This window comes from Alteromonas sp. 5E99-2 (genome assembly GCF_017368475.1).
Classification (GTDB): Bacteria; Pseudomonadota; Gammaproteobacteria; order Enterobacterales; family Alteromonadaceae; genus Alteromonas_F.
Genome location: NZ_JAFNJE010000012.1, coordinates 57,672 through 115,342, shown reverse-complemented (window position 1 = coordinate 115,342; position 57,671 = coordinate 57,672). Strand labels below are relative to the sequence as shown.

44 protein-coding genes (2 of these 44 cut by a window edge) are annotated in these 57,671 nt (G+C 40.7%); 20 read left to right on the top strand and 24 right to left on the bottom strand.

Features of this window, described 5'->3' with window-relative positions:
• The 5 genes from J3L16_RS12900 to J3L16_RS12880 all read right to left on the bottom strand — a co-directional run.
• On the bottom strand, nt 1-1,126 hold the 5' portion of the coding sequence (locus J3L16_RS12900) for a glycosyltransferase 87 family protein (protein ID WP_207613401.1). Its footprint begins 251 nt before the window's first position; the window shows 1,126 of its 1,377 coding nt (coding positions 1-1,126); its start codon is at nt 1,124-1,126; its stop codon lies off the left edge, out of view.
• A 1-nt stretch (nt 1,127) separates the two neighbouring features.
• Nucleotides 1,128-2,609 (bottom strand): glycosyltransferase, encoded by a 1,482-nt coding sequence (locus J3L16_RS12895; protein WP_207613400.1) that lies wholly within the window; start codon nt 2,607-2,609, stop codon nt 1,128-1,130.
• Nucleotides 2,610-2,613: 4 nt separating this feature from the next.
• Nucleotides 2,614-3,504, bottom strand: coding sequence for a hypothetical protein (locus J3L16_RS12890; protein ID WP_207613399.1), 891 nt, complete (start codon nt 3,502-3,504; stop codon nt 2,614-2,616).
• Between the two features lie 221 nt (nt 3,505-3,725).
• Complete coding sequence (locus J3L16_RS12885) at nt 3,726-5,909, bottom strand: YgiQ family radical SAM protein (protein ID WP_207613424.1); 2,184 nt, start codon at nt 5,907-5,909, stop codon at nt 3,726-3,728.
• Nucleotides 5,910-6,172: 263 nt separating this feature from the next.
• A complete protein-coding gene (locus J3L16_RS12880; RefSeq protein WP_207613398.1) occupies nt 6,173-6,904 on the bottom strand; it encodes a FadR/GntR family transcriptional regulator in 732 nt (243 codons plus the stop codon).
• A gap of 315 nt (nt 6,905-7,219) precedes the next feature.
• Here J3L16_RS12880 and J3L16_RS12875 point away from each other — a divergent pair, with 315 nt between their 5' ends.
• Both J3L16_RS12875 and J3L16_RS12870 read left to right on the top strand, forming a co-directional pair.
• Nucleotides 7,220-8,152, top strand: coding sequence for a sugar kinase (locus J3L16_RS12875; protein WP_207613397.1), 933 nt, complete (start codon nt 7,220-7,222; stop codon nt 8,150-8,152).
• 163 nt (nt 8,153-8,315) lie between these two features.
• A complete protein-coding gene (locus J3L16_RS12870; protein WP_207613396.1) occupies nt 8,316-9,374 on the top strand; it encodes an alpha/beta hydrolase in 1,059 nt (352 codons plus the stop codon).
• A gap of 158 nt (nt 9,375-9,532) precedes the next feature.
• Here the strand turns inward: J3L16_RS12870 and J3L16_RS12865 are convergent, their stop codons facing one another.
• Both J3L16_RS12865 and J3L16_RS12860 read right to left on the bottom strand, forming a co-directional pair.
• Entirely contained in the window at nt 9,533-11,857 is a 2,325-nt protein-coding gene (locus J3L16_RS12865; RefSeq protein WP_207613395.1) for a polysaccharide lyase 6 family protein, read from the bottom strand.
• A 119-nt stretch (nt 11,858-11,976) separates the two neighbouring features.
• The gene (locus tag J3L16_RS12860) at nt 11,977-15,048 is read right to left on the bottom strand and encodes a TonB-dependent receptor (protein ID WP_207613394.1); all 3,072 of its coding nucleotides are present in this window, start codon (nt 15,046-15,048) and stop codon (nt 11,977-11,979) included.
• Nucleotides 15,049-15,269: 221 nt separating this feature from the next.
• Here J3L16_RS12860 and J3L16_RS12855 point away from each other — a divergent pair, with 221 nt between their 5' ends.
• The 3 genes from J3L16_RS12855 to J3L16_RS12845 all read left to right on the top strand — a co-directional run bounded on the left by J3L16_RS12855 (nt 15,270) and on the right by J3L16_RS12845 (nt 19,629).
• A complete protein-coding gene (locus tag J3L16_RS12855) occupies nt 15,270-16,019 on the top strand; it encodes a FadR/GntR family transcriptional regulator (protein WP_207613393.1) in 750 nt (249 codons plus the stop codon).
• 31 nt (nt 16,020-16,050) lie between these two features.
• Complete coding sequence (locus J3L16_RS12850) at nt 16,051-17,010, top strand: polysaccharide lyase family 7 protein (RefSeq protein ID WP_207613392.1); 960 nt, start codon at nt 16,051-16,053, stop codon at nt 17,008-17,010.
• Between the two features lie 207 nt (nt 17,011-17,217).
• Nucleotides 17,218-19,629 (top strand): VCBS domain-containing protein, encoded by a 2,412-nt coding sequence (locus J3L16_RS12845; RefSeq protein WP_207613391.1) that lies wholly within the window; start codon nt 17,218-17,220, stop codon nt 19,627-19,629.
• 187 nt (nt 19,630-19,816) lie between these two features.
• Here the strand turns inward: J3L16_RS12845 and J3L16_RS12840 are convergent, their stop codons facing one another.
• Nucleotides 19,817-20,026, bottom strand: a complete 210-nt coding sequence (locus J3L16_RS12840; protein WP_207613390.1) for a cold-shock protein — start codon at nt 20,024-20,026, stop codon at nt 19,817-19,819.
• A 232-nt stretch (nt 20,027-20,258) separates the two neighbouring features.
• The gene (locus tag J3L16_RS12835; RefSeq protein ID WP_207613389.1) at nt 20,259-21,671 is read right to left on the bottom strand and encodes a TonB-dependent receptor; all 1,413 of its coding nucleotides are present in this window, start codon (nt 21,669-21,671) and stop codon (nt 20,259-20,261) included.
• 172 nt (nt 21,672-21,843) lie between these two features.
• Between J3L16_RS12835 and J3L16_RS12830 the strand changes: the two genes are divergently transcribed.
• The 7 genes from J3L16_RS12830 to J3L16_RS12800 all read left to right on the top strand — a co-directional run bounded on the left by J3L16_RS12830 (nt 21,844) and on the right by J3L16_RS12800 (nt 30,294).
• On the top strand, nt 21,844-23,211 hold the full coding sequence (locus J3L16_RS12830) for a serine hydrolase (RefSeq protein ID WP_207613388.1): 1,368 nt from the start codon (nt 21,844-21,846) through the stop codon (nt 23,209-23,211).
• On the top strand, nt 23,208-24,500 hold the full coding sequence (locus tag J3L16_RS12825) for an NAD(P)/FAD-dependent oxidoreductase (protein ID WP_207613387.1): 1,293 nt from the start codon (nt 23,208-23,210) through the stop codon (nt 24,498-24,500). Before J3L16_RS12830 ends, J3L16_RS12825 begins: the two co-directional genes overlap by 4 nt.
• Before the next feature lie 143 nt (nt 24,501-24,643).
• A complete protein-coding gene (locus J3L16_RS12820; RefSeq protein WP_207613386.1) occupies nt 24,644-26,620 on the top strand; it encodes a methyl-accepting chemotaxis protein in 1,977 nt (658 codons plus the stop codon).
• 48 nt (nt 26,621-26,668) lie between these two features.
• Nucleotides 26,669-27,256, top strand: a complete 588-nt coding sequence (locus J3L16_RS12815; RefSeq protein WP_207613385.1) for a DUF938 domain-containing protein — start codon at nt 26,669-26,671, stop codon at nt 27,254-27,256.
• The gene (locus J3L16_RS12810; protein WP_207613384.1) at nt 27,253-28,446 is read left to right on the top strand and encodes an anhydro-N-acetylmuramic acid kinase; all 1,194 of its coding nucleotides are present in this window, start codon (nt 27,253-27,255) and stop codon (nt 28,444-28,446) included. Before J3L16_RS12815 ends, J3L16_RS12810 begins: the two co-directional genes overlap by 4 nt.
• 256 nt (nt 28,447-28,702) lie before the next feature.
• On the top strand, nt 28,703-29,641 hold the full coding sequence (gene lpxL, locus J3L16_RS12805) for an LpxL/LpxP family Kdo(2)-lipid IV(A) lauroyl/palmitoleoyl acyltransferase (protein ID WP_207613383.1): 939 nt from the start codon (nt 28,703-28,705) through the stop codon (nt 29,639-29,641).
• A gap of 38 nt (nt 29,642-29,679) precedes the next feature.
• A complete protein-coding gene (locus J3L16_RS12800) occupies nt 29,680-30,294 on the top strand; it encodes a TcpQ domain-containing protein (protein ID WP_207613382.1) in 615 nt (204 codons plus the stop codon).
• On the opposite strand, the gene glnE is transcribed toward J3L16_RS12800, so the two are convergent.
• Entirely contained in the window at nt 30,263-33,136 is a 2,874-nt protein-coding gene (glnE, locus tag J3L16_RS12795) for a bifunctional [glutamate--ammonia ligase]-adenylyl-L-tyrosine phosphorylase/[glutamate--ammonia-ligase] adenylyltransferase (RefSeq protein WP_207613381.1), read from the bottom strand. The genes J3L16_RS12800 and glnE overlap by 32 nt on opposite strands.
• Nucleotides 33,137-33,175: 39 nt before the next feature.
• Between glnE and J3L16_RS12790 the strand changes: the two genes are divergently transcribed.
• Nucleotides 33,176-34,081: a DUF350 domain-containing protein gene (locus J3L16_RS12790; RefSeq protein ID WP_207613380.1), complete on the top strand. Its 906-nt coding sequence runs from the start codon at nt 33,176-33,178 to the stop codon at nt 34,079-34,081.
• Here the strand turns inward: J3L16_RS12790 and J3L16_RS12785 are convergent.
• On the bottom strand, nt 34,059-34,352 hold the full coding sequence (locus J3L16_RS12785; RefSeq protein ID WP_347564673.1) for a GIY-YIG nuclease family protein: 294 nt from the start codon (nt 34,350-34,352) through the stop codon (nt 34,059-34,061). The two genes, J3L16_RS12790 and J3L16_RS12785, sit on opposite strands and share 23 nt — an antisense overlap.
• A 58-nt stretch (nt 34,353-34,410) precedes the next feature.
• Here J3L16_RS12785 and hldE point away from each other — a divergent pair, with 58 nt between their 5' ends.
• Complete coding sequence (gene hldE, locus J3L16_RS12780; RefSeq protein ID WP_207613378.1) at nt 34,411-35,841, top strand: bifunctional D-glycero-beta-D-manno-heptose-7-phosphate kinase/D-glycero-beta-D-manno-heptose 1-phosphate adenylyltransferase HldE; 1,431 nt, start codon at nt 34,411-34,413, stop codon at nt 35,839-35,841.
• A gap of 59 nt (nt 35,842-35,900) precedes the next feature.
• Nucleotides 35,901-36,950, top strand: coding sequence for an XrtA/PEP-CTERM system-associated ATPase (locus J3L16_RS12775; RefSeq protein ID WP_207613377.1), 1,050 nt, complete (start codon nt 35,901-35,903; stop codon nt 36,948-36,950).
• A 41-nt stretch (nt 36,951-36,991) separates the two neighbouring features.
• Here the strand turns inward: J3L16_RS12775 and J3L16_RS12770 are convergent, their stop codons facing one another.
• The 4 genes from J3L16_RS12770 to J3L16_RS12755 are packed head-to-tail and all read right to left on the bottom strand — an operon-like array spanning nt 36,992 to nt 41,875.
• The gene (locus J3L16_RS12770; protein ID WP_207613376.1) at nt 36,992-38,680 is read right to left on the bottom strand and encodes a TIGR03016 family PEP-CTERM system-associated outer membrane protein; all 1,689 of its coding nucleotides are present in this window, start codon (nt 38,678-38,680) and stop codon (nt 36,992-36,994) included.
• The gene (locus J3L16_RS12765) at nt 38,655-39,632 is read right to left on the bottom strand and encodes an XrtA-associated tyrosine autokinase (protein ID WP_207613375.1); all 978 of its coding nucleotides are present in this window, start codon (nt 39,630-39,632) and stop codon (nt 38,655-38,657) included. Before J3L16_RS12765 ends, J3L16_RS12770 begins: the two co-directional genes overlap by 26 nt.
• Nucleotides 39,629-41,203: an XrtA system polysaccharide chain length determinant gene (locus J3L16_RS12760; protein ID WP_207613374.1), complete on the bottom strand. Its 1,575-nt coding sequence runs from the start codon at nt 41,201-41,203 to the stop codon at nt 39,629-39,631. The genes J3L16_RS12765 and J3L16_RS12760 overlap by 4 nt, the downstream gene beginning before the upstream one ends.
• 39 nt (nt 41,204-41,242) lie before the next feature.
• Nucleotides 41,243-41,875, bottom strand: a complete 633-nt coding sequence (locus J3L16_RS12755) for an XrtA/PEP-CTERM system exopolysaccharide export protein (protein ID WP_207613373.1) — start codon at nt 41,873-41,875, stop codon at nt 41,243-41,245.
• 149 nt (nt 41,876-42,024) lie between these two features.
• Between J3L16_RS12755 and J3L16_RS12750 the strand changes: the two genes are divergently transcribed.
• Genes J3L16_RS12750 through J3L16_RS12735 form a run of 4 tightly spaced genes read left to right on the top strand, consistent with a single transcriptional unit; the run spans nt 42,025 to nt 46,926 of the window.
• Nucleotides 42,025-43,437 carry a TIGR03013 family XrtA/PEP-CTERM system glycosyltransferase gene (locus J3L16_RS12750; RefSeq protein WP_207613372.1) on the top strand — a complete coding sequence of 471 codons (1,413 nt, stop codon included), beginning with the start codon at nt 42,025-42,027 and terminating at the stop codon, nt 43,435-43,437.
• Between the two features lie 39 nt (nt 43,438-43,476).
• Nucleotides 43,477-44,295 (top strand): XrtA system polysaccharide deacetylase, encoded by an 819-nt coding sequence (locus tag J3L16_RS12745; RefSeq protein WP_207613423.1) that lies wholly within the window; start codon nt 43,477-43,479, stop codon nt 44,293-44,295.
• A complete protein-coding gene (xrtA, locus tag J3L16_RS12740; RefSeq protein ID WP_207613371.1) occupies nt 44,288-45,778 on the top strand; it encodes an exosortase A in 1,491 nt (496 codons plus the stop codon). The genes J3L16_RS12745 and xrtA overlap by 8 nt, the downstream gene beginning before the upstream one ends.
• 2 nt (nt 45,779-45,780) lie before the next feature.
• Nucleotides 45,781-46,926, top strand: a complete 1,146-nt coding sequence (locus tag J3L16_RS12735; RefSeq protein WP_207613370.1) for a glycosyltransferase family 4 protein — start codon at nt 45,781-45,783, stop codon at nt 46,924-46,926.
• A 25-nt stretch (nt 46,927-46,951) separates the two neighbouring features.
• Here J3L16_RS12735 and J3L16_RS12730 read toward each other — a convergent pair whose 3' ends face one another.
• The 4 genes from J3L16_RS12730 to J3L16_RS12715 are packed head-to-tail and all read right to left on the bottom strand — an operon-like array spanning nt 46,952 to nt 50,743.
• Nucleotides 46,952-47,530: an acyltransferase gene (locus tag J3L16_RS12730; protein WP_207613369.1), complete on the bottom strand. Its 579-nt coding sequence runs from the start codon at nt 47,528-47,530 to the stop codon at nt 46,952-46,954.
• The gene (locus J3L16_RS12725) at nt 47,527-48,723 is read right to left on the bottom strand and encodes a TIGR03087 family PEP-CTERM/XrtA system glycosyltransferase (RefSeq protein WP_242698825.1); all 1,197 of its coding nucleotides are present in this window, start codon (nt 48,721-48,723) and stop codon (nt 47,527-47,529) included. Before J3L16_RS12725 ends, J3L16_RS12730 begins: the two co-directional genes overlap by 4 nt.
• Entirely contained in the window at nt 48,720-49,607 is an 888-nt protein-coding gene (locus J3L16_RS12720; protein ID WP_207613368.1) for a glycosyltransferase family A protein, read from the bottom strand. Before J3L16_RS12720 ends, J3L16_RS12725 begins: the two co-directional genes overlap by 4 nt.
• A 5-nt stretch (nt 49,608-49,612) precedes the next feature.
• The gene (locus tag J3L16_RS12715; RefSeq protein ID WP_242698824.1) at nt 49,613-50,743 is read right to left on the bottom strand and encodes a glycosyltransferase; all 1,131 of its coding nucleotides are present in this window, start codon (nt 50,741-50,743) and stop codon (nt 49,613-49,615) included.
• A 138-nt stretch (nt 50,744-50,881) separates the two neighbouring features.
• Here J3L16_RS12715 and J3L16_RS12710 point away from each other — a divergent pair, with 138 nt between their 5' ends.
• Nucleotides 50,882-51,901 (top strand): right-handed parallel beta-helix repeat-containing protein, encoded by a 1,020-nt coding sequence (locus tag J3L16_RS12710; protein WP_207613367.1) that lies wholly within the window; start codon nt 50,882-50,884, stop codon nt 51,899-51,901.
• On the opposite strand, the gene J3L16_RS12705 is transcribed toward J3L16_RS12710, so the two are convergent.
• The 5 genes in view from J3L16_RS12705 to J3L16_RS12685 are tightly spaced (at most 9 nt apart) and all read right to left on the bottom strand, a layout consistent with a single transcriptional unit that may run on beyond the window.
• Nucleotides 51,879-52,751, bottom strand: a complete 873-nt coding sequence (locus J3L16_RS12705; RefSeq protein WP_207613366.1) for an FkbM family methyltransferase — start codon at nt 52,749-52,751, stop codon at nt 51,879-51,881. The two genes, J3L16_RS12710 and J3L16_RS12705, sit on opposite strands and share 23 nt — an antisense overlap.
• A 9-nt stretch (nt 52,752-52,760) precedes the next feature.
• Nucleotides 52,761-54,641, bottom strand: a complete 1,881-nt coding sequence (asnB, locus tag J3L16_RS12700; RefSeq protein ID WP_207613365.1) for an asparagine synthase (glutamine-hydrolyzing) — start codon at nt 54,639-54,641, stop codon at nt 52,761-52,763.
• A gap of 9 nt (nt 54,642-54,650) precedes the next feature.
• Nucleotides 54,651-55,718, bottom strand: a complete 1,068-nt coding sequence (locus J3L16_RS12695; protein WP_207613364.1) for a GNAT family N-acetyltransferase — start codon at nt 55,716-55,718, stop codon at nt 54,651-54,653.
• Nucleotides 55,715-56,737 carry a polysaccharide deacetylase family protein gene (locus J3L16_RS12690; RefSeq protein WP_207613363.1) on the bottom strand — a complete coding sequence of 341 codons (1,023 nt, stop codon included), beginning with the start codon at nt 56,735-56,737 and terminating at the stop codon, nt 55,715-55,717. The genes J3L16_RS12695 and J3L16_RS12690 overlap by 4 nt, the downstream gene beginning before the upstream one ends.
• A 3-nt stretch (nt 56,738-56,740) precedes the next feature.
• Nucleotides 56,741-57,671: the 3' portion of a glycosyltransferase gene (locus J3L16_RS12685; protein WP_207613362.1), read on the bottom strand. 182 nt of this gene lie beyond the right edge of the window; only the last 931 of its 1,113 coding nucleotides appear in the window; its start codon lies beyond the right edge, outside the window; the stop codon is at nt 56,741-56,743.

The following is a 57,671-nucleotide window of genomic DNA, read 5'->3' as shown; positions in this document are numbered from 1 at the left end:
AATACCAAGGGTAGACTACCGGCCCAAGTAGTAAAGGTAGGCTAAAACTGACTTGTAGAGCGACGAGCAATTTTGTCGAATCTTGTTGTTTACCCACTATGAGTGAGTAAATGGCTAATATTCCGTACCCTAATAACAAGATTATTGGAATAGTGATGGCTAGCACCTTGGATGAAAGCGCATTTTCCAGCAAAGTGAAAAGGGGAGAGCCAAATCTGAATTTTTCAAAAAACACGCCCAAACTACCAAAGGGCAGCCATCCCACAGCAAAAGCAATTGAATAACCTAGAGCTAGGCTGGCAACCAAGCCTAAGGTCAAATTTCGCTTTATAATCCAGTTTGAAGCGTATAAAAATAGTGGTCCAATTAAAACTAAAGGAAGTAATTTTACTAGCACGCCCAAGCCAATGCATACACCCACAATGAAGTGTTTTTTAGTAACCCAATAATATATCGCCATTGAAACAAACAAGGCAGCGAAACTGTCGATGTGAGCGCCTATACCCGCTTCTAAAATTAAAATAGGAGACAGTGCTATTAGGCTGAGGTACTTTAATTTGTTTAAATGACGAAGGGTGCGCACGCTAAATAACAAGGTAGCTAGGCTGGCCATTGCTATCATAACTTTCCACACAATAGGTGCGAATTCAGGCCCCGTACTAGCCGCCACGGCATACAAAGCTACCGCTAACGGAGGGTACAAAGTGACGTATTTTGCATGTTCAGCAGGGGGATTCCACAGATGAATTTTATCTGCAAGTTGTGCAGCATTGTGACTGATACTGTAGGGGTCTAAGCCCGACGAGGCAATATACCCATCGAATAAATAGCGGTCTATATCGTTAGAGGTGTAAGGCGTAATCGGAATAAGTGCACATCGCGCAATGACAGCAACAACCAATAACCATTTATAGTCATTCAGGTTGTCTGAATCTGGACTTTTATACCATACAAACAGCATGATTATCGTTAATAGTGCGAATTGGGTAATGGTTAAATAGCCCAAATCTGCAGGGCTAAAAAGTTGGCCCTCTTCAGCACCATGAGCTAATGCATACGCCATTAGTATGGGGAGTAAACATAAAGTGAGGGCAGCTTTCGCTGATATAGGAAAACTGCCGTTCATATTAGTTAGACTCGGGTCTGATTCGGTTAGACAAGGTGTCGATTGCGGTGGTAAAGAAACCGATAATTAACAACGCCAAGAAGGGAACCATGATCCACACTTGATTTATTACAGCCCAAGCTAAAACTACACCATAGGTTGCAGCAACGATTAGCTCAATAATGGCACTATTAGGCACTTTTGCGTAATAGCGTTCAGTTTGTTTTTTGTCTTTCGCTAGCCGCTGAGAAGTTTGTTCACCACTTTTGGGTGTTCGAACAAATTCGCTCTCTTCGCCTCGGATTGCTTCTAACCCAGCTCGCGCGTTGTTAAATGCCAATTGAATACCAAGAAGCATTAAACGAGGGACAAAATATAGTGCAGTCAACTTAGAGCGCCCCAGCGCAACTTGGCCGAAGAAGAGGTAGATAAGGTGTCCACCTGTGGAAAATAACACTAAGGGGATATCCAACCAAAGCATACCGTCGAGTTGATAGTATTCTCTTATCCATAAGCTAGGAACAAGGAACACTATGGTGTCTAGTAGCATGACAAAGTAGGCTAAGTTATTTGATAAGTGTAATGTCGCTTCTACTTTTAGTTTAAGTGGCGCTTTATGACGCCAAATTGTCTTAAAGAGTTTTAGCATTACCTGCAAGCCGCCTTTTGCCCATCTGTGCTGTTGACTTTTAAAGGCGTTCATATCAGCAGGAAGCTCGCCAGGACATACAACATCGTTAAGGTAAATACCTTTCCAACCTTTCATCTGTGCACGGTAGCTAAGGTCTAAATCTTCGGTGAGCGTATCTGCGCTCCAATTTCCCGCATCGTAAATGGCTTCTTTTCGCCACATACCCGCAGTACCGTTGAAATTAAATAATTTGTTACTAGCCCAGCGAACTTGTTGTTCTAACGCGAAATGGGCGTCTAGCATCATGGCTTGGCTTTCTGTCATACGACTCGAGTAGCGATTTAAATGACCCCATCTAAATTGCAGTAGTGCCAGTTCGTCATCGACAAAGTAACCGATAGTACTTTTAATCAAATCAGCAGGAGGGATGAAGTCGGCATCAAAGATAGCGATATATTCACCCGTCGCGTGTTCCATCGCTTCTTTTAGAGCCCCTGCTTTAAAACCTTCTCTTGAATCTCGCCTAACTTGTTCAATGTCAAAGCCATTGGCTTTTTGCAGAGCCACTTCATGGGCGATGATGTCTTTCGTGTCGTCAGTTGAATCGTCGACTATTTGTATTTGTAACAAATGCTTGGGGTAGTCCAAACGAGCACAGGCATCAACAATGCGCTTTGCAACAAAGCGCTCATTGTATAACGGTATTTGAACTGTCACTCTGGGCAGAGTTGCAAATTCAGTCTTTGCTTTAGGGGTTTTATTTCGGTATTTAAACCAGCGAATAACCATAGACAATCTGTGCAAACCAAATATACACAGTGCTGCCAATAATATTAAATGAATTGTAAAAACTAAACTTGCAAGTACCGCCATGAAATTAATAAGTCCTTGTAATACCTATTTGAACACCTTGGCCACGAATAATATTGTCGCCATAAATGTTATTATTATACGTGATTTCTGCACCCCAGCGTCCTTTCTTTTTGTCTGTTCCAGGGCCGAAGTTCCAACCAAAGGTTATTTCTAATGTGCCTAAATCAAATTCAGGTACAAATAGTAAATTTGAATTGTCGATGCTTGCGTCGCTATTTACATCGGCATTGCCTACCGCTTCTATACCATCAAGTTTAGTACGGAAGTACAAGTTTGAGTTAAATGAATAGCCATATTCGATAAGGTAACGATATTCATCTGACGGTGCATCGGTACGCAAGCGATAGCCAAACTCTGCACCAATATAACCATAGGGGTATAAACTTTTACCAAACAAGATTCTTGCTTCTACATCTTCTTGCCCATTACCTCGAGGTAATGCGTCATCTTCGTCATACAAGTAGGGCAGTTTTACAAGTAATGAAGTAGAAAGTACGAAAGGGTCGGAAATCCATTGGTAGCGCAAACCAATTTCTATATCAGCAAAGCCACTTGATGAGGTTGGTTCTTCAGTAAAGCTACTTTGGTCAATATCTGAATATAATACAGAACCGTAAACGGCCAAGTTGTTACCTAAACCATGTTCACCATAGTAAGAAATATTCGTGCCGTTAAATTCGTCGAAATCGTCGTTTGTACCAAAAAAGTCATCAGCTGAGTAGTCTTGAAAGCCAATTTTACTATAACCATTCCCTTTTTCTGGTACCCAAGCACCAGCGTGAGCTTGTGTTGCGCACACTAGGCTAAGTGATGTAATGACCACGCCTAATATGCTTTTACATAGGGTGGGAGTACTGCTTTTCTGCTGTGTCTTGGTAATGCTAGCTATCTTCATTCTTCTTGCCTTAGCACTGTGCGCCTTAGATTTTTTAAAAAAATTTACGTCGATCGCTTCGAGAATTACTTCGAGAATTACTTCGAGTGTGTACACTTGACCGAAGCGAGGTGCATAGAATTTCACGGCATTGTTAGATAGGGAATAGGAAGTACAAAAAGTGTGTTATTTGTGATGAGCCTGTTAGATTTATCAAGCATATAACAGGCTCATATGAAGCGTTATTTGCGTTTTTTATGCTTGTTAAATGGTTGGTCGTCAGAAAATCGAGTTAAGCCTTTTTGAGCGCGATTACTTTTTGCTCTTGACTTGTTCATCGTTTGTTTCGCATACTCTTTTTGCTGTTTACCTTTGCGTTCATTTTTCCCTTCAGGTGGAACCAAATGCTTGCTCCCATGACCAATTAAATGGGATTTACCCATGTCCTTTAGGGCTTGGCGAATGGATGGCCAATTTGCGGGATCGTGATAGCGTAAAAATGCGCGGTGTAAACGGCGATGACGTTCACCTTTGGCCACAGACACGTTTTCACTTTTAAAATTCACTTTGTGAATAGGGTTTTTATTCGAGTGATACATGGTAGTGGCGTTAGCCATAGGTGATGGGTAAAAGTTCTGAACTTGGTCCAGTTTGAAATTATTTTCTTTTAACCACAATGCTAGATTAAGCATATCTTCGTCTTCGGTCCCAGGGTGGGCCGAAATAAAATAAGGAATAAGGTATTGTTCTTTTCCTGCTTCTTTAGAAAACTTGTCGAACAGTTCTTTAAACTTATGATATGTGCCCATACCTGGCTTCATCATCTTGCTTAATGGACGGCCTTCAGTGTGCTCTGGGGCAATTTTTAAATAGCCTCCAACGTGGTGAGTCACTAGCTCTTTAACGTAGTTGGGATCCTCAATGGCGAGATCGTAGCGTACACCTGAGGCGATTAGGACCTTCTTAATCCCCTTTACTTTCCTTGCTTTCTTATACAGTTCCACCGTAGGAGTTTGGTCGGTATCTAAGTGGCCACAAATATCTGGCCAAACACAGGATAAACGTCGACAGGTCTGCTCTGCCTTAGGGCTTTTACAGCGAAGTTTGTACATGTTTGCTGTTGGGCCACCTAAATCAGATATAACGCCGGTGAAGCCCGGCACTTTGTCTCTGATTTCTTCTATTTCTCGTAAAATAGAATCTTCAGATCGGCTTTGTATAATGCGTCCTTCGTGTTCTGTGATAGAACAAAAAGTACAGCCACCAAAACAGCCTCGCATGATGTTAACCGAGGTTTTTATCATGTCGTAAGCGGGAATTTTTCGTTTTCCGTAGCTCGGGTGTGGCACGCGGGCATAAGGTAAGTCGAACACCGCATCCATTTCTTCTGTTTCTAATGGATAAGCAGGTGGATTTATCCAAATAAATCTGTCGCCATGACGCTGCATTAACGCGCGAGCGCAACCCGGGTTGGTTTCTTGATGAAGAATACGAGACGTATGGGCGTAATGGGTTTTTTCTGCTCTAACTATGTTGTAAGGCGGCAGTAAAATATAGGTTTTATCCCACGGTTTTTTGCGTTTAGTTTGCGAGTTAAACGGCTGTACAACAATGGCCTGGGTGTCTGGCTTGTTTGTTTTTTCTTCGTCACTTTTACTGTCGCAAACTTCTTCGACCATTTCATATGGGTTGGGAATGGGATCGATTTTACCAATCACGTCCACATGGGTTGAGTCGACACCTTGCCATCCTGGAAGTGCTTCTTTTCTGAGTACTGCACTACCGCGAATGTCTTGCATGGTATCAATGCCTTCACCCATAGAAAAACGATGCGCAATTTCCAGCAAAGGACGCTCCGCGTTACCATAAATAAGCATGTCTGCTTTGGCATCAAATAAAACCGACCGACGCACTTTATCCGACCAATAATCGTAATGGGCAATTCGGCGTAAACTGGCTTCAATACCACCAATAACAACGGGTTTTTTATAAGCTTCTTTACAGCGTTGGGTGTAAACCGTTACTGCTCTGTCAGGACGCTTACCGTGCACGTTATCAGGAGTGTAGGCGTCATCGTGGCGCAGTTTTCTGTCCGCAGTATAGTGGTTAATCATGGAGTCCATGTTGCCAGCAGTCACACCAAAAAACAGTGTCGGTTCTCCCAGTTGCATGAAGGCGTCTTTGCTTGTCCAATCAGGTTGGGCGATGATACCAACGCGAAAGCCTTGGGCTTCTAAGGTACGACCGATAACAGCCATCCCGAAACTAGGGTGGTCTACATAAGCATCGCCGGTGACTAAAATAATATCGCAACTATCCCAGCCTAAATCGTCCATTTCTTTGCGAGACATGGGCAAAAATGGCGCGGGATCAAAGCACTCTGCCCAATATTTGGGGAAAGAAAATAATCCGCGATCCGCTTTCATACGGTCGATAGGCTTTTTGCGCGTAGCGATATTAGACACAGGTACTCTTACAATAAAGTTAATCCGGGTAGATTATAACAGACCTAGCGGCTAGCTTGTAATCAATAAGGTTAACGAAACCATCGGCTTAAGTCCCGGAGACTGGGTGGGTTTGACTGTTTTGGCTATTTTACATCTTTTTAGAGGGTAAAATGATGAGTGAATACCAGGCGTAAACACCCAATGATATAAAAATGATAGCTTCGATGATCAGATTACTTGAATTATCGATTTGACAACAAATGATTCAGTGAATATAACCCTCTTTTTTCATCTGCGGCACGTTTAGCTTCTTCCATTGCCATAGCCTCGCTGGCGTCGAAAAGCGAGTTTATTAAACGGTTGAAATGATTGTGCATAGTACTTCTTGCTAAATGAGGATCGTGTTTGCGCAGTGCTTCTACAATATCTTTATGTTCTTGAAGCCGCTGTTTATCGTTAGTGTTGCAGACATTGGTGTAAGCGTCACGGATGGATAAAGATGACTTTCTCAATGACCAGAGTTTTTCAATCACTAACATTATTGCTGTGTTATGTGTGGCTCGAGCAATGATTTTATGAAAGTTCTCATCTGCGAGCTCTGAGTTAATACCATTATCCATATCTATTAAGGTTTGCTCTAAAAGGGTAATTTCTTCTTCAGAAATTAATTTCGCGGCAAGAGCACAGGCTTCGCCTTCTACCACCGCTCTTGCTTGAGTGAGTTCGTAAGCGCTTATATCTACGAATTCTTCATTGTTTTTTTCAAGTACATACACTCCAGAGCTTAGTTTTACTTCTACTTGCTCTCTGGCTTCCAGTGCGATAATAGCTTCGCGTATAGTGGGCCGACTAACACCGAAAGTTTCAGATAATTCTCGTTCTGAAGGAAGGCGGTTCCCCGGCTTGTACTGGCCAATTTGTATTAAGTTTTCAATTTGGTCAACGACACGCCAGTACATTCTGCGATTTTTCATAATGGGTATTATCTAGGTTTATTGTTATTGCATTTATCATTAAGTATACGCGATGATCACGATTGAATAAATTAATTGCAACAATTTCATTACATAAGCAGAATGAATCTTGGTTAACCAATTGCTTTGATTATTGTTTTACAATTGAATTTTAATTGGTTTAAGTTTTATACGTGCAAATTTACGAGTTGTTGTTGCTCAATGCATAGTAAAAATGAGAACATATAAGGGTGAAAGGTGTGCTCGCTCATGTAAAAATACAACGAGCCAATGTAAGTGCGCCACTACTAATTCATGCACAGAGGATTTTCTTCATTGAAAAAGATAGTATTTGCGGGTGAGGCTATGCTTGAACTCACTCGAGCGGGTAGCGAACAATTTAATCGCGCCTTCGCAGGTGATGTTTACAATTCGAGTGTATACTTAAAACGCGCGTTTCCTGAGCACGAGATTGGTTTTATGTCTGGTGTGGGTAAAGATACGCTTAGCGATCAGTTTCTTGATGTTTTAGCCACTGAACAAGTCGATACTACATTCATGGGCCGTTCAGATGTTTCCAATATGGGAATCTACATGGTTAATACCGACGAACACGGTGAGCGTTCGTTTTTATATTGGAGAAACAGCGCAGCTGCGAAAGAAGTGATGAGCTTGTTAAGTGATGAGCAAACTGAATCACTTAAAGCCGCAGATATTTTCTTCTTCTCCGGTATTTCTCTTGCCATTTTGCCTAGCGGCGAAAGAGCTGCGTTTTTCGAGTTATTAAAAACACTGAAAGACAGCGGTACTACATTAATTTTCGATCCGAATTACCGAGCAAGATTATGGGGTAGTGAAGAGGAAGCCAAACAAGCAATGATTGCGGCATTTGAGCTGAGTGATTGGTTAATGCCTGGCGTAGAAGATTTTGCAGATTTGTTTGGTTTGAACACAGTGGATGACGTTGTAGAGTATTGCGCACAATATCAATTCGACGAACTGGTAATTAAACAAGGTTCTGATTCTGTTCACGTGGTTAGAGGTGGAGAAACACAAGTATTGCCCGTTATTCCAAGTGAAAAAGTCGTCGATACAACATCTGCAGGAGATGCGTTCAACGGTGTTTACTTAGGCGCTCGTGTTTCAGGAAATGAGCCTGAAAGAGCATGTCAACTAGCCTCATATCTAGCAGCTCGTGTTGTAGAAACACCAGGTGCAATTATGAAACGAGACCTATTCACAGCAAAATGGGATAAGCGCCCAGCTTAACCTCTATATGAGCACTCGTTCTGAGTGCTTATTTTTCTTATTGTTATTAATCACGCGACCTTCAATCAGCATCATACTTTGTTACACCTTTCCCCAGCATATACACCCTTTTTTGTTAGAGTTACCCTAATCTCAATGATTACTGACTAATGGCGGTGGCAGAATGAAATCTTTGCTTTGTATTTTGTTTATTGGCTTTTTCCTTTCTCTTTCGCAATATGCAACTGCAAGTGAAGCTAGCGTGATGACATTTGAATTTGAAGGCGAAGTTTTAGAAGGTGTGTTCAATACGCCAGATAACCAAAGTCCCAAGGGCATTATTTTATTAGTCCATGGCTACGGGAAAACCAATGTGGTTGCCGATAATTGGTATTATTCGGTGCGCGAAGCCATGTTGAAAGCGGGTTATGGAACCTTTATTTGGGATAAAATGGGGTGTGGCAATAGCACGGGCCATTTTGATATAAATCAATCTGTAAGTAATAGCGCAGACGAAGCTATTGCCGCTATCAAGATGTTACAAGCTAATAATATTCAGGGATCGAATGACATTGGGCTGTGGGGGATAAGTCGAGCAGGTTGGATTAACCCTATTATTATCAACCGTCGCTCTGAAGATATTCGGTTTTGGATATCGGTAAGTGGTGTTGATGGTTTAGAGAACTTTGGATATTTGTTAAAACAACACCTGATTCTTTCAGGTAAAGACAAGGCCTACGCTGAACTCATTGAAAAGGAGTGGTTAGCAGGGCTACGAATTGCCCACCAAGGTGGCAGTTACCGCGCTTACAAAAAAGCCACGCAACATTTATCAAAAGATGCATTTTGGAATAGTTGGACTAATGGCGGAGTGTCAGTAATTTCTTATTTAAATTTTAAGGAAGAGTACATGAAAGTGGCCTTAGATGAGGAAACCGGATTGCAAGTCTACGTAGATGATTTTAATACTAAGCTAAATGCAATTCAGGTGCCTGTGCTAGCAGTATTTGGCGATAAAGATATGAATGTGGATTGGCGAAAAACAAAGGCCTTGTATGAAGCGGAGCTTCAACATAGCACTTTAACCAGTGTCGTATTTCCAAATTGTAACCACAATTTATTAGAAGCGAAAACAGGTGCTATAGACGAGTTTAACAACGCCAATTTTTCTCCGAATTTGTGCAAAGGTTATATTGATACCATTCAACAATGGCTGAATAGTCTTACCTCTTATAAGCCCTGATTATAAAGCCCATTATTAGAGGCCAACCCGGTTGTGGTGTGTCAGGTACTATCTATTACTGTATGAGTGATTGTCGTGTTGCAGTGGGTGTTTTTGACGTAACAAGAAGTGAAAAATGCGCCTATTGTGGATTGAACAATAGGCGCAAGAACAAAGACTTATTCTGAAGTATTGTTTTTCATTACCGCAGTGGATGCACCTTTTGTGAAAACTTCTTCCACTGTAGGTAAACCCGTTGCTTTAAACGCGTTGTTTTCAATCAAAGTTTGAGGTTCACCTACTGTGTGTTCTATCACCACAGGGCGGGCATCTTCAAATTGGTTGTTTGCCATATTGGTTACTTGCACACCGTGCAGATAAATACTGGCTTTCTCTTTGTTTCTCTTGCCTTTACCTACGTTTTTAACCTTGTTGTTGGCAAAAGTATAGTGAGGCCCAAAGGTGCTTTCGTCAGTACCACCACGATATACCTTGGCGATTGCGCCTTGAATGTTCTCGAAGCTAGAATTTTCAATAGTGACGTATTCCGCATTGTAAATACCCAAGTCATCTTGTTCTTTGTTTAAACGCAGAACATCGCCTGTGATGTCTTTAAATACCGTATTTTTAATTACGATGGCATTGGCAAGGCTGCGGTATCCTGAATCAAATACATGGGCTGAATGGTTAACATTTAGGTTTTGCACCACGCTGTCTATTAATTCAAACTCATAATTTGATAGTGTAGGAACGCGCGTGTTACGAACTAACACATTACCTGCTGAGTCCGGTGCTTTAATGCCGTCAATGATCAGGTTTTCAAATCTAACACTGCCACCGTCATTCAATTCGGACATGATTGCACGTTTAGGGTAAAGCGTGGTTTCACCTGCCACGCCACGTAAGGTGACTTTTTTGTTGAACGTCATTGGACGTTCAAGCTCGTAACTACCCGCAGCTATGGCAATGACATCACCAGCGTTAACTTTTGCTAATGTGCTGAAAAGCTCTGCTTCTGAACTTACTTTGTGCACTGCACCAGAAGAAAAGGCAAGCTCTGGACCAGATTTTGGATACCAACTTACTCCCGTATCTTCTTTCTTTGTGGGGATTAAGGTGTCATCCGCTCCAATACCTTTACTTTGAACATCAGCGTCTACTAATAGCCCGTGTTCGTTTCTTACTAAATTGTAACTGGTGTCAGTAAACCCTGAACTAAGCTCGCTTGGCGTAGTTTGGTTGCTTGTGTTACCTGAAAATGAAATGCCAGATACATCGTCAAATATCTTAAAAGGCTGACTATTTTCGTTGGCAACGAGGTTTTTACTAAACACACTATTTTCAGGCGTTGCAGAGCGTTCAGCATCACTTCCTGCAGCTAAGTTGATGTTTGCCAAGTTTATCAGGGTGTTGTTTTCTATAGTGGCGTTTTTCACTTGGTGATAACGGTTAATAGAAGAGTTCGGTACACCATTCATTACCACAAATCCGCCGCCAAATCGGGTACCCGTTAACCCTTCCATGTAATTGTTTTTAATGGTTTGGTCTGCATTGATTACGCGAATACCGCCGGTATGATCTTCGCCATTACCAAAGAACACGTTGTTTTCAACTGTGTTGCCGTTACCGTGACGAAGTGTCAATGTACCGCGAGATTCAAAAAACACATTATTGGAAATGTTATTTTTACCGGATTTGTTGGAAATAATTTCTACTTCACCGTTTGCGCGGTCAAAATAATTGTTAGTTACTTGGGTAAATGAATCGGTTAATGAATATCTGCTGGTACCAATTCGCAGTGTTTCTCCGCCATTAGAGCCCAGAATAGGACGAGGGCCAAAATAATTACTGTCTATTTCATGGTGGTTTTGTTGGCTTAGTTCGTTGTTTAAACGCACTGCCATTGTGACACCTGCGGTACTTTTACCACTTAAGTGGTTGTGATCGAAACGGTTGTACTGCCCGTGTAACGCTACCCAATATTCAGTATCAAATTTATCGGGCTTATTAAACTGGTCGATAACGGTTTCAGTAACACGGCTGTGGTTTGCAAATATGCCTTTATCAACAAATGAAATAACTGAGCCTGTTGGGCTGTACCCGTCTTTAAAAATTAGACTAGACACTTCTAAATATTCACCGCTTAATGCAAGATTAGATTGTCCAGACAGTATGACCTTTCCGGGCGTTTGCGCGGTAAGACAAATAGGCGCGTCTTTTGTTCCTACACCGTTAAAGTGCAATTCTGCGTCCGTCCATACACCATCAGACAACACTATGCTGTTACCTGCTTTTGCTGATTTCACTGCGCTATTAAATTCGTCTACAGATGAAACTAGGGTTGCGTCTTTAAGGTCGCAACTTATTTCTCTGTCTGTGTCGATTACAGCATTAATTGGAGTCTGTGTGCTGCTGGGTTGTTCGTTGTTGCAACCAGATGAAATAGCTATTACGCCACCTAGGCATAAAGCGGTAACAATTTTATTAAGTTGATTCTGTTTCATAAAACTCGACCTGAAAGAAAACGATAAAAAGAAAAAGAGTGTTATTGCTCTATAACGACGAAAGGCCAATATACTTCAAGTTGAAGAGTATTGGCCTTTGGATAGTTAACTAACCGCGATTAGTAACGGTATTGAACACCTGCGAACAAGCGAGGGCCATATACGTTAACTTCTGAGAAGTTATCGCGTGTTGGACGGAATTGTCTGCGTGGCTCATCAAAGATATTGATGGCTTCAACAGAGAACTTCCAGCTGCGATTTAAACGGTATGACACCCTTGCTTCCCAAACTTCAGTATCATCGATGAATCTGATGACATCAGGGTCATTGGTAAACTGTTGGAAGTAGTGACTACGGTATTTGTAGTTTATCGATGCACTAAAACCTTCATATTGGTAATAAAGTTGACCAAATAATACATGGCGTGAAAAGCCAAATAAGTTTGCAGGACCAATGATTCCTTCAGTAAAGACTTCTTCACCGTCGTCATTTATTTGTATATTGTCGCCAAACTCATCATCTTCAAACTCAAAATTTGAATTTGCGTAGTTGTAGCTAAGTTTAACACCAAAACCATTTAGCCAGCTGTCTAAATAGCTGAATGAGTGAGTTGCAGTTAGCTCTAGTCCAAATATGGTACTGGTTTCGTCGGTGGTTTGAACTGTGCTTACTAATACGTCTGTCGCTAAGCCATCAACTTCGATGGATTCGGTTTGAGCAACATTTTCAAAACCACCTTCAAAGCTTTTATAATATGCACCAACGGCTAATAATGTATCGTCGTTTGCATACCATTCAACAGCAACGTCTCCGTTCCATGACGTGAAAGGCTCAAGATCAGGGTTACCTGACGCCTGGAATGTATTGAGTACTTCGCTTAACTCTGTAGCTTCAAGTTCGTCGTTTACACCTTGAAATGCTCGGCCAAACCCTAAAGAATCTGGATCAGGTCTGGATAGTGCGCGGTATAAACCACCTCTTACTACGATATCATCTGTTAGGTCGACAGTAATGTTTGCACTAGGCAAAAGTTCAGTATAACTGTTCCCGCCGACAACTTGCTCTGGAGTAGAACCGTCTACTTCATCAATATCAGTAATAACCCCTAGTTCATCTCTTTCAACTTCTAAAGCTGTTCTAAAACCAATAGATTCCACATCGGTATGCACAACTCTTAAACCTACGTTACCTCTAATGCTATAATCACCTACGAAAGTGTCATAATCGGCTTGGAAATAAACCGCAGTGGTTTTTTCTTCAACATCGACAGCTTCAATTTGCTGTCTAGATGATTCTGTTAAAGTGGGGAATTGTTCGTCAAAGGTAGTAACGCCAAGTGGGACGTCACCATCATTTGAATCAATGCCTGTTCCACTTGCTAATAGCGAATCAACAAGACATCTAGGGTCAAATGTTGCAAATGAATTACCGGTCCCTTCTTCAATTACATTTCCGTTAGAGTCGATATTGGTGAATAACGGTACGCCACCTGTTTCGTTATCGAAAAAGCCTGATTCTGGGAAAACATCATTTCGGCATTCTCTGCTCGCCGCTGAAAGTGCATCGTTGCTAAATTCTATTTCTTGACGTTCACGAGGAACACTTTCGAATTCTAATTTAGAAAATCTGACCCCAGCTTTAAAGGCCCTAATGTATTCAATATCAGGAATGTACTCAAAGTCTGTTCTAAATGCGGTAATTCGGTTGTCTCTAGCTTGGTTTATATCTAACCGAGTTCTCGCAGCGTTAGAAAATAAATCGGCGTCTGTTACATCGAAATTACGGAAGGTAATGGTAGGCACAATTGACCCATTTACCAATACATCAGCTCTGGTTTGAACTTCACCGTTACTTGTAGTCCCGGGTATGTCATTTCCACTGATGTCGTTGTTAGCCGATTGCAGGCGAGTTTGGAATATATTTTCTCGTCTGGTGGTGTTCGATATTGAAAAATCACTTGATACTGTTAGAGAATCATTAATGTCATAAATGAACTCAATACCACCACCGTTGTATTTTTCTAACCTTTCTTGGAACTGGCTATTGGTTTCTATGTTTTGCAATGCACTTGAAGAAACAACAGAGTCACCTGATAAGATAAGGCCACCAGGGATTGCATCAGGGTTGGTTCCAAATGGACCATCAACATGATTAACTTCAGCTAGAACTAAATCGTTTCTGACTTCTGAAAAATCACGATCTGAATATTCATAATCTAAGTTAATTTCTAGTTTATCAGTTGGGCGCCATTGAACTGCGGTGAAAACTGATTGTCTATCATCTTCAGTAATGTTTTGTCTGAATGAATTTTGGCTACGAGTAAAAAAGTTAGGTGCATCTGGATCTGCATCATCAATATTCACATCACAATCTGTTCTGGCAGAAGCAATGCCTGTGTTCGGATCAACAACACAGTTTTCGAACGCGGTTCCAGTACGCGCTTCTTGTTCAGGGTTTGTTCTGCGATCAACTTGCGCACCAATAGAAAAACCAATTTCGCCTAATGAATCTGTTTCATATTGATCAATGTAACTTAAAGTTAAGCGGCCACCAATACCACGACGTTGAATTTCTAAGTCGTCGTTATCTGGATTTAAGTTCGCTTTATAGTTGGCCAAGAACTGGCGCTTACCGTAGTCAATAGGCTTAACTGTTTCTAATTGAATTTGCCCTGCAACGCCGCCTTCGATGTATTCTGCTGATTGAGTTTTTGCAATGGCTACTTTGTTAAACAACTCTGAAGGAAACTGAGAAAAGTTAACAGAACGGTCACCACCACCATTTGATGCTTCACGACCATTAAATACGGTGCTACCTAAAAAAGGGCCTAAACCACGAACTGATATTTCAGTCGCTCCACCTTGGTCTCGGTGAGATGAGGCTCCAGTTAGTGTTTCAAGTGCTTCACCAATTGAAAGGGCAGGCAAGTCGCCAATGTCGGCTGCAGAAAGACCATCAACAATTTCTGTAGACTCCCTTTTAATCGCAATCGCATCTTGAATTGTTTGACGAACACCTCTTACTTCAATGACTTCCGTTTGCGTCTCAGATTCAGGTACTGGAGCTTCTTGAGCTAATGCGGGTGTTGCGCAAACCACGGTGGTACCGCAAAGTGCACCAACCATCATTGGGCGTAAGCGAGAATTTCTTATCGCTTGAAGAAATTTGTTTGGAGTTGGATTAAATCTCATCATGGTTTCCGTTTCGGGCAGTTGAAAATAGAATGCCCATATATGAAACCAATTAAGTTAATGAGTGTCAATGTTTTATTAACCAATTATTAAAAATAGTAATGACCAATGTTGTAAAAGTGTTATACCAATATTACTATGGTGTTTACATTTTAATAACATGGTCTCGAATTAATCCATGGAATTAGATTAATTTATTATTACTTATTAAAGGATCGTTAATGTCTCGTAAGCGTTCATTTTGGAAAGTGGTAGATCAAATAGAAAACTTGATTGAGAGGGAAAGCTTTATTGCGGGCAGCCGTTTGCCCGCTGAGCGAGATCTTGCTGAACGTTTCAACGTGAGCAGGCCTACTGTCAGGGAAGCTATTATAGCACTTGAAGTTAAGGGACGGGTGGAGGTTCGAAGTAACGCTGGTGTTTTTGTAAATGAAAAAACGGTACAATTTAACCGAAGTGTAGAAATAAGTGCATTTGAATTAACACAAGCAAGAGCCCTTGTTGAGGGAGAAGCTGCGGCTTTGGCCGCGTTATCGATAAAACAAAGTGAACTTGTTAAATTAAAAAATACACTCGATATTATGGAAAATGGAAATGACAGCGATCAAGCTGATCGTTCATTTCATTTAACAATTGCAAAAGCAACATCCAATGCAGCTATTGTTAAGACGGTTGAGTATCTATGGGAAATAAGGGAAGCACAACCGTCGATAAAATCAGCGTATAAAACTGTATGTGATGAAGGTCATATGCAAAGAATGGGAGAACATACGGCAATTTACAATGCCTTAGTAAATGGCGATTCTGACCAAGCTAGACGAGCCATGCACAATCACTTTAATCGTTTGATTAATGCGCTTTTTGATTTTAGTGAACAAAAAGCGCTGGAAGATGTGAAAAGACAGTCTGAAGAAAATCGTGGAAGATTTTCTTTAAGCCACTTACACAAAATGCCTCAAATAAAGATTTAGATTTATTTTTTTTAGCCAAGGAGCTAACAACATGCGATCAGTAGTAGTTTTTTTATTCGCACTCACTTTTTTTTCTTTAAATATAAATGCAAACCCTCATGACGGCCTTGAAGACGGTGTTTTATTAGGCGATTTAGGTAAATTAGATCCTACGTTACCACCAGGGAAGAACTTTGATTTACTAGACTGGACGCTTTCAATTCCTGTAGACCAAAAAGAAAAAGGCATTGCTGTTAACGTAGGCGAACGTCACCTTGATAATGGTTTTCAGGTTGAGCCTCTTTTTTTTACTGGAAGTGACGGTGGCATGATCTTCGTAGCGCCAAATAAAGGTGCAAAAACCTCTAAGAATACGAAATACACTCGAACTGAATTACGGGAATCTTTGCGTCGTGGAGATTTGTCGATTAAAGCAAAAGGTCCAAATAGAAATAATTGGGTTTTTGGTCAAGTACGATCTTCTGTAAAAAAGAAGGCGGGCGGTGTAGATGGAACGCTTGAAGCAACTGTTGCTGTTAACCGCGTATCGACAACGGGCGATAGAGGACGAGTAGGACGTGTGATAATAGGACAAATTCATGCAGATAAAGATGAACCACTGCGTATTTATTACCACAAGCTTCCTGAGAACGATAAAGGTTCTCTTTATATTGCCCACGAAGCTAGTAAAGGGGACGAGGAATATCATATTTTCGTAGGTTCTAGATCTAAGTCGGCTTCTTCTCCCGAAGATGGTATTCGTTTAGGTGAAAAATTTAGCTACAAAGTGTCAGTCGAGGTTGACCAACTCTATGTCACTCTTATTCGTGAAGGAAAGCCCAATATCACTAAACACGTCGATATGAGCGAAAGCGGTTACGGTACTTCAAAAGAATATATGTACTTTAAAGCAGGTGTTTATAATCAAAATAACACTGGCGATGAAAAAGATTATGTCCAAGCGACGTTTTATCATCTAAAAAATACACATAAAGGCTATAAGCACAAATAATCATAATTTCCATTGGAAATTATAAAATTTTGTTAAATACATGTTTTATTTCTGGTAAGAACGATAGCTTTATGTTTACATACCAACTAGCGACGACTCGGTTGCAATTGGTAATAATTAGACATTTTAATTGGTAAGGTTTAGAGAGAGCACAACGCTCTCTTTTCTCACTAAACGATTGATCCACATTTTTAAAAGGTAAACCCTATGATGAAGAAGACTAGTTTCTTTGCCCTTAGTGCTATTAGTTTGGCATTAGCTGGTTGTGGCGGCAGCGATGATGCTCAAAACCAAGAAGGTTCATTAACATTATCTGGTGTTGCGGCATTAGGACAAGTGTTAACAGCAACGCCTGCAGACCCTGACGGTATAGATGAAAGCACATTAGTGTTTACTTGGTTTGCTAACGGAAATGTGATCGATGGTGAAACTGGACCAACCTATACTATCCCTGCTTCCGGTGGTGCTGATGGCGACCTTATTCAAAATGATACGCAAATCTCAGCTGCTGTAGTGTATACCGATAACGCGGGTTTCACTGAAGGTCACAATTCGGGGCTGAGTGCGGAAATTGGTGTTGAAATAGAAGGTGAAATTGCCGTTACAGGTATTGCACAGTCGGGCGAAATATTAACAGCAGTGTTAACTGATGCGAATGGAATTAGCGATGGTAACGTTGCTTATAGTTGGCAAGCTGATGGTGTTGATATCGCAGGAGAAACCGCGTCAACATTGTTACTGACAGATGAGCAGCTTGGTACTAGCGTTACTGCGACTGTAATTTACGCTGATGATGACGGTTTTACTGATACTTTAGTGTCTGATGCGATTGGACCCGTTATTGGTGAGGGTGTTAATACGCCTGCTGAATTCTCTGGCTTAGCGGTATCGTTATCTAATGACACTGCAGAATCGATAACGGGAACGGTTACCATAACAGATATTAACCCTGGTGAAGCGGCGTTCGTACCTGTAACTGACCAAGACGTTGCATTAGGTGTATTTTCCATTACAGAAGCTGGAGCATGGACTTTTACGCTTGATACTGCTAACGAAAATGTAGCTGGGTTAGCAAGCTCTACTGAGTTTTTAACATCTGTGATAGCGCTAGAGTCCGTTGACGGCACAGTGGCTGAATTTGTTGTTACTGTCGTTGGTGTAGACACAGTGAATACACGCGCTGTATTTATTCGTGATACTGATGCCAATGATACAGGTGAGTTGAGATACAGTATCGTTGATACAAGTGCCGACGGTGATGTATCAGGCCTTGCTCAAGGTCGAATTGAAGTAGACTTTACCCGTACCGATGATGATATTACTGGTAATTCAAGCGTTGATGCCTTTATTTCTCTTTTCAACTCTGGAAACAACAATGCTGGTGCAATTTTAGATCTCCGTGTTAGAGACAATAATTTTGGGGTAAGAAGTCCTGAGTTTAATGTTTCTACAGACCTTGTCGTACCAAGTTTAAGTACAGATTCATTTAACACTGCGGTTATTACTTGGGAATACCCAGAAGGTGATACCTCTGTTCAACCTAGTGTTTCTGTCGAGATTGATGGTGTTCCTATCAGTGATGGTGGCGACAATACCAGCCCATTCGTTCCTGAAAATGACGCATTTGGTGGTGTTACAACACTATCATTCAGACTTGGTTCAAACGCCAATGCCTCGGATCCTGAAGCGTTCTTTGGTGTAGATAACGTTAGAATATTCAGTGATGTTGCAGGTAATTCACCGTTGTTTATTGATACTTTTGAGGATTATGCAGTCGGTGAAGACTTAGACTCTGACAATAATCCTAATTCTCCGTACTCAACGAGCACATCTGAAGCGGTAATTGAATTACTTCCGGGACAAACCGATGATGGTAACGGCGGCGACGAAGATACTGATAGCCCAGATACGGGTGCAGTGGGTAATCAAGTTGCTGCTGTTAGTGATACAGACACCGGTGATACAGGCGAATTGCGTTTATCGTTGAGTGATTTGGCTGACTTCAGTGGTGATTTCATTACTACTGGGCGAGTTACTTTAAGTGTATTGAGAGAGGAAGAAACTACGGGCGAGGATGGTTTTGTTGCGTTATTTGGTACGTCAACAAGTTCTGACAATAGCTTAGTAGAATTGCGTTTAGAGACGAATAGCGACGAATTTCAATTGCGTAACCAAGATAGTATTACTATCGATACTCCGTTTGTAGAGGGTACTTGGTACGAAATAGAAATGAGTTGGGATGCCACGGATAGTTTAGCAGCAGGTAGTGCTGGAGGAGTATCTCCTCTTATAACTGTGTCTATTGATGGTGTACCTGTGACTACAGATGCTTTTGCATCTGCGTCAAATGCCGATTTATCTACAATATTTGAAGGATTAAGAACCCTTCAATTTAGAAATGCCGGTGGGAGTGCTATAGCTGATTCACGTCTTTTAGTAGACAACATTGTACTTTACTCATCTGATAGTGGTTCTGAAGTTGAAGTGTTTAGTGATGACTTCGAATCTTATACTGTGGGTGAGTCGTTAGACCCTAACGATGACAGTGGCGCTACAATTGCTGCGGATACCCCTTATCACAACAATTCATTTCAGGCTGTTGTTGTAGAAGAGCAATAAGCATAAGTCTTATTACAATGGCATGAGTTAATCTACATAGTAGTTAGCTAATCAAAAACCTCATAACGTTAAGTTATGGGGTTTTTTTGTGCCTGTAATAACTATTGATGGTATAAAGAAGGTGTGAAATTAAGCATAAAAAAAGGCCAGCATAAATGCTGGCCTTTTCATTGTATAAACTGGTCGATTACAAAGGTAATACGTTTGCAGCTTGTGGGCCTTTTTGACCGTCTTCAATAGTAAATTGAACTTGTTGGCCTTCAGCTAGAGTTTTGTAACCTTCAGCTGCGATTGAGCGGAAGTGTACAAAAACGTCTTTTCCGCCGTCTGCTTGTGAAATAAAACCAAAGCCTTTAGCTTCGTCGAACCATTTTACTGTACCTGTTACAGTTGACATATCGGTATTCCTTAAAATAATTGGATGGCATAATGCCTAAATTCGCTATGAAGGTCTAACATATTGATTTGGCAAAAAAGCGTGTATCTAAAAGCGAATCGGAGCCGATTTCAAAGACAACAAGGTTTTAGCAAGGATCAAAACGGGTAGAACTGTCAAACAGCGGCGCTATGCTAACATCAGTTCTACCTATTTTCCACATAAAATCAGTAAATTAATTGGATAAAAAACCTTAGCCGCGATACCCAAATAATTTTTTACTTTTTATCTCTTCAACAACTTGAGCTGGAAGGTGGGTTTCCCACTCAGGATTACGAGATTCTATTTGTTTTAATATTTCACGAGAATATATATTAAATAGAGCAGGGTCGCTGCATTCGATCCCGGCAATGAAGTCATTTTCCAATAAGTGGCGGTATAAAAACTTCAAGTGCTCAGGAACTTTAACTTCGGTAAAGTCTTTTGCGTTACCGTCCTCGCCAGCTTCTGGATAGACAAACAGCTGAGTGTTATCGGGGAATAATTTTCCAAAACCTTCTAATATTCCACCTTCTACACCGCGGTAGAATGATTCATCAAAGATTTGTTTGATGTTTACGACACCTACAACAATACCTATATGATTTTTTGTATATTGGCGGAAATAGGCCCTTAATGAAAAGTAGCGAGTGTAATCCGAAACCATTACATTGTAACCAAGACTATTTAATAGCTGTACGCGAGATATCAAATCTGCTTCAGAGTATTTAGCGTCATTGCCATACACATCATTTAAAGAAATCTCAGCTATGGCAACAGTGTTACTCTCGTCTACGTCTTTTTGAACAAAGAATGATTTCTTTCCTTGTTCTATCATGTCGACGTTTAAATCTGTAACTGGGCGAAATGAACCGCGAATTGTAATGACGTTCTTTTTGTACAGCATGTCTGCGGGGATAGCGACACAACCGTCTGGTCTGAACATAACAGCACGGGTTTTCCAGCTGCGAATAAGGTGAATGTTTTTAGCGCGATTGTCTACTTCTTCGAAATATGGGCCATGGAACTCAACTGAATCTATTTCAATGCGATTCGGCTTCATATTATCAGTCAGCGAATCGATGATCTTTTTAGGATCTTCAAAATAGAAATACGCTGCGTAAATTAAGTTAACGCCAAGTACACCTAATGCTTGCTGCTGAGCTTCAACATTGTCGTCGTGCATTCTGACGTGCACAATCACATCTGATGGGGCTGCACCTGGATACATTTGTAGTCGAACTCCACACCATGCGTGGCATTCATTGTTACCTTTAAAACTTTTTGCGGCGACAGTCGCAGCGTATGAAAAGTAGCGAGTTGATTTTGGTCGAACATCGGAAATGCGATCGATAACAAGGTCATACTCTTGTTCCATCATCGCTTTTACGCGATTCTTACTTACGTATCGCCTGTCTTCTTGTACACCGTATATCGCATCGGAGAACTTCATGTCGTATGCAGACATGGTTTTGGCTATGGTTCCTGCCGCTGCGCCAGCTATGAAAAACTGTCGGGCTACTTCTTGGCCTGCGCCTATCTCTACAATGGTACCGTATTTTTTGTCGTCTAAATTAATTCTAAGTGCTTTGGCTGATGTAGTGCGAGAGCTAATTTGCTTGTCCATGATTATCCACTATGAATTTAAAAAGGGCATTTTTTATAAGTATTAACGCGGTTAACGTGTTTTTCCACTGTGTAAGTCTAGCAAATCTTACGCAACAATTTAACTTGTCAGAGTTTTAAAGGACTATTTGCGGTATAATGGCTTAAAACTATTCATTAGCTTCACACATATTATGAAAAAATGGTTTTTTTGGCTTCCTACAATTTTTGTCGTTTTTATTCTTCTTTTTACTATCGTGCTGCGTTTTCCTCCGTGGCAGGTTGGTAATGCTGTGAAGGTCGCAACAGGCCTTGGTGCAAAATTAGCTTGTTCGGGACATTATGTCGCTGGGCAAACAAATGACCAAATCAATAGCGACTTAGCAAGTTATTCGCCAGTAACTCATTTGCTCGAAATTAAAAATAATAGCGATGCAAAAACCGTTACCGCTTCTTTGTATGGCTTGAGTGTATCATCAGCAAGGTTCCGTGAAGGGCTTGGGTGCACGTTAGATATTGAAGGTAGTTCTCCATTAAACGACGTAGTCATGCCTGACCACGGAAGTTTCGACTCGTTAGCGGTCAACACCAACTTCTCAATTCAAACAGGTATTGAAAATATACTGATTAAAGATAATGAAGAGGGGGATGATTCTCGTGCTATTGTGGTGTTGAAAAATGGACGTCTTGTAGGTGAAGTTTATGCAGAACCCTATTCTTCAGAGTCCCGTTTTTTAGGCTGGTCTATGGGAAAAACAGTTATGTCTATGCTTGTCGGTAATCTTGTACAGCAAAATAAGCTTTCATTAAATGACGAACAACTGTTTCCCCAATGGCTTGACGATGAGCGCAGGGCGATATCGCTAGAAAACTTACTGACAATGAGTTCAGGGTTAGCGTTTGATGAAACCTATATGCCAGGCTCTGATTCTACTCGAATGTTGTTTACTGAAAGAAGTGCGTCTGGTGTCCCGTTGGCCAGTGATCTTGATTACGAACCAGGTACCCATAACCGTTACTCATCTGGTACAACTAATCTTTTAGCTCGCCTTGTGTACGAAAGAACAGGTGCAAACCCTCAAGCTCAGTATAACTTTTTGTCTGAAACCTTAATCAAACCTCTGAATTTGAATTCACTTGTATTTGAATCAGATGAAAGCGGTGTTTTGGTTGGCAGTTCTTATATTTATGCAAATGGCCGAGACTGGGCAAAATTAGGGCAGTTAATTCTTAATCAAGGGCGTTATGAAAATACACGTGTTTTCCCCCAAGCATACGCCCAAGCCATGACGTCGCCTAACACTAGCGAAAATGAAGGGCGTTATGGTTACCAACTTTGGTTAAATAGAGGCTTAAATAAATCATTACGCTGGCCATCATTACCAGAAGATGCTGTTGCTATGAGAGGGAACAGAGCGCAGTGGGTATTGATTATTCCATCAATGGACGCTGTTATCGTGCGGTTAGGCTGGACATCAGGCCACTATGATATCGAGAATAAATTTGCGGATGTTTTGGCGTCACTAAAAGATTCAAATTTAGATAATGTAGGAAATAGATGAAACGTATAATTGTTGTGGGTGGAGGCGCTGGAGGCCTCGAACTAGTTACTAAGCTTGCAAAGTCGTTAGGGAAAAAAGGGTTAGCAGACGTCACCTTAGTTGATAGAAGCCGAACTCATGTTTGGAAACCCTTGCTACATGAAGTTGCCGCGGGTGTTATTAATAAAAGTACTGATGGGGTCGACTACGCTATTCACGCATCAAAGAAACACTATAGTTTCCAATTAGGAAACATGTGTGGCCTTGATAGGGAAGGGAAAACCATCAAGCTCGATGCCGTGCTTGATCAAGATGGCAGTGAGCTTATTCCAGCAAGAACATTGCAATACGACTATTTAGTTATTGCAGTAGGTAGCGTAAGCAATGATTTTGGTACTCCAGGGGTTAAAGAACATTGCTATATGCTGGACTCATTAGTACAGGCTGAACGTTTTCATAAAGCCTTATTAAACCAGCTCATAAAAATGCACCAAGGACCTAATTCGAATAAAACGTTAAATGTGGCTATTGTTGGTGCCGGTGCAACGGGAACTGAATTGGCTGCCCAGCTTCATCACGTTGCGAACTTGGCCAAGCACTACGGTATGCCTGAAATGTCCGCAGGACGTTTATCACTGACGATTATTGAAGCTGGCGAGCGAATTTTACCGGCCTTGCCAGAAAAAATAGCCAATTCTGCACGGCACGCTTTATCTAAACTGAATATTAACGTTAGAGAACAAACCCGTGTAGCAAAAGCAAGCCATGAGGGCTTTACCACTAGCGAAGATGAGCTTATTGAGGCTGATTTAATGGTGTGGGCTGCAGGTGTTAAAGCGCCTGATTTCTTTAAAGAGCTAGATGGCTTTGTTTTAAATAGCGCTCAACAAATAGAAGTGAATGCTTACTTGCAATCAACAATAGATGAGTCAGTGTTTGTTATTGGTGATGCGTGTGGCTTTAAGCAAGAAAATGGGAACTGGGTTCCGCCAAGAGCACAATCTGCTCATCAAATGGCTGACATGGCGTTTAAAAATATTAACCATTTATTTTATGAGCAGCCTTTAGAAGCCTATAAATATGCTGATTATGGCTCTCTTGTGCATTTAAGCCGTTACAGCACTGTGGGTAGCTTAATGGGTAAGCTGTCCAATAGCTCTATGTTCATCGAAGGGAAGCTAGCACGAATTGTATATGTTTCTTTGTATCACATGCATCAATACGCTGTGCATGGTTATTTACGTGGCGCCTTGGTTTTGTTGAGCCGAAAAGTAGGGAACTTTGTCGCGCCAAAACTGAAATTACATTAAAAGAAGAATCACGTACTTGATCAAATTGTCGATGTTAATAGGGAAACAAAAACTAATGTCGACTCTTTCACACCTAAAAAATTGCTAATTCGTCTATTTCGTCTAGTTTTTAACTATACATAAATATTGATGGAAATAACTTGGTGTTTATTAAACGTCTTAATATTGTGCAGATGTCTAGTCTGAGTGCGATTGTATTTGTTACTGCTATTGGTGTATTACTGATTAAAGAAATTACCAGTGCTTATCATTCTTCAGTTATAGCAAACGAAAATACTCAACTCGTATCCTTACTATCGGCATTAGAGAGTATCGCTCACAATCACGCTGTAGAGCGGGGTTTAAGCGCGGGTTTCTTAGCGTCGGGTTCAAGCGAGCAAAAATCAAAAGTTGATGCCCAGCGCGTAAAAGCCGATCAGTCTGAAGCGGTACTGAAGGAATTACTAACAAAAGAGTGGCCTGAGTCTTATCTTATTGAAGACAAAACCGCTCCTATAATTGGAATTCTGGCTAGAAAATCTGAAATAAGACGAGAAGTGGATGTAAGAAACGGAGCAAATGCCTTTGGCTATTACAGTGCGTTAAATTCATCTGCGTTAGAAGCATTGCAAATATTGGGTATTTCCATTGAAGATCCAGTATTGATTTCTCAAGTTAATAGCGCATTTTTATTTGCTTCGGTGAAAGAAAAAACGGGTCAAGTTCGCGGTAAAGTAAACGGTATCCTAAGTTCTCAGTCTGCGACAGCGGAGGCCAAAAAGGAAATTACTGCTTGGATGGTAGAACGTGCCAAATATATGGCATTTGTCAAAGCATCAAACCCAGACAAAATCGATGAACTAAATACGGTTTTTAACTCCCCTAATTTTATTAAATTTGCCGACACAGTCGAATTGTTAAATAGCGATAATCCTGATTACTCATCTTTACCCGACAGTGCGACCTGGTTTGCATTTGCCACACAAGTTATTGGCAGTGTTAAAAAAGAGCTTGAAGCTCAATGGGAGAGTGTTCGACTAAGTAGTACAAATTCCGAAGCGTCAGCATACCGATACATTACGATACTTGTAGTGGCAACTGTGGTGCTAGGGGCCTTTTTAGTTCTTTTAAATATTTCACTAGTTAAAATGCTCAAGGGACAGTTAGGGACATTAACCATGAGTCTAGATAGAATTTCAGATGAAGGTGACTTAACTATTGATGTGGCGCTAGATTCTAACAATGAGTTGGGGAGTATTTCTCGGGCGGTAAACAAGACTATTGGAGCTCTTAGAGCGTTAGTTGTAGGGTTAGATAAATCTATTTCTGTGAGCTCTAAACTTGGTGAACGATTGGATACCGCTACGTTAGAAGTATTACAAGAAGCTACAGAGGCAAAAGAAAAAGCCAGCGATATAGACGAAGCAACTCGGCAAATTGCCGATGCAAGCCGGCAAATTGCCGAATCGTCAGCGGACACATTAACCTTTTCTAGAGAGCTTGAAACGTATGCAACTCAGGCTGTTGAACAGAGCCGTTCAGCCCAAAATAATGTGAACGCGTTGAATACGTCAATGGTAAGTATGGGAGATGATGCAGCTGCCATGGGCTCGAGCTTAGAGAAGATCAGTAGCTTTTTAAATACCATTAACTCGTTAGCAGAACAAACCAATTTGTTAGCTTTGAATGCTGCTATTGAAGCCGCTAGGGCTGGAGAGCAAGGAAGAGGTTTTGCTGTGGTAGCTGATGAGGTGCGCTCGCTAGCAGGCTCAAGTAAACAAGCTTCTGATCAAATTTCGACCTTGCTGGAAGAGCTGCATCAAATTAGCCAATCAGTTATGACGAGTATTGATAACAATACCGCTCAATCTAAGGTTGTATTAGAGGCTAGTGGTAGCGCAGCTAAAAGTAGTGAAGAAGTTGGCCAGAAAATAAAAGATGTGGAAAACTTATCTACCACTGTTGCTACTGCTGCTGAAGAACAGTCTGTGTCATTAGCGGATGTGTCACAAAAAGTATCAGAGGTTTTAAATACTGCATCCAATCAAACTGAATTAGCGCATCAACTGCGCGTTATATTTGAAGATGTGAAGTTAAACAATAAAATACTTCAAAATACTATGGATGGCTTTAAACTTTAACAGTGGTAAGCTCGTACTACGTTAATCGCTAAATGTAGTACGAGTACCATGAGTAATAAGCCATTTAATCAATTCTGCGACAAAAATAAGCATTCCATTGCGGAACAATTAATCACCTTTTTTAAGCACGCTAAGCATGTTTTAGAAGTGGGGACAGGCACGGGGCAACATGCCGTTCATTTTGCTGAACAACTTCCTTATTTAAAATGGCACACGGCTGATCAATTGTCTTATCACGAAGGCATTAATGCATGGATAGACGAGGCTAATTTAACCAACGTTGAACGTCCCTTAGAATTAACTCTACCTGACATGCCATTACCTGATATTCCTTTTGATGCCGTATTCACGGCAAACACCGCACATATTATGCAAAAAAATGCAGTACAAAACTTAATGGAAAGTATTTCAATTCGTTTACCTAGTGGCGGTGTGTTTTGTCAGTACGGACCATTCATCGAAAATGGTGTTTTTAGTAGTGAATCAAACGAAGCTTTTCACAACAAATTGATCCGCGAAGGATACGGAGGTTATCGCGATGTAGCCGAATTGATTGAATGGGCAAAACCCATGGTATTAAAAGAAACTGTATCTATGCCTGCAAACAACCTTATGTTGGTTTGGCAAAAGTCATGACGAATTGGCCTGAATCACTTTACGCAATATCTCAAAAGAGCTCTCGTTTAATTATTGGATTGATGAGTGGAACCTCTTTAGATGGCTTAGATGTGGCTTTGTGTCGTGTGTCAGGATACGGTGAAAATACGCGACTCAGCGTAGAAAAAAGCACTATATTTGCTTATACCGATGAATGGAAAAATAAGATCCAGCGCATTTTTGCAAAATCAAATGTTGAGTTGCAAGAACTGTGTCTGCTAAATGCTGAAATTGGAACGCTTCATGGCGAGTGGGTAAATAAGGCATTGTTGCAATGGGGTATTGATTCGTCACGTATCGATATTGTGGCAAGTCATGGCCAAACGGTCTACCACGCGCCAACATCATTTCATGGTCAGCGGCAACGTCCAAACAGTACATTTCAAATTGGTGATGGCGATCACCTTGCGGCCAAAACGGGAATTTTAACTGTCGCTGATTTTAGACAGCGCCATGTTGCCAATGGCGGTGAAGGAGCGCCTTTGGTTTTGTATGGTGATATTTTATTATTTTCTAAGCATGACGCATCACGTTTATTGATTAACTTAGGTGGTATAGGAAATTTCACTTGGTTGCCAAAGTCTGAAGTAGGAAAGAGCTTCGCAACTGATTTTGGTCCCGCAAATACACTGCTAAACCAATATTGTGAATATTACTTAAATCAGCCTTTTGATGATGATGGCCGACTAGCGAGCCAAGGCGAAATTAATGGCGCTTTATTGGCGAAGCTACTTACTCATTCTTTTTTCAGTTTGTCAGCACCAAAAACAACAGGGCCTGAACTGTTTAATTTAGCGTATGTTGAACAAGCTAAAACGGACATTGGTTGCCCAGCTCTTAGTCATGAAGATACTCTGGCTACACTGGTTGCGCTGACAGTTGAAAGTCTGTTTCACACGGTTAAACAGCAAATAGGCATAGCTGAAATTGACGAAATATATTGTAGTGGTGGTGGCGTTTTAAATTCTTGTCTGATGAATAGCATAAAAGAAGTTTTCTTACCTGTGCCAATAAAGCCTTTCCAAACTCTGGGGGTGGCAGCGAGCGATAAGGAAGCAGCGCTTTTCGCTGTATTGGCGAATGAATGTGTTGCGGGCCAAGGTCGGGTATTTAATGGTTTAGATAATGTGATAAATACAAGTATGGGTAAAATCTGCTTTCCTTGTTAACGGTGTAGATGCTCTTATTTCTGGTGAGCATTTAGCCGTTACATATGAACAAAGAGCAACAGCCCCCAAATTCGAAAGACTTAGTAATATTAGTCACTATCCTCATATGGGATCACAAGTAAAAGCGATGGCCGCAGCAAATACCTTCTGGCGGAATATAGGACTGTGAATCGGTAGGCGCACGGAAGTGGTTGGCTTTCCCAGCACTGTGTGAATTGGTACACTTTACTTAGCATATTTTATATTGGAGATACCTTTGTCGGCTGGACTTAAAGCGCCTCGGTTTGAATGGTCTTTTTTGTTACCTAAGTATTGGCCTGTTTGGTTAGGTGCTGGTGTACTTTATATTTTAACTTGGTTGCCTTTACCTGTTATTCGAATGTTAGGTGAAGGTGTCGGCTTTCTTTTTACTAAATTTGCGAAAAAGCGCGTTAGTATTGCTCGTAGGAATATTGAACTTGTTTACCCTCATCTTTCAAAGCTGGAGCGAGATACACTAGTTAAAAAAAATGTGTCGAGAGCTGGGATGGCATTATTTGAAACAGCTATTGGCTGGTGGTGGCCCCAGTGGCGTATTCGCCGTATCGGTGAAGTTGAAGGTTTTGAACACGCTGAAAAAGTGCTTAAATCTGGCAAAGGAGTGTTTGGTTTAGCTCTGCATAATATGAACCTTGAGTTGGCGTGTAGAGTGCTGGGCTATACCCACCCTGGTGTTGGGTTTTACCGGAAACACAACAACCCCTTGATGGACTATTTTCAGTATCACGGTCGAAACCAGTCGAATAAGTACATGATAGACAAGCGAAGCTCGAAAGTGCTTATTCAAGCCTTAGAAGACGGAGAATTGTGCTTATACTTACCAGACCAAGACTACGGACGAGCACAAAGTATCTTTGTTCCTTTTGGAGAAGTTAAAGAAACCGCTACAACCACAGCCACCTTGATGTTTTTAAAACGCGCACAGTGTGTGCCCATGTTGATGACCACTCAACATTCCCAAAAAGGATGTAAAATTAAGATATACCCGCCTATTGAGAATTTAGCTGAGTTACCAGATAAAGAAGCATTAACCTTGCTGAACGAACATATTCTAGCGGCAGTGAATGAACAACCTGAAAGTTATCTATGGATGCACAAGCGTTTTAAAACAAGACCTTCTAAGGATATGCCTTCGCTTTACTCTACTAAAAAGTAGGTCTAGTATCATAACCATATTCTGATGTGAGTGTAGTGATGAAGAAAAAACAGTTTTCACGGACAAAGTTTTGGTTAGTGCAGTTCGGCTTTATCGGAATAGTTGTGGCTATTGCGGCCACTATTATTTTGTTGAAATATGAGTACAACACTGCACCTGTGCCTGAGGGCGCACCTGAAAAACGTTCAGTCGAAACCGGGTTAGAAAATTTTTATCGCGAATTTCGACAATCATCTAGTGAACTGATAAAAGACCCTGTTAACGACTTTACTTTAGATGTTGCTAGCGATGGAACACCGATAGAGACAAAATTGAGAAGCATGTCTAGTAACTTTAATCCTGTGGATAAACGCTGGGTTGGTGAACATAAATTTCGTTCTTTTAAAGCGGGAAGTACATTGAGAACAATATTGTCTGATTATGCAACGCAAGAGGGGATGCAGGTAGTTTGGGACTTAGACGAAGATTTTGTTATAAAACATCAATTTCAAACTGACAATACTATTGTAGGTGCGTTGGCTGATGTAGCAAAAGCCATAGATAATAATTTTGATGGCACAGTGAGAGGCTACTTTTGTCCTAAGCAGCGCTCACTTGTGGTAACTACTGTTGAGTCTGATTTTATTCGTCGGGAATGTAACTTGGCAAGATAGTGCGCCAAGCGTTTTCTATGTCTGCTCGTGCTTTGTCTTTGCTATGTAAGTTGGTATTGAAATCACTTTGTTGCAGAGTCATTCTATGAAAAGCGTTGCGTTGATTTAAATAATTGCGTGAAAGGCTTGTGGCTATTTCGGCTGAAATAAGTTTCTCTTTCATGGCAGTTTCTATAATCCTCAAATTGTCAGGCCAATCAGCAAGCCTGTTTAGTTTATATGCATAAGCAAGCACTATAAATTGAGAAATGAACTCTATGTCAGTTATGCCTCCTTTCCCGTGCTTGAATATGTCTTTTGACGATTTGTTAATACTATTTTCATAGAGTTTTTTGCGCATATCGACCACTTTTTCTGTTAAGTCTGCGATATCTCTTTTCCTGCATAGCACTTCAGTTTTTATGGTATTAATACGCTGAGAAATAGAAGTGCCTCCAAACACCACTCGAGTGCGGACCAGTGCTTGGTGTTCCCACGTCCATGCGTCATTATCTTGGTAGTATGCATAACCATCCACATGACAACAGAGTAATCCTGAATTGCCCGATGGTCTTAATCGTAAATCGGCCTCATATAGTTCACCCAATAGCATTTTAGTATTAAGAATGTGCATTATCCGTTGCGCCATTTTTATATAAAACTGTTGAGCACCAATAGATTTTTCGCCGTCGGTTACAGCTGTTGAAGGAGCGTCATGTAGAAAGACCATATCGAGATCTGAACCATACCCAAGTTCTAAGCCTCCCATTTTGCCATAGGCAATAACCGCGAAACTGTCTATAGGACTGTTACAATGATTGGGAGCGCCGTATTTCTTTGTCATATGGGAGTACGCAGTTTCCACTACATGACTCAGTATTACTTCAGCTAAAGCTGTTAGCCGGTCGCTAACTTGCTCTATGGGCAGGGAGCCTTGTATATCGGCTGCTGCAATACGGAACTGTTGGCATAATTTGAACTGTCTTAGCGCATCCATATGAAGCTCGACATTGTTTAGGTCCATTCGAAGTAGCACTTGGCGAAGTTCGTCTTTAAATTCTGCTTTAACGTCTTCTAATGTTGCAGAGGAATGGCTTAAATAAGCTTGAGATAAAAGCTCGTCGAGCAACAAAGGAAATTGTTTTAGTTGCTCTGCAATCCATGGGCTTGCCACACAAAATACAAGTAATTGTTGGCGTACGCTTGGATACGCATAAAGTAAATCTAAATAGGTTGTGCGGCCAAGTATCGCTGTGAGTATTAATAACATCCTTTCTAATGGAATGTGGTCACAGGTTGGTGGTTTTAAAGCTTCGGTGATAAGTAAGGGGATAAGTTTATCAATAAGGCTTTGCGCTCGTTGGCTTAGATGAGCCCGTACACATTTTTGTTTGAACGAAAGTAAAGCGCGAGCTATGTATCCTGCACTATCATCACAAAGGTAATCCTGTAATGCACCAGACAGTTCTATTTCGTCGTAATCACCTAACCAGAGCGTACTTAGCTGTGTAAAACTGTCGTCTTGGTTCGCGCCTGTGCTTGACTCATCGACAAATAATTCATTGAAATAACCATGTATAGTTTGGCGCGCAGTTTCTATTTTATTCTGTACTATTTCAGAAGATTCACTCTGAGTATAAAGTGCAAGCCGTTGCCAATTTAACTCGTCATCGAGGGCGGGTAATGTTTGGGTTTGTTCGTTGTTGATTTGCTGAAGGCAGTGTTCAACTTCCCTTAAAAATAAGTACGATTGGGTTAAATCCGAAGACGTTTTTTCGTCGATAAAGCCTTGTTCTAATAGATGGGAGACGACGCTTTTCCAGTTTTTTATTTGCAAGTTTGCCGATTGTCCACCATGAGTTAGCTGGAATGATTGAATAAAAAACTCGGCTTCTCGAATACCGCCTTCCCCCAATTTAATATTGTTTGAAAGCTGCCTTCGGCGTGAGTCTGCAAATATTTTTAATTTCATTGATTGGAGTGCATCTAACGTGGTGAAATCTAAATAGCGTTTATATACAAAAGGGCGAATAATGTTTTCGAGCTCTGTGACTGCTGAGCAGCTGGGGTTTAGCACTCTGGCTTTTACCATGGCAAAGCGCTCCCACTCTCGTGCTTGTTCATGGTAGTAGTCTGAGAATGCGTCGAAGTGAGTAACTAAAGGGCCACTATCGCCAAATGGCCTGAGTCGCATGTCAACGCGGTAAACTTGCCCGTCTGTCGTGATTTGATCTAGTGCTTTTATTAACCTTTGTGCTAAGCGGGTAAAAAATACTTGGTGCTCAATAGGTTTTCTGTGGCCTTGGGTTTCCCCTTTTTCTGGATAAGCAAAAATCAGATCGATATCAGAAGAGAAGTTAAGCTCTTCCCCTCCTAATTTTCCCATCGCTATAATACACATTGGTTGCCCGTTCTGAGGTGTACCGTATTTTTGACAACAAAATTGGTATAGCCACATATAGGTAGACATGATTAAGCTATCAGCTAATTTTGAAACGTGTTGTAGCGAGGTTTCGATAGTTTGAGATTTAGTGATATCACGGGCTGTAATTTTGGCCATTTCACTATTGCGAAAACGGCGTATACATTGGTGTAATTCAAGTTCTGTAGTGATGCCATCGAGTTGACTTTGCAGTCTCGATGCATATTGGTGACTGTCTGGGTTTTGTTCAAAAAAGGACGGCAATAAGCCGGCATGGGTTTGGCAGGTGTTTTTGATGAATTGGCTACATGCAAACATCGCCAATACTTCATTTTTATCTGCAAGAGACAATGATTCGAACCAAATATTGTCGTCGGCAGATAAGGTCTCTATTTCTTTCAATGCTAGATCGTATAACTTACTGCTTTTCTTCAATTTCATGCGCATAATAGAGGTAGATACTTGATTTAGGAAGTGTACATGGAAACATTAGTAAAGTTGATACCGGTGTCAAGCGATTTGGCGTTATATGCATTAATCGACTTGAGTATCGTTGTGTTGTTGATGTTGCTTATTAAATGGTTACAAGAAAAATTCTATTCGATTAATGTGAACGAAGAAATTAGTGAAAAAGATAATTTCGCGTATGGAATTGGCTTTTCTGGTGGTTTGTTTGCATTGTGTATCGTGTTGTCGGCGGTGATTGGAAGGCACATTCAACAGGGTGTAGAAAAAGCCGCGTTTGGGATTTTTCTGTTTGGTATTATTGGTATTGTATTGATTCGCGTAGGGCGATACATCCACGATAAGGTAGTATTACATCGGGTTGATACTCCTCAGTTGTTAAAAGAAAAAAACGTTGGCATTGCGCTTGTTGATGCAGCAAGTGTTATTGCTAGTGCGATTATTTTACGCAGTATTATTTTGTGGGTTGATGGCAGTGATGTAAACGCTGTGATTGCGGTAATCAGCGGCTACTTTGTGGTACTAGCCATATCCATAGTGCTAACTCGTTTTTATGAGTATCGGTTTGCGTTAACTAACCAAAATGATTCATTTCAAGGCGCATTGAAGCGAGGTCAAATGGCCGTGGCTGTGGACCATGCAGGGAACCTTTTAGGCACTGCAATGGTAGTTACTACAAGTGAAACATTATTAGTCTATTCGTCTACAGCCTATGTGAGTAATGTAACAGGTTGGTTATTTGTTTCATTTGCGTTAGCGGTTGGCCTACAAATAATTGTTCAAATAGGTAAGCGCATTTTGCTACTTGGCGTCGATATTAACAGAGAAATTGATCAGCATCACAATATGGGAATTGCATGTATTGGCTTAGTACTGAATTTAGGGTTTGCGATATTGATCACTGAATTCTTTTCGCTTTAAACTCGTTCGGGGAAGCAGCGTTGAGTATAAGCCGCTCTTTATCGGTCTTAGTGAGCGACTTTAAATAGCATTCGAATTTAGATGCATTTGAGCGAGAATTGGTGTTCCATAGGGCAACAAGGGTGTGTGGCCCTTTCCCTCTTAGCGCTTTTGCCCCGCCTTTTATTTCGCCATTGTGTTGGCGAAGTCTGCGTTTTATATCCGTAGTTATACCAGTATAGATATGCCCACCGGAAGTTCTTATCATATAGGTAAACCAATGTGGTTGCAGTGGCGGTTGATGTTTGATGGCTGCTATACTCCACTTAAATATTTAATGAGATGTTGTAATGGTAATACCTGATTTTAGCTCCGCCAAGGTTCTTGTTGTAGGCGATGTAATGTTAGATCGCTATTGGCACGGTGGAACGGGTCGTATTTCACCAGAAGCTCCAGTTCCGATTGTCAATGTACAAAATGTCGAAGATCGTCCAGGTGGAGCGGCAAACGTAGCATTGAATGCTGCTGCTTTAGGAGCGAAAGTATCAATGTTGGGGTTGGTTGGCAATGATGAAAACGTGGCTATCCTAAAAGATAAACTTGAATCTTATAATATCGATACGCACTTTTTGGCCCTAGATGGCTTTTCAACTATTACGAAATTAAGAGTGCTTAGCCGAAATCAACAATTGCTGAGAATGGATTTCGAAAAGTCGTTTGAAGCGGTTGATAAAACACCGTTAGAGGAACAGTTTTCTGCTTTATTGGCGCATATCAATGTCGTTGTATTGTCTGATTACAATAAAGGAACACTCAGCTCTGTACAAACCCTCATTGCTTTGGCAAAAGAGAGAAATGTGCCGGTAATTGTCGACCCGAAAGGAAATTCATTTACTAAGTACCGAGGAGCGAGCTTACTTACTCCGAATGTAGCCGAATTACTCGGAGTGGTGGGTGATGTAGCTGATGAAATAGACTTATTAGAAAAAGCATCAGATTTACAAACAAAATTAGATCTGGATTCGCTTTTATTAACCCGCTCAGAACGGGGGATGTCACTTTTCTACAACAAAGACCAAGTTATGCACCTTCCAGCTAAAGCAAAAGAAGTGTATGACGTCACTGGTGCAGGCGACACTGTAGTGTCTACTATTGCAGCATCTATAGGTGCTGGGGCTAAATTAGACGACGCTTGTGTGTTAGCAAACTATGCTGCCAGTATTGTGGTTGGTAAAGTTGGAACCTCTAGTGTTTCAGCTACAGAATTGGCTGTTTTTGCGTTACGACAGTCTACCCATATAGATGGTGGAGTCTTTAGTGAAGAGCAGCTTATTCAAGCTGTTAGCGCTGCAAAAGCAAAAGGCGAAAAAATTGTTATGACCAATGGTTGTTTCGATATTTTGCATGCTGGACATGTGTCCTATTTAACTGAAGCCGCAGTGTTAGGTGATCGCTTGATTGTTGCAGTAAATGATGACGCATCAGTATCAGCCTTAAAAGGGCCTGGTCGCCCTGTAAACAATGTTCATCGCCGTATGGCTGTGTTAGCGGGTCTATCGTCGGTGCATTGGGTAGTGCCCTTTAAAGAGGATACTCCGGCAAGGCTGATTGAAGCTTTGCTCCCAGACATATTAGTTAAAGGCGGTGATTATAAAGTACATGAAATCGCGGGTGGGGAAGCCGTTATCAATAACGGTGGAGACGTAAAAGTACTCAATTTTGAAGATGGTGTCTCTACTACAGGTATTATTAACCAGCTAGTAGAACAACATAAGCAGTAGCCCAAAAAACCTCGATAGGTTAAGCTATAGACAGATTCTGAAGGAAATTAATCACTAATATGTACGAAAGTTATTATGGTTTAAACTCTAAGCCATTTCAATTGACACCGGATCCCGCTTTTTTTTACGCCAGCCGCTGGCATAAACGCGCGATGTCTTATTTGCAATATGGTTTGTCTCAGGCAGAAGGCTTTATTGTTATAACCGGTGGGATTGGAACGGGCAAAACGACAATAGCAAACAGCTTACTTCGCGATATTGAAAATGATATCCAAGCTGCACAAATTGTTACTCCGAAGTTGACTCCGGATGAATTAGTAAAAATGGTGGCATCCAAGTTTAACTTAGATGTTGAAGGTAAAAGTAAAGCGGATATTTTAAAACGCTTAGAAGTCTACTTGTACGAGTTACACCAGCAAGGAAAACGGGCGTTGTTACTGGTTGATGAGGCGCAGAATTTACCTCTAGAAACCATAGAAGAACTTCGAATGTTGTCTAATTTCCAAGAAAACGGTAAGCCATTACTCCAGAGTTTTCTATTGGGGCAGGAGGAACTTCAACCTATATTACGCGCCCCCAATATGGAGCAGTTTAGGCAAAGAATTGTAGCTTCATGTCATTTGGCTTCGCTGTCTATTGAAGAGGTTAAATCGTATATCGAATATCGCCTTCACCATGCGGGAAGAGAGGGTAAATCGCTTTTCTCTGAAGGGGCCTATGAGCAAATATTTACGTTTACTCGTGGAATCCCAAGAAAGATAAATACGCTAATGGATCGTGTGCTGTTGTTCGGGTTTTTAGAGGAACTGGAACTTTTAGATGAACGAGCTGTGGCTACGGTTATTGAAGAAGTGAAAAGCGAAATGTTTGAGCCTAATTCTGTACAAGTATCTGAAAAAGATCCTGTGGAGAATGTTACACCAAATCCCGAGTACACAGCTAATGGGACTGAGATAAAAGATGTCAAATACTATAAAACCATGCTGGGTGAACTAGTAGAAGCCTTGGATGATGCTATTAATCATAAAGTTAGGCTAACTCAGTACATTGATAAATTATTGAAGAAAAAATATAAAACTTATGTTCGTTTAAAAGACGATAAAGAATAAACTCATTCAACGGTGTTAGGGGTTGTACTAACACCGTTTTCTTAATTGAATGAATACGCGATACCTAAACTAAAGCGGTTTTCTGTGAAACTCCCTCCAAAAATACTATTGGTCGCATTTCCAGTGCTATCCCGATAAGAATACTCGGCAGTTAGATTCATATGTTGAGTGAGCTGATGTGAGAGATCAACCGTAACGACGGTATTGTCACTTTCACTCTGTTCAAATGTAGTAACATCATCTTCTATATCGGTTTGTGAGTTTTCAATTTCCGCATAAGAAAAACGAGCATTTAAATTCGTATATACACCCAGGTTGTAGCTTAGCGTTAACCCTGCGGTGGTCGTTTTCCTAAATTCATTGCTCTCTAAAAATGTTGATTCAATATAATTAGTGAATAAGCCTAGGTTTAACCTTGAAAAGCTATAACCAATTTGAAAGTCACCAGCTTGTCTTAAAATGACACCGTCATCTAGCTCGATATTTTGTACGTCTATTTGCGCAAATTCTTGGCCTGCATCGGGAACGAAATCTAAACTGTCAGGTTGAAAACAGGATGAAAAATCTGAGCTGCCTATAGGACAGACAAAAAGACCAGCGCTATCGGGTGCTGATAAAAGTACTGAATTCGTTGTAACGGTCTCAGTGTAGGTGAAAAGCGTTCTAAACTTCTTTGTGTTGTATCGGATAGAAGCATTTACACTGTCGCCAAAAAAACGTCTGGTGATTGACGCGTCTATACTTGTTCTAGCACTAAAGGCCCAACTGATTTCAGCTCCAACGAACTCTTGGCCGTCCTGAGACTCAACATCAGAATCTGTTGTATTGTATGAAACCGAAATAAATCGATTGTTTGATTGGAAGTAAGTTAGCCCTGCGCCGTAGCTACTAAAGCTACGCGCCGCTGAAAACTCGGTTAGCAAGTTCGTTGCACGAGTTCTTTCGTTTTGGCCATTAACGCGAATTGCTAAATGCTTCGCTACAGGAAAGTCAAAAGTGGCATTAGCATTTTGAGTTGTAAACTCACTTTGACTATCATCTCGGTTTCTATCTGATTCTGTGTAGTTACCGTTCAAGCTCCAAATTACGCTGCTAACATCACTACCTTGTCCAAAACTAAAAGCACCGGTGAATATGTCTGAATCAATACTGCCATTATCTATAAATTCACTGCGATCAGTTTTGAAGTTACCAAGGGTAGTTGATGCATTGCCTTGAATTAAGCTTCCATTGGGAATGGTAAAATTAGCACTTATTGCATTACTGGTTGATTTGACTAATCCATCTTGGTCATTAACAAAATCGTTAACTAAAAAATTATTTTGAAGTGCATTTTGAAATGATACTGCTCGGGTCCCATTGATATTCAAAACATTATCAATAACTTCGATACCACCATTAAAACTGTATTCGCCATAGTCTTGTTTCTGAGATGAACTGTCACTATCTCTTTCTAAATGAGTCAATGAGCCAACTAAACTAGCTGCAGTTTTCCTAGAGATGTAGGAAAGGCTGATTTCGGGTACAACGACAAAAGTATTTAAAGTAGAGTCAACAGAGTTAGATTCTACATTTTGAACAATAACTTCTGCGCTTGTTCTACCTGATACATTGAGTCCTGCATTTGTTTGCTGTGCATAAGTAGAAGAGCCAAAGACACAACCACTAACCGCTAAAGCTAATCCTATCGATAACTTTGTACGCTTAGTTCGATGCGTAATGATAACCATAGTAGCCTGTTCCTTGCGAATCATTATTTATGGACTTATTGACAACAAATCCAATGGCCATCTCGGGGTTAAGTCTTTCTACGGCATAACGTATATCACTTAACTTCGATTTCCCTTCTTCGGTAACCACAACAGCTTGCCCAGCAAAATTTGCTAATATTGCAGATTCATTAATACCAATAATAGGTGGAGTATCAAAGACAACTATTCTATCAGGATATCGATTTGCAAACTCATCAACGGTTTCTAGCATTTTTTGACTAGCAAGTAATTCCGTAGATAAATGATGGGATTTACCTGATGGAATAATTTTTAATTTATCTATATTAGTGTGGTACATCACTTCTGATAAGTCATCGACTTCATCGAGTAGATAGTCCATTAATCCTTTGCGTTTTTCTATACCTAGCGTGTTACATACATTGGGTCGCAACACGTCAGCATCAACTAAAAGTACAGTCTTGTCTTGCTCTATAGCAATACTCAGCGCTAAATTAACCGCAGTGAAGGTTTTACCTTCAGAGGGACGGCCACTAGTCACCATTAAAATGTTACTGTTTTTCAGAGTCTTTGATATTTTACCAAATGCATTGGTCAGCAGTTTACGCTTAATTTCTCTGTATTCTTCATTGATTTGTAGTCGTTTAGATAACGTGGACACATGCCCATTGGCCTCAAGCCGAACTAAGTCAATATTATAAGGTTCATTCTTAATTAAGTTAGTCGTTTGAACTGGCTCTGTTTTAGATTCTGAACTTTCTGATAGGACCGGTTGAATCTCTGCAGGGTGAGCAGCTTCCAGAGTCGTTTCATTTTTCATTTCTGCACTTGCTTCGACTAACGCCTCTGTAGAGGTCTCGTCAACAGCCGTATTATCCACACTGGCATCTTGCTGTTTTTTGGCTTCAGCCTCACGCTGTCGTTGTAAAGCTTTCTCTATCGTATTATTCATAGTACGAACCTCTCCAGTAAATTAATGTTGAGGATCTCAGCAACAACGAGCACGGCATATATTCCAAGCACGCCCCCTGATGAAATGATAAACACAAGAAGTCTAAGCCTGTTTTTCTTAATAATTTTGTCTTTTTCAAGATGAGTGACTAAGCCCCAAACTGGGTAATTTGTCATGCTTACCAATTGAGAGTCTCTAATTAATACTGGCTTTAATTGGCTGAATAAAAACGCTATTGCAATACCTGCACCGAATCCAATAATTAACACTGCAGTGTACGACAACAAACGCTTAGGGCCTGAAGGTAATTTAGGAAGTAATGGAGGCTCGATAATTCTGAACTGCAGGTCTTCTGCAGATTCATCCGCTCTTCTTGATATGTCTGCAGACTCTCTTCTCGACAGCAATTGCTCATACTTGTTTTGAGTAATCCCGTAGTCTCTGTTTAAAGAAACTGATTCAGCTTCAATTTGCGGCACCAAATCTATTTTTGATTCTAGCTCTTCAATTTTCGATTTAATGCTGAATTCTTTAACTTGGAGGGATGCTACTTCACCTTCTAGAAGGCCGACTTCAATGCGTAACTGTCTATCAAGCTCGCTTAACTGACTATCTCCATCACTTGGAGCAGAAAGAAAAGCTTGTATTTCTTTCGCCCTTGCGTCTTCAAGGCTTTCTAATAAATTGTTCGCTTCGATTACATCTGGATGTAAATCGGTAAAACGCAGTTTCAGCGCGTCAATGCGTTCTTCGGCTGCTACAATACGGTCGTCATAGCGAGTGCGTAAAGTAGGTTCGTCATTATTGGTTACACCGAAACTGTCCGTTTGGTTAGCTCCACGATTACTAACTTGATTTTTAATAGATTCTATTTGCTGCTCTGTTTGTCTAATTTGAAGTTGAACTTCTTCAAGAGACTTGGTTAGGTTCGATAGATTAGAGTAAAAAGAGCCTTTCGCAGGTAAAATATCTTTATATTGCCTTTTGAAGTCAGCGACTCTTTGTTCGGCTTCTGCTAATCGAGATTCGTATTCAGCAATTTCGTCATTTAAAAACCTACCTGCAGTGTCGTTATCTCTTCTGTTATTGCCCAGTGCACCCTCAACAAACAAGTCCAATGTTTCTTGTACGACATTTTGCGCTATTAATGGGTTTTGGTTTCTATAACTAATTGTGTACTGGTTATATTTCCCAGTAGAGCGCAGTCTAATTTGTTTCTGCAATCGAGTAACTAAGCTGTCAAATTGAGCTTCTGACGTTACCGTGATATCCAAATCACTTTCCCGTGCGATCTTTTCTACATTGGAACGGCTTAGTAAAGTTCGCGCCATTATTTGAATTTCAGATTTAGGGTCTGTCTGTATTGCAAGTCCTTGAATCAACGGTTGTATAGCAGACCGTGTATCTACAAAAACTTCTGAATTCGACTCGTAAACATCAGGTAGTGAAGCGACGTAAAAGAAACCTGCTGGGCATATAAGCCATGAGCAAAGCATTACGTATCGCTTCTTTATCCAGATACCTTTGACATAATCGAGTATCTGGTTGAGTGACTGCTGAAAATCCTGCATTAGTATTTATGTTCCATGTACAGCTAAATAAAGACGTGTTTAGAACCACGCCTCTGGAATGATGACGATATCACCAGGTAACATATCAACATTCTTTTCAATGTCGCCTTTTTTCACTAGGTCATTGATACTAAGATCATAAGACACTTTTTCGCCATTTACGACCCTAATTAGCTTGGCGCCATTACCATTTGCAAATTCAGTTAAGCCACCCACTGAGATCATTAAGTCAAGTAATGTCATATGTTCGGTGTAGCTGATTGCACTAGGGTTTAATGCTTCACCTATCACTCGAACTTGTTCGCTAAGCGGACCATTAAAGTTACCAACGCTCACTGTAACTCTTGGGTTGTTGATATATTGAGCAAGCTGTTCTTCGATTTCTCTTGCTAGCATCGTCGGCGTGCGGCCTGCTACATCAAGGTCTTCCACTAACGATGTTGTTACCTTTCCGTCTGGCCTAACGATGAAATTACCAGAAATTTCGGGGTTTCTCCAAACGAAAATGGTTAGATTGTCACCAGGTCCAATGAGGTATTGGTAGTCGTTTACATCAGTTGTTAATGATGGACGAGTCGTTGCTTCTGGTAATTCTGAAACCGATGAACATGCGGTTAAACCCACAAGTCCAGCGATAGTCGTGATCCTTAAAAATGATTTAAAACGTTTCATTTGAGATTATCCCACACTCATTGTTGTTGGTTTTTCAATAAATTAATTTATCATTGCGCTTTATTCACTATAATACCATCTTCTTAGACAGTCTATTATAAATATAGTATTTGTAATTACAGAGTGTGTTGGCCTAATGGAGTTAATTGGTGGCGAAAAACAATAAGAACCAAAATAAACGTTCTAACGTGTTAGTTGGAACAGAAGCGATTTTGATAACTTACGTTTGTTATATTACGTACTTTGCTATGACTCAATTGGGATATGTAGCTAAAACAACTTTTGAATCCTTAGTTGTTAATATTGGCATGGCTATGCTTATTATTCTGTTTAGTTCGTTGTCTGTAGGCTTATATGAAACAAAATTAAGAGAAACATTTAGAGGAATTATTCGAAGGATCTTTGTTAGTGTAGGCATTAGCTATTTTGTTGTAGAAATGGCCCTTGCCGTGTTGTTCCCCTCATTAAAAATCGATGGTTTTTTTCTTCCTATAAGCATGAGTCTAGTTATTTTAGCTCTTGTGTTTTTCCGTTATTTCACTAACAGGTTAGGGCTTTTAGGCTTAGGGAAAGTTCGCATTGTCGTTTTAGGCGCGGGTGAGCGAGCCTCTATTATTGAAAAGCGTATGCGCCGCGATGTTGATAGAATTGGATTTGAGTTAGTCGGTTTCATTCCTGTACCTGGAGATAACAGGGAAAATGGGATTCAAAATGAAAAGTTGATTCACTTGAATATTGAGCAAAATTTCCAGCAATTTATTGCAGATAATGATATTGAAGAAGTCATAGTGGCCTGTGACCAACGTCGAGGTACTCTGCCCATAGACGTGCTGTTCGAGTTTCGCGTCAGAGGTGTTGAAGTAACCGACTTACTTGATTTTATGGAAAGAGAAACCGGTCAAATTGTGGTTAATTTGATGTACCCAAGTTGGGTTATATACAGTAAAGGTTTTCGGACTCAAAATTATTTAAGAGTTGCTCTAGACCATTCAGTTAATGCTTTTCTAGCTTCAATTATCTTGTTTTTTGTCTGGCCATTTATGGTGATAACGGCGTTGGTTATATATTTAGATGATGGCTTTAGAACTAAAACCTCTGTTTTTTATAAGCAAGAGCGCGTTGGTTTAAATGGGCAGCTGTTTAAAATTATAAAATTTAGAAGTATGCGAGCTGATGCTGAAAAAGACGGTGCTAAGTGGGCAACTGTTAGCGATAGTAGGGTAACTAGAGTCGGTCATTTTATTCGTAAGTACCGTTTAGACGAATTACCTCAATTACTTAATATCTTTAAAGGTGAGATGTCTTTAATTGGCCCTAGGCCTGAGCGCCCAGAGTTTGTTGAAACTCTAGTAGGTGAGATTCCTTATTACAACCAACGCCACAATGTAAAACCAGGCTTGGCTGGGTGGGCTCAACTAAATTATCCTTATGGTGCTAGCATTGAAGACTCTATGGAAAAATTAAAGTTCGATCTCTATTACGTTAAACATCAGAGTATGTTGTTAGATGTGCTTATTTTAATCCGTACGGTAGAAGTCGTTATTTTCGGGAAAGGGCGGTAGTTCAAGGTGAAAAAAGACAAAATAGGTCGTTTAAATGCCATGACTGTTGATGTTGAAGATTACTTTCAAGTATCAGCATTTGAAGATGTGCTACCCAGTGAAAAATGGGATTCTATAGAACTTAGAGTCGATCGCAATACCCATAGACTATTAGACCTTTTTGCCGAGCATAATGTTAAATCTACGTTTTTTACGCTGGCTTGGGTTGCTAAACGTTGCCCTGATGTTATTAAGCGCATAGTCTCTGAAGGCCATGAATTGGCAAGTCATGGCGTTGCTCATCAACGCTTAACGACCATGTCTCAAGAACAAGCAAAGCAAGATATTCAAACCAGTAAATCCATTTTAGAAGATATTAGTGGTACTGAAATTTGTGGGTACAGAGCCCCTAGTTTTTCTGTGAATGAAAACAATGAATGGGTTTACGACATCCTTGCAGAGCTAGGTTTTAAATACTCCTCAAGTACCTACCCTATTGACCATGATTTGTATGGTGTGCCAAATTGGCCTAGGTTCAAATACACTCGGCCAGAAGGTATTGTTGAAATCCCGATACCTACAGTAAAAAATAAAGGAAAGAATGTAGGAATTGGCGGAGGCGGGTATTTTAGACTCTATCCTTATTGGTTATCTAAAAAGCGCATTGAAACTTTTATGCAGCAAGAAAGTGCACCATACAGCTTCTATTTTCATCCTTGGGAGATTGATCCTGAGCAACCTAAAGTTAAAGATGCAGCGTTTAAATCTAAGGTGCGTCATTATATTAATTTAGGGCGAATGGAAGGTAAGCTCATTAGCTTATTGTCAGATTATCGCTGGGGTACTATGCAGGACGCATACGATTTGAAATTTGACTAAAATAGAGAATGTTAGCGCTGAATATAGACCTTTATGTTTTATAGGGCTTTTATTGATAGCAAGCTGGTTTGGGTTTGCCTATGATGGCTTTTCTAGTGCGGTTGCAATTTGGTATGGCAATGAAATTTTTAACCACGGCTTTTTAATTCTGCCTGGCGCCATTTATTTCGCTTATATTAAAAGGGGAAAGTGGCTTGCGTTACCTATACAGCCGACGCTTTGGGCACTGCCTTTTTTAATTGGCGGTATATTTTTGTATGTAGTGGGGTATGCGGGCGATATTCAGCTGTTTATGCATGCTGCTACATTTGGATTAATTCCCGTAATATGCTGGGTGTTACTCGGTCATAAAGCTACCTTTGCACTGATATTCCCTCTCTCGTTTATATTTTATGCGATCCCATTTGGTGAGCAATTTATTCCTCAATTACAAGAGATTACCGCAGATATTGCGGTTTATTTACTTCAACTAACCGGCATTCCTTTGTATCGTTCAGGGCTGTATATTGAAATACCTCAAGGCCGTTTTCTAGTAGCTGAAGCTTGTTCTGGGATCAGTTTCTTTATAGCCAGTACGGTTGTTGGGGCTGTGTATTCGTACTTAAACTTTGTTAGCACTAAAAAGAGAGTCGCTTTTTTTGCCTTATCTGTTATTTATCCAATCATCGCTAACGCCGTAAGAGTCTATGGCATTATTTTAATTGGCTATTGGTCAGATATGAAACATGCGGTAGGCGCAGATCATTTGATTTACGGTTGGTTCTTCTTCGCCTTTGTCCTTATAAGCTTATTAGCTATTGGTGAGTTTATTCGCGACAAGCAGATTGTTACTACTATTCCAGTTGCACAAGATCACACGCCGATTGTAAAGATATCAAAACCTATTAGTGGCTTGGCGATATTGTTGTTTATTGCAGGGATTGTTTGGATTAAGTGGATAGATATACAGAGTGAAAAACAAATTACTGCGTCGCCTATTTACTTATCGGTTCCAGCTCAATTTATTGATAAAACTAGCTTGTATGGCGTTAACTATAAACCCGATTTAAGAAAGCCATCTGATGAAGTATTTAAAGTTAGCAAGAACAATTTAGGAACTGATGTTATTTATCAGGCGTGGTTTAACGGTGAATCAAATGAGCTGGTAAGTGGGTTACATCGTTTATACAGTGAAAAGTCATGGTCTTTGGTTAGTCAACATTCTTTAGTGTTGGCTGATATTGCTAAATTTAACGTTAGATTAATCAGTAATCCGTCGGGTAATAAGCGCCTCATTACGACTTGGTATGAAATTGACGAAAGGATCTTTGTTAACGATGGTATTGCTAAGTTGTATCAAACTAAACAAGCTCTATTGGGGCAAAATTCTGGTGGGTTTAGAGTCATTGTAAGCGTTCCGGTAGACAATAAAACAACATCTGAAAAAGACGCAATGCTTAGGGTGGAAGCGCTGCTATTACAAATTATTGGTGGCAAAGAGTAACAATGAAACAGAAAATTTTACTTTATACTGAAAATTTCCCGCCTATTGAAGGTGGCTCTGGCCGTTGGTTTTGGGAGTTGTACAATCGACTCGATTCAGACAAGGTGGTTATTGTTACGCACGATGTCAAAGGTTGTAGTGATATTGATGCATCTGTCGATGCTGCAGTAGTGCGTATTCCATTACAAAGTCCTGAGTGGGGTTTGAAGAGTGTTCAGGGGTTAAAATTTTATTGGCGCTCAGTGTTAGCATTAAAACGTCTTGTTAAGCAGTATGATATTGACGAAGTGCATTGTGGAAGAGTAATCCACGAAGGGGTGACTGCATGGTTGTTGTCTTTATTTACTGGGTTAAAGTATCGCTGCTTTATTCATGGAGAAGATGTTGAAACTGCAGCAACCAGCAGAGAGCAATCTATGATGGTTAAACAGGTGTGTAAGCATGCTCACACCTTGATTTGCAACAGTGAGAACAGTAAAAACTTAACGCAAAAGCTAGGGTATGACTCTGGCGAAAAGTGCGTCGTATTGCACCCTGGTGCAGACGTTGAACGCTTCGTTCCAAAGCCTCTAGACACTCAGTTTCGCAATGCGATGGGGTGGGCAGATAAGTTCGTTGTTTTAACTGTAGGTCGGCTTCAGCAACGAAAAGGCCAAGACTACTTTATCCGTGCGTTACCTGATATTGTGAAAGCGATACCTAATTGCCTTTACGTTGTTATTGGTAGCGGTGAATGTAAAGGTGAACTGGTTGAATTAGTAGAGCAGTTAAATTTGCATGCTCACGTTCAGTTTCAAGCCGGTTTAGACGATCAAACATTGATTTCATGTTATCAACAATGCGACCGATTTGTATTGCCTAATCGCACTATTGCTAATGACATAGAAGGTTTCGGCATGGTGTTGGTAGAAGCGCAAGCTTGTGGTAAGCCAGTTGTTGCGGGTGACTCAGGCGGTACTCGAGAAACAATGAAAATAGGCACAACAGGACATATTATTGATTGTTCAACCGCCGAATCTATAGCGAAAGAAATTGTGCCAATATTGACTACCCCTTCGTTGTCCCCAGATGTTTACCGCGAACACGTTATGAGTCATTTTACCTGGGAAGGCCACCTTGGAAAATTCATCGCTATAATGGATGAATAAGACGGTTATTTAATCCGAATTCAGGTTATTTATGTTTGATGATTGTTGCTGGGTTTCCTGCAACAATCACATTGTCAGGGACATCATTGATAACTACAGCACCTGCTGCTACGACACTGTTATCACCCACATTTGCCATGATCAACGCGCCATTGCCTACCCAACAGTTTTTGCCAATTGTCACTTTTTCGAATGTGCCACCTTGGTCGCGAACAGGCACATCACTATCGCTGAAGTTGTGCTGCTTTTTACCACTCATTATATGAACACCACTGCCTAACAGCGTATCTTCTTTGATAACACAACGGCCTATATTGCATTGAGGGCCAATATAAATGCCTTCATGTAGCTCAGTGTCTTGCTGTGAAAACAGCACAAGAAATGAAATTCTGCTGTTCGGGTGGCAGCGGGTAAGAGTGAAGCGGTAAAAACCTGTGCGAATGAAGCTACCGAGTTTACTGGGTATTAGCGCCAGTAACTGGCTAAAACTTGCGATTAACTCATCTTTATTAAGAACGAGGCGCAAACATAAGTAAGCCAGAGTTAGAGGCGCAGCCAGTAGCGCGAATAACATGAAGAATAGCGTTTTTATGACGTGTTTCATGATGATAACGCCTTCATTAAGGGGGTTAGCTGTGTTTCCCAGCTATAGGTTGCGGTAATGGCTTCATAAACCTGTTGGGCTTTATCAGTGGCTTGTTGCTGGTCTTGCACGGCCTGAATACAGTTATCGGCAAATTGGGCACTAGATTCAGCAAAATACATGCTATTTGGAGTTGCAAAGGGAATGCCTTCTGCCCCCATTGGCGTTGTGACGATAGGAATTCTGCAGGCACTGGCTTGTAACACTTTGTTTTGCACGCCTCTAGCTAATCTGAAGGGAGCGACAAACACCCATGCGCTGTGATAATAAGGAAGGATGTCTTCTACAAAACCTGTGACTTCAACGCCGTCGATACGAGTTAGTGCTTGTACTTGGGCTGAAGGGTTCATACCTGCAATAACAAAGCGAGCATTGGGTATTTTGCTTTTTATGGTATCCCAGCATTCTTCTACAAACCAGACCACAGCGTCTATATTGGGTTTGTAGTCCATTACACCAGTAAACAGATACACTGGCGTGTTTGATTTATCTTCGGGCTTGCCTGGAGGGAATGCGTCGAAATCTAAACCATTCCCCAATTTATGCACCGGTTTTGTTTTACTGACTGACTGTTCAAATAAGGTGATTTCGGCATCCGCAATCAAAAATACATGGTCAAAACGCGCGAGTGTTTTTTGCTCTAATAGCTTAATTTTTTTCGCTTCTCGTGCATATATGCATGACATAGGCCACGCACTTGACTGAGCGTACTGGTTCCATTTATCTGAATCAACATCCATAAAATCCATGTTGAGTTTTAATGTTTGGTTGTCGTTGAGCTGCGAATTTAAAATATAGGGTGCTAAACTGGATGCAGAAAGATAAATAGAATCTATATTTGAGCTACTTGCCACTTTATTCAAAATATAGTCTTTGAGTTGTTTTGACTCAAATGCGGCAACGCTCATTGCCTGAAACTTGGCTAACGCCTTTGCATATCGCAACAGCTTTGGCTGCATAGAAAACAATCGAACGGATATATTGAGGTGCTTTGCTAGTGCACTAGCGAGTTCATTGTCACTGTCATCATGACGTAAACTGACTACTTCCACTTCATACCCACTTTCAACCATACGCTTGATGTGGTGATAGGTACGTAGTTTTTCACCTTTATTAGGAGGGTAGGGAATTCGTTGGGCAACAACTAAGATCATAGATATTTACTCATGATTTTGTTGAGTCTTCTTCGCACTAAAATAGTTTTGAACCAACTTAATTGTTCAGTTTGTTGAGCGAATGAGGCATGGATTTTTTTATTAATTTCAATCATATCCAAAGGCCACTGTGCTAATGGTAAATCATCTAGATAGACTTCTTGTAATTTACCTAATTCGTACCGCGCTATACGGCTAAAGTAGAGTTTTACGTCGTCTTTTTTCAAAAAAGACAAACTGTCAAAGGTATAACCAACACCTTCTAACCATGTGGTTCTTTGAGGCAGGTTATCTTTACCAAAGCTCAGGTCGGTATTCACAGCTTTGGTTAAAAAGGAATCAATCCAGTTTAAGCCAACAGGTAATCTAAAATTGGTTGATTTTATACGGTCGATGAATGACTGCCTGACTCCGTATAGGTTGCCAAAAAAACAAGCTCTTTGGGTTAGTAGCTCACGATAGAATTCGATATTTCGGCCTGATAATGGCATACCGGCTATCACAACTGTTTCTTCTGGCGCTTGGCCTAGTTTCGTATTCATTTGACTAAAACAGTTCTCAGAAAAGCGTACATCGGCGTCTGTAAAAAAGTGAGTTTGAGCCTCGTCACTAAAGTCGTGAATATAGGTATTCCACGCATTACACTTATCGCCCAGTGTAATTTCTTTAATGGTCATTTTTTCAAACTTCAAGCGAGACTTGGTGGATTGTGCGATATCGATGGTATTGTCCGTACAGCCATTTGCAATCAGATAAAATCTATTGAGGTTGAGATCAGTATTGTTAAAAATACTCTCGATTGATTGAACTATGTTGGCTTCTTCGTTGTAAGCAAACATCACTATGTTATAGGACATATTGTGGCCTTCGAGTTGTGTATTCATAGTATTTAGCCCTTTTCAGTACCTACATTTTCTATACCTAAAATAGTGCGGTAAATTTGCGTGTATTGGTTAACCATTAAGTTATCTGAAAAGTATTCATCGAACCGTTTTTTTCCATTTAGGCCGAACGTGTCTATTACTGAATTGGAAAGCATTTTTACAATGCCATCAGCAAAGTGATCTGGGTTACCGTTGGTAGTCACAAAGCCATTGTACTCGTGTTTTATTATTTCTGGATTGCCGCCCGCATTGGTAACAACACAAGGTTTACTTAAGCTCATTGCTTCGAGTAACGTCATTGATGTTCCTTCACTTAATGATGAAAGTAAAAACACGTCCATTATTTGCAAATAGCGAGTCGGGTTAACTTGATATCCAGTTAAAACGACATGTTGTGATAGGTTTAGTTCTTCTATTTTCTGCTCAATTCGAGGCCGCTCATCGCCATCACCGACAATGACCAACATTAAATTGGAAGTGTACTTTAACGCACTAGAAAACGCCTCTAGCATCATAGTATGGTTTTTAATGGGGTCGAATCTTGCAATAGTACCTAACACCAATGTGTCTTTGGCTATTCCTAGTTCGGTTTTAAGTAACTCAGCGCCTTCGGCTTTTTGTAATGGTTTGATCCCGTTGTAAACCAGCTCAATTTTCTTTTTGTTGATAAATTCATAGGTCGCAAGGGCATCTCTGGTGGCATCTGAAATTGCAGTGAAGCCGTCGGTGAAGAAAGCAAGAATTGGATTTACCCATTTTCTTTTCCACGTTGTAGAATCGGGGTAAAAGCGTCCATGTTCAGTAAAAACAACTTTGCAATTCAGGCCAACTGCAGCAAGTGTGCCGTACACCCAAGGCGTATATTGATGACAATGTAGAACATGAATATTGTGCTGTTTAATGTGTTTTCGCAGTGCTGTAATGAGTGACCTGTCGAAACCAGGGGAACGGTTATGAGTCGTTACGCTAATACCATTATTTGCTAACGCAACACCCCAAGGGCCAGTGGGGGCTTCAATACAGAAAATCGACATTGTAAAGTCAGATGATGCATGGCTTTCGACTATGCTTTTTATCACCATTTCGGTTCCACCTATGCGCATGTCAAAGGTGATGTGTAAAATATTCATATCCATGTTTGATTTTCTTTTCGACCCTCGTCTAACTGTTTCTGATAATATCATGAATAAATAAAAAGCAATTCATCTATCTCTGATTTCGTATTATTTTACCGTTGCTTACGTTTTATAATTGTACTTTATAGGATTAAAAACATGTTCAGAATAGCCACTAGCGTATATGTAAAAGTGATATTCGTTGGTTTTTTGTTCATTAGCCCTTCTTTAGCTTTCGCTGCTGATTTTATTATAGACTCTGAACCGGATCTTCACCGTGCCTTGGCACAAGCAAATAAAAATAACGAAGCGGATACCATTACGCTTTTATCTGGTGAGTATCGGTTGCAACGCAGGTTGGTTTTTTCTGAAAAAGGCACTGTACTCAAAGGGCACACTGGAGTACCGGGTGATGTTGTTTTATCTGGTCGTGGGATGCGACAGTCTAAAGGTGTGGAAGTACTTGTTGATGTGCAAGCAGACAAGATTACAGTGACGAGTGTGACACTACAAAATGCGGGAAATCATTTAATTCAAGTACGATCAGAAAAAGACGCAGATAATTTCACACTGACAAATTGTGTTTTACGGGATGCGTATGAACAAATGTTGAAAGTGTCATCGTTGGAGTCGAGTGAGCACTATTCTGATAATGGTAAGGTTGAGCATTGTGTTTTTGAATATACCAAGGGCATAGGACCTCAATATTATATTGGCGGAATTGATGCTCATAAGTCTCGAAATTGGCTAGTGCAAAATAATCGTTTTGAGAACATTGCGAGTCCGAGTCAACACATCGCTGAGCATGCAGTGCATTTTTGGAAAGATTCTAGTCACACTCAAGTGCTTAACAATACTTTTATTAATAACGACAGAGGTGTTGGATTTGGTTTAGGTAATCGAGGTGCGCAGCATAATGGTGGGTTAATTAAAAACAACGTCTTTTTCCACCTTGATAATCACCACCCCTATGCCGATGCAAGTATTATTCTGGAGCGCGCACCTAATGCTGTGGTTCAGAATAACCTCGTTGTGCAATATCACAGCTACCCTAATGCCATAGAGTATCGATTTAAGGAAACCAAAGGCGTGGTGATTGAAGGCAATACTGTTAATCGACGTATCGCATCAAGAAATGGTGGAATAGCGTCTGTGATCAAGAACGAGAAACAGCGATAACGTCGTATTGCGCTTTTTCAACTTGAGAAAACAGAGGGCGGCTTCTATCTAAGCTGATGTTACCCGCTTTAGGAATTAACCATTCCACAGGACGAATGGCTTCTACTGCATCAAATAGGGTTTCTGGTGTTTGGTTTAACTTGTCTAAAACATCAGGATGAATTTCAATTAAAATAATACAGGTTTTAGCTTGAGATATAGTGTTAGATGCACCTTCTACAACCTGTACTTCTTGTCCTTCTACATCAATTTTCAGCACGACAACTGAGTTCAGTTCTATTTTTTCATTGTCTATGTAGGAATCGAGACTTGTAACTTGCGTGTCACCTTGTGCGTCTTTTTCAATATAGCCTTCGTGGTCGCCTAATGTTCGTTGCCGAGTATGTAAAGAGGCCATACCGTTAAAATTAGATAAGGCTTTATTTACGGCTTTGCCGTTGCGTGTGCAGCTTGCCATATTGTGGCTGAGTAATGAAAAGGCCCCTTGGTTGGGTTCAAATGCAATGGTTTGAGCGGCGTGATCACAATGGCGATTGATAAGCGCACTAACGGTACCAATATCTGCACCTAAATCAAAAAAACTAAAGGCGGAATTTTGCTTATTAATCAGCTCGATGAAAGGCATGAACTCATCGAGGTAATAATTTTGAGGGCCTCCCAGTTGCCAAAAACACCATTCGTGAGCAGGTATTACAAACTGCCCTAAAGGCATTTTATAACAAATTAAGGTGTTGGGATGGTGTTTGTTTAGCCAGCTAAATAAGGCATATTTACCCGGTTTATCGCATTTTTGCATCCAAACTAAAAAGGCGTTAACAACGGGATTGGTCTTTACATCTAAATACGCCATCGTCATTTTTTAACGAGCATATTTATTGAACCACATCTGATACATTAACATGCTCCACAGCATAGCACTGTGGTCGCGCTGCTCGGATTGGTGTTCTTGCCAAAGCGTGGTGACCTGTTGCATATTGAATATATCAGCCAAGCCTTCAGACTGTTGCAATAAGGTTGATTCAGCATAAGACTTTAAGTCTTTTCGGAACCAGTCAGCAAGAGGAACGGAAAAGCCCATCTTCTTTCGATACAACAAAGATTTGGGTATAAATGGCTTAAATACTTCTTTAAGAAGGTATTTCTTCTCGCCATCTCGGTATTTCTGCATCGAGGGTAAAGTTGCTGCTAGTTCTGCAACGCGATAATCCAGTATTGGTGCTCGAACTTCTAAGGAATTCGCCATACTCATACGATCAACTTTTACTAATATGCCACCGCATAAGTAGGTTTTAATATCGGTATACAATATTTTACCTAAGTGATCTGGAGCGTCACTGGTTTCATAGGCTTTGGTGGTTAAATCACTGGGGTGATAATCACCTAAACTGGCAAATACGTCATTTTTCGCCAATTTGTTCCAATGATCATCCGTCATTTGGCTGTTGGTAATATAAAACCCCATATCTGGCTCATGACTTAATGTAGTAAGCAGTGAATGAGACTTTTTGCCCAAGGCTCCCGGTAGCTTTTTACACATTTTTGCAACAGTGGGTAGCATGCCTTTTCGAATTGCTGTTGGGATGCGTTGACGCCAGGTATTTTCAATGTCGTCTGTGGTGTATTTTTCATAACCCGCGAACATTTCATCGCCACCATCGCCTGCGATTGCCACGGTAACTTCCTGACGGGCCAATTCGGACACAAAAAAGGTGGGGACCAGTGACGGGTCAGCAAAAGGTTCATCAAAAAAGCTAACTATGTGTTCTAAATTATCAGCCACGTTTTGATGTACTGTGAATTCGTGATGTTCAGTATTGTATTGGTCCGCAATTTCTTTAGCGAACTCTGCTTCGTTGTAAGCTTTATCAGTAAAGCCAACAGTACAGGTTTTAACTGGTTTTTCGCTGTTTTTTGCCATTAGTGCGACAACGCCAGAGCTATCAACACCGCCGCTTAAGAAGGCACCTAAAGGTACATCACTCATCATTCTTTGTTTTGTGGCTTGCTCAAGCAAGTCAATTAAAGATTGTTTATTTTGAGTTTCCGAATGGGTACTGGTTCTGGCAAAACTAATATCCCAATATTGGGTTTGTTCAATTCCTTTCTCGGTCACAGTCATGTAATGGCCCGCAGGCAATTTATGAATGTGCTGAAAAATACTTTTAGGGTCGGGCACATATTGGTATGCGAAAAAATCGTATACCGCGTCTAATCGTATGTCTTTGGGAATATTGTCTAGCGCAAGAATGGCCTTAATTTCTGACCCAAAGGCAAAACGGCCTTGGTGCTGGAAGAAATAGAGTGGCTTTTTACCTAGTCGGTCTCTGGCAATAAAGAGTGACGCTTCTTGTTTATCCCAAATCGCAAATGTGAACATTCCATTGAGCTTTTCTACACACTTTTCTTTTTCTTTTGTGTATAGCGCAAGGATAACTTCGGTATCAGTTTGAGATTTGAATTGATAACCTTCTTGCTCTAAATCACTTCTTAATTCAAGAAAGTTATAAATTTCACCGTTAAAGGCGATAACAAAATTGTTATCTTCAGAATACATGGGCTGGTTGCCCGCTTCAGACAAATCTAAAATACTGAGTCTACGATGACATAAACCTACGAGTTCATCGCAATAAGTGCCACCGGCATCTGGGCCTCTGTGAAGAATTGCTTGGCCCATTTTTTCAAGGGTTTGCTCGTTTCCTTCTTTATGGCTAAATTGAGTAAATCCTGCAATTCCACACATGTGTTTTTCCTACAAACTAATATATTTTCGTACGCGGCCACCCAAGAAAATTGTCAAGGGGAGGGGGAGTTTGCGCCATATGTTTTCTACATGGGAGCGCAACGAAGACCCTGTTTGCGCTTGCTCATCATCGTCTTTTTCTAGTTTACCTTGATGATAGTTTTGCCAAAGTAATTTAACGGGTTCCGCGCCCCATTGCTTTTTGAATTTATAGGTCCCTTCGTTAAATGTCGAGCGTCCAAAGTCAAAGGTGGCAATGTTTTTATCTGCACAGGCTCCCAGCACAGACCAATAAAGCAACATATTGGGAGCTAAACGATTATAGGCTTGAATGGTAGAAGCCCAAGGGATAGACGCAGTTTTTTCGTTGAGTAATACCATACCTGCGCCAACGGGAATATTTTCGTGGTAAACCACACTGATTAGAACATTTTCAGCATAACTGCTGGCAATGTCCTCAAACCACGTTTTGTGGTGAGCGGGAGAACCTAAATCTCGCATGTTGACACAATAAACGTGATAAAAGTCGTTTAATAACTTCGCAGAATTGCCCGTTTCGTATACTAGGCCATTTTTTTCTGCTTTTCGTATTTGGCTGCGTAATTTGCTTTTAAATGAAGCTAAAAGTGTCTCAGCGCTGGGAGGCAGGGACATCAACATTCGGACTTTTTGGCCTTCTAAATCGTCAGTTTCAAAAGGTGAAGTTTCCACACTGCGTATTTGTGTTGATGCTATACCTTCTTCTTTTGCAAAGTTGAATGCTGCATTAATAAGCTCTTGCGCAATTTCAGGTGAATCTGCAAGAGGGCCGCCCAAGTCACAATAAGGTAAAGAGCAAAGGTGTTGTCCTTTAAGCGGAACCTTCATGATGATTAAAGGTAAAATGCCTGTAACCTGATTAGTACTTGGGTTTATCGCAATAAAGCGCTTTGCAACAAACTTATAACTGCTAGTAACAGCATTAGACCACGCGGATTTGTGGTAAGGCGTCCCGTGAATATGAGCATCTACATAGGTGTCCCATATTGTGTTTTCTGTAGCGTTCGCTATGCGAACTAATAGAGTTGATTGTGTCATAGTGCTGATTCTTGCCAATTTATCACGGGCGTACATTCTGGCGACTGCTTTAGTATTGCTGCCGCTTCAGATATGGTTGCAAAAGTTAGATTAGAGCGCTGCTGTAAATAGTTAACAGTGTCTTCGATGCGTTGGCAAATAAGAGCAAACGAATTGTTTTTATCAAGGAGTCCTGTTGCACCGTCAATTAAACTCGAGCTATGTAGATACATGTGAATAACAGGATTTTGATTTTTCAAACAAAAATCTACCAGAGTACACATGTCTTTAGTTGTGGTTAATTCAGGGCTTAGATAGAGCTTTCTAAGGATGCGAGTATGCCATAGCAAACCTATGGTTTTAGTCCAACCTAAATAAGGTGATGACAGTTTGTCGTGCATATTACTTGCCATCTCAAAATCTTTTACATTAAAGCCCGCTGACACTGGAATTTCCATAATATCTCGTTGGTGGCTAGCTTGTAGAGGGTCATTGTAGCTTGGCCAATAAGGTTTATTGGGCGCACCTTTACAGGAAAAAAATTCGTTTTCATAGAAAGGGTAAACACTGGAGTCTACTTTGTAGCCTCGAGAATGTAAGTTGCGTAAACCTCTACCGTCTATTCCCCAACGGCCACTTCTAAAGGACGTTGGAGTTACGTTGAACTCGGTGATTAAACGTTCTGTGAGTGCGTCTAACTTGGTAATGACTTGCTCGTCTGGCAAATTTATTACATGAGATTCGAAGTCGGTGGTTTCACCAAAATAGGGGGGATTACACCAGGGGTGAAGGTGAGCACCTATTTCTGATGTGGTGTTTCTGGCAATATCCACCATGATATCTTTAGCATGTTTATTTTCGGCTACGGCATAATCAACGAAGTAGGTGGAGCGAATACCTATTTTGTCACAAAATGCTTGGAACGCAGGAATACGCTCAACGTTTTTTACAGAAAAGTCATGATCGGGAAACTTTTCCTCCCATAGCCATTCTTCTTCTGTATCTATGGTTAAAACAAAAATAACATCCTGTTTATTCATGTTCTAATTACCGGCCTTTTGCTCTAAAAGTTGGTTAAATAATGTAGCGTATTCGTCGGCCATACGTTGTGCCGAAAAGTGTTTTTCAACAAATAACTTTGCATTGTGTGCTAGTGTTTTAGCGTAACTCTCGTCATTGAGTAAACACTCCCAGTCTGCCAATAATTGTTCTTTGTTATGCAAAGGCGCGAGTAACCCTGTATCTTTATTGGTAATCAATTGGTCGATACCTGCAATGTCATATGCACTAACAGGAATTTCCATTGCACAGGCTTCCATTAAACAACGAGGAATACCTTCAAGGGTGGAGCTCATGACGAATAAGTCAAAATCTCTTAGCTGTTCTAATCGGTCTTGTCTGAAGCCTAAAAATTCAATGGCAGTTTTACTTGATAGGCCCGAAGTGTAATCTTCCAAAGATGGTCTAGCATCACCGTCGCCTAATAGAACCAGGCGGATGTCTTGCCTTTTGGCATATAAGCTTTCAAAGGTATCAAGCAAGGCAGTGATGTTTTTTCGACTGATCATTTGACCAACAAATCCTATGGTCTTAATGCCACTAGGGTCTTTGGGTGTTTTTGTTTGTCTTACGGCTTCTACTTCTGAAAGATCGACGCCATTTTGTATGTATGTTAGCTTATCTTTGCCGATATTGAATTTTTTTACATCTTCTACGAGCTGTGGCGATAATGGCGCCACACTGTCGGCAAAGCGCATAGCTTGACAGCCAGCCCAAATAAAGAGCCTAAGTTTTATATCAGCTGCATTTTCAAAGCCATGGGGTGTTACCACACAAGGTATGCCCGCTTTTCTCGCGGCTAGTACACCGATGATGTCTGATTTGTATCCATGGGTATGGATGATATCGATATTATTATCTTTGATTAACTGCGCCAACTTGGATACCACCGAGCGGTCGAATCTGCCTTTCATT

Excerpts from the sequence above, each read along its gene's own strand:
- J3L16_RS12895 (WP_207613400.1), bottom strand. The coding sequence starts at position 2,609 with ATGGCGGTACTTGCAAGTTTAGTTTTTACAATTCATTTAATATTATTG.
- J3L16_RS12890 (WP_207613399.1), bottom strand. The coding sequence starts at position 3,504 with ATGAAGATAGCTAGCATTACCAAGACACAGCAGAAAAGCAGTACTCCC.
- J3L16_RS12885 (WP_207613424.1), bottom strand. The coding sequence starts at position 5,909 with ATGAAAGCGGATCGCGGATTATTTTCTTTCCCCAAATATTGGGCAGAG.
- J3L16_RS12880 (WP_207613398.1), bottom strand. The coding sequence starts at position 6,904 with ATGAAAAATCGCAGAATGTACTGGCGTGTCGTTGACCAAATTGAAAAC.
- J3L16_RS12870 (WP_207613396.1), top strand. The coding sequence starts at position 8,316 with ATGAAATCTTTGCTTTGTATTTTGTTTATTGGCTTTTTCCTTTCTCTT.
- J3L16_RS12865 (WP_207613395.1), bottom strand. The coding sequence starts at position 11,857 with ATGAAACAGAATCAACTTAATAAAATTGTTACCGCTTTATGCCTAGGT.
- J3L16_RS12860 (WP_207613394.1), bottom strand. The coding sequence starts at position 15,048 with ATGAGATTTAATCCAACTCCAAACAAATTTCTTCAAGCGATAAGAAAT.
- J3L16_RS12855 (WP_207613393.1), top strand. The coding sequence starts at position 15,270 with ATGTCTCGTAAGCGTTCATTTTGGAAAGTGGTAGATCAAATAGAAAAC.
- J3L16_RS12850 (WP_207613392.1), top strand. The coding sequence starts at position 16,051 with ATGCGATCAGTAGTAGTTTTTTTATTCGCACTCACTTTTTTTTCTTTA.
- J3L16_RS12845 (WP_207613391.1), top strand. The coding sequence starts at position 17,218 with ATGATGAAGAAGACTAGTTTCTTTGCCCTTAGTGCTATTAGTTTGGCA.
- J3L16_RS12840 (WP_207613390.1), bottom strand. The coding sequence starts at position 20,026 with ATGTCAACTGTAACAGGTACAGTAAAATGGTTCGACGAAGCTAAAGGC.
- J3L16_RS12835 (WP_207613389.1), bottom strand. The coding sequence starts at position 21,671 with ATGGACAAGCAAATTAGCTCTCGCACTACATCAGCCAAAGCACTTAGA.
- J3L16_RS12830 (WP_207613388.1), top strand. The coding sequence starts at position 21,844 with ATGAAAAAATGGTTTTTTTGGCTTCCTACAATTTTTGTCGTTTTTATT.
- J3L16_RS12825 (WP_207613387.1), top strand. The coding sequence starts at position 23,208 with ATGAAACGTATAATTGTTGTGGGTGGAGGCGCTGGAGGCCTCGAACTA.
- J3L16_RS12815 (WP_207613385.1), top strand. The coding sequence starts at position 26,669 with ATGAGTAATAAGCCATTTAATCAATTCTGCGACAAAAATAAGCATTCC.
- J3L16_RS12810 (WP_207613384.1), top strand. The coding sequence starts at position 27,253 with ATGACGAATTGGCCTGAATCACTTTACGCAATATCTCAAAAGAGCTCT.
- J3L16_RS12800 (WP_207613382.1), top strand. The coding sequence starts at position 29,680 with ATGAAGAAAAAACAGTTTTCACGGACAAAGTTTTGGTTAGTGCAGTTC.
- glnE (WP_207613381.1), bottom strand. The coding sequence starts at position 33,136 with ATGAAATTGAAGAAAAGCAGTAAGTTATACGATCTAGCATTGAAAGAA.
- J3L16_RS12790 (WP_207613380.1), top strand. The coding sequence starts at position 33,176 with ATGGAAACATTAGTAAAGTTGATACCGGTGTCAAGCGATTTGGCGTTA.
- hldE (WP_207613378.1), top strand. The coding sequence starts at position 34,411 with ATGGTAATACCTGATTTTAGCTCCGCCAAGGTTCTTGTTGTAGGCGAT.
- J3L16_RS12775 (WP_207613377.1), top strand. The coding sequence starts at position 35,901 with ATGTACGAAAGTTATTATGGTTTAAACTCTAAGCCATTTCAATTGACA.
- J3L16_RS12770 (WP_207613376.1), bottom strand. The coding sequence starts at position 38,680 with ATGGTTATCATTACGCATCGAACTAAGCGTACAAAGTTATCGATAGGA.
- J3L16_RS12765 (WP_207613375.1), bottom strand. The coding sequence starts at position 39,632 with ATGAATAATACGATAGAGAAAGCTTTACAACGACAGCGTGAGGCTGAA.
- J3L16_RS12760 (WP_207613374.1), bottom strand. The coding sequence starts at position 41,203 with ATGCAGGATTTTCAGCAGTCACTCAACCAGATACTCGATTATGTCAAA.
- J3L16_RS12755 (WP_207613373.1), bottom strand. The coding sequence starts at position 41,875 with ATGAAACGTTTTAAATCATTTTTAAGGATCACGACTATCGCTGGACTT.
- J3L16_RS12745 (WP_207613423.1), top strand. The coding sequence starts at position 43,477 with ATGACTGTTGATGTTGAAGATTACTTTCAAGTATCAGCATTTGAAGAT.
- J3L16_RS12735 (WP_207613370.1), top strand. The coding sequence starts at position 45,781 with ATGAAACAGAAAATTTTACTTTATACTGAAAATTTCCCGCCTATTGAA.
- J3L16_RS12730 (WP_207613369.1), bottom strand. The coding sequence starts at position 47,530 with ATGAAACACGTCATAAAAACGCTATTCTTCATGTTATTCGCGCTACTG.
- J3L16_RS12725 (WP_242698825.1), bottom strand. The coding sequence starts at position 48,723 with ATGATCTTAGTTGTTGCCCAACGAATTCCCTACCCTCCTAATAAAGGT.
- J3L16_RS12720 (WP_207613368.1), bottom strand. The coding sequence starts at position 49,607 with ATGAATACACAACTCGAAGGCCACAATATGTCCTATAACATAGTGATG.
- J3L16_RS12715 (WP_242698824.1), bottom strand. The coding sequence starts at position 50,743 with ATGGATATGAATATTTTACACATCACCTTTGACATGCGCATAGGTGGA.
- J3L16_RS12710 (WP_207613367.1), top strand. The coding sequence starts at position 50,882 with ATGTTCAGAATAGCCACTAGCGTATATGTAAAAGTGATATTCGTTGGT.
- J3L16_RS12705 (WP_207613366.1), bottom strand. The coding sequence starts at position 52,751 with ATGGCGTATTTAGATGTAAAGACCAATCCCGTTGTTAACGCCTTTTTA.
- asnB (WP_207613365.1), bottom strand. The coding sequence starts at position 54,641 with ATGTGTGGAATTGCAGGATTTACTCAATTTAGCCATAAAGAAGGAAAC.
- J3L16_RS12695 (WP_207613364.1), bottom strand. The coding sequence starts at position 55,718 with ATGACACAATCAACTCTATTAGTTCGCATAGCGAACGCTACAGAAAAC.
- J3L16_RS12690 (WP_207613363.1), bottom strand. The coding sequence starts at position 56,737 with ATGAATAAACAGGATGTTATTTTTGTTTTAACCATAGATACAGAAGAA.